Genomic DNA, 54400 nt, shown 5'->3' on the forward strand with positions numbered 1-54400 from the left:
CCCCTATGAGCGCCGCACCGCCGCCAGCAGGCGCTCTCCACCGGGATGCCTAGCATGAAGGTGATCCCATGACTCGCCGCATCGCACTGTCCCTCGGCGACCCCAACGGCATCGGGCCGGAAATCGTGCTGAAGGCGCTGGCCGCATTGCGCGACGAAGCGCGCATCCAGGTCACGGTGTTCGGTGCGCCCGCCGTGCTGGAACGCGCCGCGGCCAGCACCGGCCTGCAGGCGCTGCTGCCCTCGCTGGCGGTGCGCGCTTGCGCCGAGCTTCCTGCCCACGCCTTGCGCTGGGGCGAAGTGAACGCCGAGGCCGGCGCGAGCACAGTCGCCGCAGCCACTGCAGCCCTGCAGGCCGCCCGGGCCGGCGAGTTCGACGCCGTCGTCGCCGGGCCGCATCACGAGACCGCCATCGCGCAGGCCGGCATTCCCTTCAGCGGTTATCCGTCGCTGGTCGCCCGCGTGTGCGGCCAGCCCGAGGGCCGCGTCTTCCTGCTGCTGGTGGGCGGCGGCTTGCGCATCGTGCACGTCACGCTGCACGAGAGCGTCGCGACGGCGCTCGCGCGCCTGACACCGGAGCTGGTGGTCGAGGCCACGCAGGCCGGCGTGCGCGGATGCCGGTTGCTCGGTGTGGCGCAACCGACGGTGGCGCTGTTCGGCATCAATCCGCATGCGTCCGAAGGCCGGCTGTTCGGCCCCGAGGACGCCGAGCGCACGGTGCCCGCAGCCGAGCGCCTGCGCGCCATGGGCCTGGACGTCACCGGCCCGCAGGGCGCGGACGTGCTGCTGGCGGATCGCCGGCACGACCTGTACGTCGCCATGCTCCACGACCAGGGCCACATTCCGGTGAAGCTGCTGGCGCCGCAAGCGGCCAGTGCGCTGTCCATCGGCGCCGACGTGCTGCTGGCCAGCACCGGCCACGGCTGCGCGATGGACATCGCCGGCACGGGCACCGCCCGCCCGGATGCACTGCTGCGCAGCCTGCGTCTGGTCGCCGGCCTTTCCTCCTGAGATCGCACCCATCATGGCTTTCGACATCCGCATCGCCGGAACGGACGTGCATTTCCCGTGCGCCGCCGGCCAGAACATCCTCGACGCGGCGCTGGCCGCCGGCATCGAGATGCCGTATTCGTGCCGCAAGGGCGTCTGCGGCAACTGCGCAGGCGGCGTGGCCGCGGGCGAAGTGCAGAGCCCGCCCAGCGAGGCGAAGCCCGCAGGGCAGCACCTGTACTGCCAGTGCCTGCCGCAGACCGACCTCGAGATCGTGCCGGAAGCCTGGCATCGGTTCGATCCGCACTCGCGCAAGACTTTCAGCGCCAAGGTGTTCCGCAATACGCTCGCAGCCGCCGACGTCAGCGTGCTGCAACTGCGGCTGCCTGCGGGCCAGCGCGCGAAGTTCAAGGCCGGCCAGTACCTGCAGGTGATGCTGCCGGATGGCAGCCGCCGGTCCTATTCGATGGCCAACCCGCCGCACGAGAGCGACACGCTGCAGCTGCACATCCGGCACGTGGCGGGCGGCCAGTTCACGCAGATCGTGCCGCAGCTGAAAACGGGCGACACGCTGCAGGTGGAACTGCCCTATGGCAGCTTCGAGCTGAAGGAGGAATCGACGGCGCCGATGGTCTGCGTGGTAGGCGGCACCGGTTTCGCGCCAGTGAAGTCGCTGCTGGACGACATGGTGAAGAAGAAGGTGATGCGCCCGGTCACCTTGATCTGGGGCGGCCGCGACCGGCACGGCCTGTACCTTCTTTCCGCCGTGGAGAAGTGGCGCAAGCAGTTCCCCGGCTTTGCGTTCGTGCCGGCGCTGGAAGACGCGGCGGATGCGCAGGCCCTGGACGGCTTCCACGGGCGCGTGGACGACGCGGTGCGCACGCGCTTCGCCAGCCTGGCGGGGCACGAGGTCTACTGCTGTGGCTCGCCCGCGATGGTGGCTGCGGTACGCAAGGCGTGCGTCGCCGAGCGCGGCCTCGACGCCCACCACTTCTTCAGCGACGTGTTCGTGCCGGGGCCGGTCGCGGGCTGAGCCGGCGATGAGCCGGTGCGCGCCGTGCGGCCGCGGCGTCGCCGCCCCAGTGGGTAGGGCACCATGATCTCGCACGTCATGGGACGTAGGATGAAGAAGACTCAGCCTTGTCACTCCGGACTCGTAGGCTGGCGGTGAGCGGCAGCGAACCCCAGCTACGTGCGCACCGTTGCTGGGGTTCCTGCGTCACCCCAGCCTACGAAGGGCTGTCTCAGCGAGCGCGCTGCCTCAGGCCGGAGGATGCACCGCGTGAAGCGCATCGCCGCGCGTGAGGCGGACGAATGCCAGCACGGACAGGAACGGCATCGCTGCCATCGCCAGCAGCGGGACGCGGAAGTCGGCGATGGCTAGCGGGGCGGCTCCCTGCGCATGCAGTCCGTGCATCGCTTCCAGCAGCGAAGCGGCCAGAGCCACGCCCAGGGCGACCGAGAACTGCTGTCCCATCGTCGCGAGCGCCGTCGCGTGGCCCATGCGCTTGCGCGGAATCTCGCCGTAGCCGATGGTCGCGAGGATCACCAGCACGGCGGCGTGGCATGCGCCGGAGACGAGCAGCACGGCTGCGATCAGCAGATGCGGTGTGCCCGGCGTGAACAAGGCATAGAGCGCCTGCGCCGAACTCGTGATCAGCGCGGCCACGATCAGCAATTGGCGGTAGCCGAAGCGAGCCACGGCGGCCGTGACCAGCGTGCGCGAGCCGAGCGCACCGAGCGCCGACGCAAGCATCAGCAAGCCCGCGGCCAGCGGCGTCATCCCCAGACCGAGCTGGAACAGCAGCGGCAGCAGGAAGGGCGCGGCGCCGATCGCGACGCGCAAGGGCATGCCTCCGACGACGGAGATCCGGTAGGTCGCGAAGCGCAGGATGCCAAAGTCGATCAGGGGCTCGTCCTGGGCGGCGCTGCGCCGCAGGTACAGCCAGAGCGCACGCTGCCGACCGCCGCGAGTGCGACGACCGCGGGCCACGGCAGCATGCCCTTGCCGGCCATCTCCAGCGCGCCCAGCAAGCCGGCCAGCGCTGCCGCCAGCAAGACGAGCCCCACCGCGTCGGGCGCCGAGGTCACGCCTTCGGCGCGGGGCGGATCGGGATCGATCACGCGCAGCGCCATCAGCACGCTCGCCAGGCCGAAGGGAATGTTCACGAGGAAGATCCAGCGCCACGAGGCGACGGTCACGATCGATCCGCCCAGCAAGGGCCCCAGCAGCCGGCCGATGCCGCCCGGCACCGTGAACCAGACCATCGCCAGCACCATCTGTTCCGCCGGCACGGTCTGCAGCAGGATCAGCCGGCCCACCGGGACCATCATCGCGCCGCCGACGCCCTGCAGCAGCCGGAAGGCGACGAGTTGCCCGAGCGAGGTCGCCGCGCCGCACAGCACCGAGGCGGCCGTGAAGACCAGGACGGCTGCGCAGAAGATGCGGCGCGCGCCGAAGCGATCGGCGAGCCACGCACTCGCGGGCAGGAAGAGCACCAGGCTCAGGAGATACGAGGTGATCGCCAGGTTCAGGTGCAGGACATCGGCGTGCAGCGACTGCGCGATGGCGGGCAGGGCCGTCCCGAGGACGGAGCCGTCCACGTTCTGCAGGAACATGGGGCAGGCGACAACGAGCGGAACGAGGCGCAGGCGGGAAGCGGAGAGCGGGGCGGTCGTCCTGGACAAGGCGTGCGGAGTCTACACTGGGGGGTCATCCGGTTCGCTGCTGCGCACCGCGTCTTTTTTTTCGTCCGGCGCAGCCCGGGGTGCGTTTTCTCCACCGCATGAGCCATAGTGGAGCCCAGCCCAGGAGGATTTATGCCCAAACCGAATTACGGATTCGAGAAGCGCCAGCGCGAGCTGGAGAAGAAGCGCAAGAAGGCCGAGAAGGCCGAGAAGAAGGCTGCGCCGCCGCAGCCGTCCGTGCCCCACCAGCCGGAGGAAAACGCACCCAAGTCCTGAGCGCGCGGCGTAGCGCCCGCCCCGCCGCCAGCGATTTCCCACCAGCAGCAGGTGCGGCTTGCCCGCTTCCTGCCAGTGCTGCGTCCCGCTCGTGGCCGCTTGTCCGTCCCGGAGATGATATGTATACTTATCATTTCCAGGCCGGCAGGTGCCAGCGACAGGAGACGACATGCAATTCCACCTCGATGGGTTCAGGCCCGGCGATCCCGAGCTGCAGGAGGCTTCGCCACTGGCGCTGCCGCACGCGGATGCGGTGCCGGAGCAGGTCGATGTCCTGATCGTGGGCTGCGGGCCCGCGGGGCTCACGCTCGCTGCGCAGCTCGCCGCCTTTCCCGACATCCGCACGTGCATCGTGGAGCAGAAGGACGGCCCGCTGCAACTGGGGCAGGCCGACGGAATCGCCTGCCGGACCATGGAGATGTTCGAGGCCTTCGGCTTCGCCGACCGGGTGCTGAAGGAGGCCTGCTGGATCAACGAGGTGACCTTCTGGAAGCCCGACGAGAAGCACCCCGGCAGCATCGTGCGGCATGGCCGCGTGCAGGACACGGAAGACGGACTTTCGGAGTTCCCGCACGTGGTGTTGAACCAGGCGCGCGTGCATGACTTCTACCTCGAGGCGATGCGCAACTCGCCGAGCCGGCTGCAGCCGCACTATGCGCGCCGCGTGCTCGACGTGTCGGTGGAGCACGGTGCCGCGGACTACCCCGTGACCGTGCGCATCGAACGCACCGACGCCGCGCATGCCGGCCGCGTGGAAACCGTTCGCGCGCGCTACGTCGTCGGTTGCGACGGCGCGCGCAGTGCCGTGCGCAAGGCCATGGGCCGCCAGCTGGTCGGCGACTCGGCCAACCAGGCCTGGGGCGTGATGGACGTGCTCGCGGTGACGGACTTCCCGGACATCCGCTACAAGTCCGCCGTGCAATCGCAGCACGGCAACCTGCTGGTCATCCCGCGCGAGGGCGGCTATCTCTGCCGCATCTACGTCGAGATGGACAAGCTCGGCGAGGAAGAGCGGGTCGCCAATCGCGGCATCACCCTCGAACACCTCATCGCCACGGCGCAGCGCATCCTGCATCCCTACAGCCTGGAGGTGAAGGAGGTGCCCTGGTGGTCGGTGTACGAGATCGGCCAGCGGATCTGCGCGCACTACGACGACGCCGAAAAGGGCACGGCGCTGCAGCCGCGCGTGTTCATCGCCGGCGACGCCTGCCACACGCACAGCCCGAAGGCCGGACAGGGCATGAACTTCTCCATGCAGGACACGTTCAACCTGGGATGGAAGCTCGCCTCGGTGCTGCGCGGCCAGTGCCAGCCGGCCTTGCTGCACACCTACTCGGCCGAGCGCCAGGTGGTCGCGCAGCAGCTGATCGACTTCGACCGCGAGTGGGCGAAGATGTTCAGCGACCGCCCGAAGCAGGCGGACGGCGGCGCAGCGGAAGGCGTGGACCCGAAGGAGTTCCAGCGCTACTTCGAACAGCACGGCCGCTTCACCGCGGGCATGGGCACGCAGTACCGCCCCTCCATCATCCAGGGCGAAGCCACGCACCAGCGGCTGGCCACGGGCTTCGAGATCGGCCGGCGCTTCCATTCGGCGCCCGTGCTGCGCATCACGGATGCCCGGCCCGTGCAACTGGGACACGTCGCACGTGCCGACGGACGCTGGCGCCTGTACGCTTTCGCAGGCGCGCACGATGGCGCGGATGCCACGCGCGGGGTGCGCGCGCTATGCGCGTTCCTGCAGGATGCGCCGGATTCCCCGCTGCGCCAGTTCACCCGCGCGGGCCAGGACCCGGACGCCGTGTTCGACCTGCGCGCCATCTTCCAGCAGGACCATCGCGCGCTTGCGATCGAGTCCATGCCCGAGCTGCTGTTGCCCCGCAAGGGCCGCCACGGGCTGCGCGATTACGAGAAGGTGTTCTCCTCGGTCGTGAAGAACGGGCCGGACATCTTCGCGCTGCGCGGCGTCGACCGCACGCAGGGCGCGCTGGTCGTGGTGCGGCCGGACCAGTACATCGCGCACGTGCTGCCGCTGGAAGCGTACCGGGAGCTGGCCGCTTTCTTCGCCGGCTTCATGCGGCGGGCGTAGGCGGGCGCGCTGCGCTCAGCGGGCGAGCACGAAGCGCGGTTCGGGCAGCCCGGTCCAGCCGGGCTCGCAGGCGAAGATACCGCCAGCCTGCGGTTCGCGCACGAGCTGCGCCGCATCCAGTCCGATCCGCGCGCTCGTGAGGACCAGGTCGCGCAGCAGTGGGCCGCCGAAAGCAGGGCAGGTGGGCCGCGAGACGGGCAGGGCGATGCGCGCGCTCTCGTTCCCGTCGGCGTCGTAGCGCACGATGCAGCTGCCGTCCCATTGCGCGCTCCACAGGCCGCCCTCCGCGTCGACCGTCGCGCCATCGGGGTAGCCCTCGCTCGCCGGCACCCGCACGAAGACACTGGGCGTGCCGATGCTCCCATCGCGCCGGTAGTCGACGCGGTGGATCGTGCGCGTCGGCGAGTCCGCGAAGTACAGCGTGCGGCCGTCGGGACTGAAGGCGATGCTGTTGGCCACGGTCGCCAGGGGCAGCGGCAGCCGCTCGATGCGCAGCCCGGCGTCGACGCGGTAGAAGGGACCCACGCGGGCGCCGGCGGTGTTGAACAGGCCGAAGACGAAGCGGCCCTCACGGTCGCAGCGCCCGTCGTTGATCCGGATGCCGCGTTGCTGCGGCAGGTCCAGCGGGCGGAAGTCCGTCACTTGCCCGGTCGCGGGATCGAACAGCGCGATGCCATCGGCGAGCGCGACCAGCAGGCGGGCATCGTGCGCGCACAAGGCGAAGCTGCCGACGCGGCGCGGCAGCGTCCAGTGCTGCACGCCGCGGTCCGCCGCGTGCCAGCGGCCCAGCGTGCATGCTTCGATGTCGGTCCACCAGAGGCTGCCCGTGCGCTCGCACCAGAGCGCGCATTCGCCGAGGCGGGCTTGGGCGTCCACCACCAGTCGTGCGCTCATGGGGGCAGTCGCGGCGCGCAACCAGGCGTTGTCGGGAAGAAAAAGAAACCCGCCGGCCGGCGGGTTCTCGTGGACAGCAGGGTCCGTGCCACTGTTCAGGGCCCTTCCACTGCCACTTCCGCAGGCCGGGAACGGCGTGCGGACTTGCGGTCGCGCTGGGCGAGCCGTTCAGCAATGGCGCCCGGCGATAACAGCATGAACTGGCCGCAGCTCGCACAGTGGTACAGGCGGCGCGTCCACAGCAGCTTCATCCACCAGGCGCGCTGTGCGCGTCCGTAGTGCGGCACTCCGCAGTCGCAAGCCGTGAATCGCATGGCGGGCTCCCGTTTCGGGCAATTATTCCGCCCGCGTGCAAGAGCCCACAAGGGGGGTGCCGCCTACTGCACACTTGCGCCGCGAAAAAAATTGGCTGCGTTCGCGCTTGTCAAAGGACAAACATCAAGGCGGTCGCGCACAGGCAGCGCGGCGCGTGTGGGCGCACTGCAGGATGAGACCCCCGGAAGCAGTCGGCGCCGTTTCGGAAGCGCCAAAAAAAGAGCCCCGCGGCTTGCGCGGGGCTTTCCCCTCAATGGCCTCGCTTGCACTCGAGACCTTCCCCAACGACACCCTTGGCCGGCACCGAAGCGCCGAGTCCCAGATTCCCCAAACTTGCTGGCTCCTGCTGCCTGCACTCCCCAACTTGTTTCGAGAAGTGTCCGTCAGCCGGTGCAGATCGCCAAGGCCGCTGGCGCCACCCGCAGCCACCGCTCGTCCCACCCATGGGTGGGGAGCGTGAAGGAGTTGGCGTACGAGCGGGGAAAGCCCTGCCGCAGCGAGGCCTGGAGGGGCAGCGTGGTTTCAGCCGCGTCGCTGCAGCAGGGTCAGCCGCTCTTCCGCCGACTGGCTGCCGTTGGTGGCGAGCACGCGCAGTTCGAACCGCAACCCGGGCGCAGGCTGCACGCGCGGGTCCACGACGACGCTGAACCGACCGTTGCGGTCGGCCTGGACCGACTGGTCCGCGACCGTCTGCCGTGCGCCCATCGCGACGGCGTCCACCAGCACGCGCACGTTGGCGAAGGGCGCGGTGTGTCCTCGCACCGAGAGATCGCCGTCGGCGTCGATCACCGCGTTGTCCTGGTAGCTGGTGACCTGCAGTGGCAGCGGGCCTGCCGCCGCGGGGCGCGCGTCGGCCTCCTCGCGCCGTTCCTGCACCACCCGCCCGCGGGATTCGAAGGCGATGCGGGCGTTCGCGTGTTGTCCCTCGTGCTCCAGCGTGGCGACGGCCACGCGGAAGCCGTCCGGATCGTCGCGTCGCCTGACGGTGTAGCTGCCTTCGTAGAGCCCGGGCCGCGTCTCCACCAGGTCCACTCTCTGCACGACGCCCGGGATGTGGACCCAGGCGGAGGCGCCCGGGGCGCCGGTCAGGCGGAAGTGAAGTTCGCTGCCGGGCTCGAGTCCACGGACGGAGCGCATCACGAAGTGCTCGATCGCCAGGGACTGCTGGGGCGGTGCGTTGCCCATCGAGCGCGCCTGCTGGGGCGGTGCGCTGCCCATCGCGAGCGCCTGGAACCCGGGCGGAAAATTGAACTGCCGCGTGTACGTGTGTTCGCCGAACGCCAGGCGCGCGGTCATTCGCTGCATCGGATCGATGCGGTCGCCCTCGCGCACGACGTAGCTGCCGGTGTATTTCCCCGGTGCGTCCTGGTGCAGCGGCACGGTGACGCCGCCTTCGCCGAGCGAGAGGGTTGCGCTGCGGGCATCCGGCGTCGCCGAGACCTGCACGCGCAGCCTGGCGCCGGGTGCGAGGCCGGCATCCGAATTGATGGACATGGTGCCGATGGCGGGCTGCGCGGGCGCGGCGATTGCAGGCGTGGTGGTCGCGACGAAGCTCGCCGCGAGGGGGCCCAGCAGCAGCAGGGCCACGGCCGTGGAACGCAGTTTCGGGGCTGGCATGGTGACCTCGTCGGATGCAATACCAGCCAAGTTACGACCTGCACCTCGGCGGGCTTGTCGGGAGGCTGCCGCAGCGCGCGTGGGAAGGCGCTTGCGGCGAGGGTCACTCAGCGCCGGGGCGGGTCCGCGTTGTGGCCAGGATTGCGATCCAGCGGGGGCATCTCGCTGGGGGAGCCGGCCTGGAAACCCGTGAGGCGGGTGTCCTCGCCCGCATCGCCGAAGAAGCGCTCCGCCGCTTCGCCGCGCGCGACCTGCACCCGGTACCACGCGAAGCCGGCCGCAGCGACGGCGACCAGGGCGATGCCGCCCCAGGAATGCAGATACCAGGAGAGCGCCAGCACTCCCACTGCGGCGGCAACGGCGGCGAGGGCGAGGCGGTGGGCGGTCTTCATGGCGGCAGGGGCAGCCGCCCGATGCTAGCCGCTCACGCTGCGCAGGGGAACAGGTTCGTGCAGACGGGTCGCCTCGCCCAGCGTGGCGTGCGCCGTTACGGCGTCGACCAGCCGGCGCACGCCCGGGATGCGCTGCACCTGTTCGAGCACGCCCTCGTGCTCCGCGGCCAGCACGCGGCCGCTGAGGCGCACCACGCCGTTGTCCACGCTGACGTGCAGCGCGCGCGGATGGCTCACCATGTGGTCCAGGGCAGCGCGGACGCGTTCGCGCAGTTCCGCGTCGCTGCGGGGGTCGCCATGGAGGCGGACCGAGGGCGCGCGGCGCGCGAAGCGGCCACGGCCGGCGCGGCGCTCCTGCGGGAAGCCGTCGCGCACCAGCGATGCCAGCAGCGCCCGCCGGCGGGCGCCGAGCTCCGGGTCCAGGTAGTACATCGCCAGCGCACCGGCGGCGGCCGCGCCGAGCGCGGACAGGGGCTTGTTCACTCCGTCCTCCGGGTCCTGGGTCGTGTCATGCATAGGTGGTGTCGTGTTGCGGCGGCGTGGGGGCGGGCGCGATGCGCAGGCGCGCGACCTGCTCCAGCCGGGCCAGCAAGGCCTGCAGCGCGAACCGGTGCTGGCGCCACAAGGCCAGGAAGCGCTTGTCGTGGTCCGATTCGAGCCAGTGTTCGGGATCGCGCAGCCAGAGCTGCTGCTGCATGCTCAGGAAATTGATCAGCCGGTTGTGCACGCCCAGCAGTTCGGCCATGTCACCCGCCAGTTCCGGGAACCAGGCGAGCCGGATGGTGCAGGCGGCATCGAGTGCAGCAGCGGCCTCCGGACCTTCGCCCGAGAACACGGCGGCGAGACGCTGGGAGCAGACCCACTGCGAATAGCGTTCCAGCGCGTGCAGCAGGCGCTCGGCCTGCTCGGCGCGCAGGTCCGTGCGGCGCTGATGCCGCGCGAGCGCCCAGCTCAGGACTCCCACGGCGAGGAGGGCAGGGGGCAGCCAGGTGAGGTACGTCGTCGTGTCCATGCGTTTCGTTGAGGCAGCGCGCCGGCGGGGTGGCACTTGTGCGTCCTGGCCCGTCGTTGCCGGTGCTGTGCCCGACCGGGCCGCGGCACCTGCGCGCGGTCCAATGCGTGCAAATGTTTCCGATAGTTTGCGAATGTGCACGGCGGCGTCCTGTCGGACATGCGCCGCGGCCGCTGTAGGCGGCGGCCCATTCGCGCGCGACAACTCAGAACAGCAGGTCGCGCACTCGGCGCCGCGCCGGGCTGCGCTGCGGCGCGAATTCTCGCGCGCGCTCGCGCCAGCGCGTCGCGAGCCGCGCGAAGCGCTCGCGGCAGCCGGGCTCGAAACAGTCCTGGCTGGCGAGGGTGTCGAGGTTGCGAGAGATCCGCTGGGCCAGCAGGTAGCGGTGTGCGGGCGCGGGCACCTGCATGAATGCCGTCATGAGGGCCAGCGTTGCCGTCCACAGTGCGCGGACGGCCGCTGTGAGTCGCAAGCGTTCGCCGGCCTCTGATGCAGATCGAGGCGGCACCAAGTCAAACGCCGGCGGAGAGCAAGCTCCGGCCGGCGTTGGGTGGAATCGGGCCGGCTCGGCGGCTGCGGTCTGTGCGGGTGGCATGAAGCCATCCTGCGAGCCGCGCCGGAGCCGTCCTGTGGGCGTGCTGGCACAGCGGTGGACCGCTGCGTCCTACGCCGAGCGGCTCAGGCGCGCGGGGCTTCGCTGCTGCTGACGCGGGCGTGGCGCTTCTTGCCGGCGGCGCGCGCTTCTTCGCTGGTGAACTCGTGCGCGTGGCCGCTCTGGTGGGCGGCGCGGCCGCCCAGGCTGGCGATTTCACGCTGGCGCTGCGGGTCCATTGCAGCGAAACCGCGCAGGGACTTCTTGGTTGCGGTCTTGACGTTGTCGGTGTCGTGAGCGGTTTGGGAATCCATGGGGGTCCTCGTCTAGGTTGGTCTGCGAACTTGGGCAGGCGCCCGGTGTCCAGGGTGTGCGCTGCCGGCTCGTGGCGTCAGGTCAACGCAACGGCAGAGTCTGTTCGCATTGCGCAGAGGGTCTTGTAGGACGATGCCTCTAGCTATGTCGGCGTGCTCCTTCGCACCTGCGGGGTGCGCCGGAAGTCGTTCTGCCCTTCCCCCTTAGACTCGCGCCATGAAATCGGAGACCTTTCCCCCCGCCTCGCCGTCGGCGGAGGCGCACTGGGTGGAGGGCGAGTTGGTGCGCAGCCTGCTGCGGACGCAACGCAATGCGCAGACGCTGGGACTGCTGCTGATGGCGGTGATCGTCGGCGTGCTGTGGGGCGACGTCTCGCCGGTGCCGCTGGCTGCCTGGGCGCTGCTCGGAGTGGTGGTCGCAGGCTGGCGCCTCTGGATCCTGCGTCGCTACGAACACGAGGTGATGGACCAGGGGACAGAGGAAATCCTCGCCTTCTTCCGCCGCTACCGGCTGGTGTGGCCCGCCTCCGCGCTCGTGTGGGGCTTGACGACGATGCTCTATTTCGACCGCTCGTCGCTCGCCGACCAGTTCATCTGCTGGCTCGCGATGGCAGGCCTCGCCATGCTGTCCATCAACAGCCTCTCCAGCCAGCTCGCCACCATGCGCGCGTCGCTGGACACGATGGCGGCTGCGGCGCTCGCGGTCATGGGCTGGCGCATGGTGGTGCAACTGCGGCTGCAAGGTCCTTCCTACCATTGGTGGCTGGTCGCCCTGCTGCTGGTGTTCTGGCAGGTGCTGCGGCACTCGGGCCAGCAACTGCACGAGACGCACAGACGCAACTTCGAGCTGCAGTTCCGCAATGCGCAACTGATCGACTCGCTCACGCGCCAGACCCAGGCCGCGCTCGATGCCGTGGAGATCAAGAACCGCTTCCTCGCCAGCGCGGCGCATGACATCCGGCAACCGGTGCACGCGCTGGGGCTCTACGCGGGCTGGCTAGGGACCGAGCCGGAACTGGTGCACGAACTCGCGCCCAAGATCGTGGAGTCGACCAAGGCCGTGAACCAGCTGTTCGACTCGCTGTTCGACCTGGCGCGGCTCGACTCCGGCAAGATCCGCCTGAACGTGGAGAGCGTGGACGTGTCCAAGCTGCTGCGCGACCTCGAAGTGCAGTACCGGCCGCTGTGCGAGGCCAAGGGCCTGCAGTTCCGCCTGCACCTGTGTCCCGGCACCGCGGTGTCGGACCCGATCCTGCTGCAGCGGATCCTGGGCAACCTGATCTCGAACGCGGTGAAGTACACGCAGGAAGGCGGCATCCTGGTCGCGTCGCGCTGCGAGGGGAACATCCTGCGCGTCGAGATCTGGGACACCGGCCTGGGCATTGCCGCCGTGCACCAGCGCGAGATCTTCCGCGAGTTCTACAAGGTGCCCACGCATGCGGGCACATCCGAGGGCTTCGGCCTGGGGCTCTACATCGTGGCGCGCCTGACGCACATCCTGGGCCACCCGCTCACGCTGCAGTCCCGCGTGGGCCGCGGGACGGTGTTCCGGCTGCGCCTGCTGCCCACCGATGCGCGCGCGGCGCAGGAGCGCTCGGTCCGCTCACTGGAGCAGATGGTGCCCGGGCGCTGAGGCCCGCAGGCGATGCTCACACGCCCAGCAGGCCGTGCGTGCGCGCGTAGTGGATCGTCTGCGTGCGGCTCTTCACGCCGAGGCGGCGGAACAGGCGCCAGAGGTGCACCTTCACCGTGTGCTCGCTGATGCCCAGTTCGTCCGCGATCTCGCGGTTGGACAGGCCCCGATCGAGCATCACGATCAACTGCTTCTGGCGCTTCGACAGCTTGTTGTCGGTGGGCGCCAGTTCCTCGAACTGCCCGTCGGCGGACAGCAGCGCGCGCAGCGCGTTGCCGATCTCCTGGGCGCCGGAGGACTTCTCGATGTAGATGTCCGCGCCGGATTCGATGCACGCTTCCTCCGCGTCGGCCGCCGGCGATGCGGACAGCACCGCCAGAGGCGTCTCGGGAAAGCGCTTCTTCAGTTCGTGCACGCCGGACGTGCCGGTGGTGTCGGGGAGCTTGAGGTCGAGGGTGATGAGGTCGGGTGCGCCGCGCTGTCGCACGGCGGCCTCGATGCCGCCGAGCCGCTCGAGCTCGACGACCTCTGCGCCCGGACGGATGCGGCGCAGCAGCATCACGACGGCCTCACGCATGAGCGGATGGTCGTCGATGACGTAGAGAGTCATAAATTGCGAGGCTTTTCTTGGGAAACGACAGACAAGGATAGCGCGTTCGCCGGGACACGTCCGTGCTAAATGCTTTGGTTTTCAGAACGGGTGAGGTCTTTCAGCGCCGCGATCACCTGTTCGGGCGGCACGCCCTCGGGCGTTTGCGCGTCCTGCGGCAGCGCCAGCGCGGACTTCATCGCGGCGATGCTTTGTCCCGCCTCCTTGGGCGAGGCGAAGCCGCGGCTTTGCAGCAGCAGCCGGCCCTGCGCATCGACGAACTTGAAATAGAAGAGCCCGTCGGATTCGCGGTACTGCTTGAAACTCGGCAAGCTGGCCTTCGCCTTGTCCTTCTTCGCCGCCCCGGCGATGCTCGCGAGGTTGCGCAGTCCGACGGCTTCGCGCAGTTCGCGCATCAGCGGCGTCGCCCGCGCGCGCGCCTTCGCCGCGCCGGCCTGCAGGATGCGCTCGAGTTCCTCCGGATGCGCCACGAGGTGTTCGTACTTCGCGCGCATCGGAGCGATCTCGGCATCGATGCGCTCGAACAGCATCTGCTTCGCATCGGCCCAGGAGATGCCGGCCGCGTACAGCTGGCGCAGCTTCTGCGTCTCCTCGGGCGAGGCGAAAGCCTGGTAAATCTGGAACAGCGCCGAGCCTTCCGTGTCCTTGGGCTCGCCCGGTGCGCGCGAGTCGGTCACGATCGAGAAGATCTGCTTGCGCACGTGCTCGCGCGGCGCGAACAGGCCGATCACGTTGTCGTAGCTCTTGCTCATCTTGCGGCCGTCGAGGCCGGGCAGCAGCGCCACCGCGTCGTCCACCTGCGCTTCGGGCAGCACGAGGTGCTCGCCGTACAGGTGGTTGAAGCTTTGTGCCATGTCGCGCGCCATCTCCAGGTGCTGGATCTGATCGCGGCCCACCGGGACCTTGTGCGCCTTGAACATGAGGATGTCCGCGCCCATCAGCACCGGGTACATGAACAGGCCCATGGTCACGTCCGCGTCCGGGTCGACGCCCGCGGCCGCGTTCTTGTCCACCTGCGCCTTGTAGGCGTGGGCCCGATTGAGCACGCCCTTGCCGGTCACGCAGGTGAGCAGCCAGGTGAGCTCGGTGATCTCGGGGATGTCCGACTGGCGATAGAAGAACACCTGCTCCGGGTCCAGGCCCGCAGCCAGCCAGCAGGCAGCGATCTCCAGCGTGGAGCGCTGGATGCGCGCGGGCTCGTCGCACTTGATCAGCGCGTGGTAGTCCGCCAGGAAGTAGAAGTTCTCGGTGCCGCTGCGGCGGCTGGCCTGCACGGCCGGCCGGATGGCCCCGACGTAGTTGCCCAGGTGGGGCGTGCCGGTGGTGGTGATGCCGGTGAGGAAGCGGACGACAGGGGCGCTCATGCGTGTCAGGACAACAGGAAATTCAGGGGGGTGAGGAGCAGGTCGAGGATGCGGTAGCCGACCGAGATCAGCGGCCGCAGCCAGAACGTGCTCACGACGCCGGCGACCACGAGGGCCATCACGATGAAGAAGCCCCAGGGCTCGACGCGCGAGAAGGCGATCGCCTGCCGCGGCGGCAGCAGGCCGGTGAGCACGCGGCCGCCATCGAGCGGAGGCAGTGGGAACAGGTTGAACGCCCACATCACGAGGTTGACCAGCACGCCGGCCTTCGCCATCTCCAGGAAGAAGCGCTCGGTGAGGCCGAAGCCCACGAGCACGGTGAACACGACGGCCCACAGGATCGCCTGGATGAAGTTCGAGACCGGCCCCGCGAGCGCGACCCACACGCTGTCCCGCTTGGGGTGGCGCAGGCGCCCGAAGTTCACCGGCACCGGCTTGGCATACCCGAACAGGAAAGCCCCGTGCGTGGCGAAGTACAGCATCAGCGGCATGAGGATGGTGCCGACCGGGTCGATGTGCTTGATCGGGTTCAGCGTCACGCGTCCCAACGCCGCCGCCGTGTTGTCGCCGAAGTGGCGGGCGACGTAGCCGTGCGCCGCCTCATGGATGGTGATCGCGAACAGCACCGGCAGCGCGAAGATCAGGACCGTCTGGATCAGGTTGTTGGATTCCACCGGGCCATTGTCTCAGACGGCTTCACAAGCCCAGCAGCGCGGGGTCGCCGCGGCCGCGGCGCACCAGCACCGGGTCGCCGCCGGTGGCCATGCCGGTGAGGTCCACGACGGTGGTCGGCTGGTCCGGGCAGGGCCCGGCGCCGATCACCGCGTCCAGCACCTTCTGGAAGCGCTCGCGGATCTGGTCCGGGTCGTTCAGCGGCTCGGTCTCGTCCGGGCCGATGAGGGTGGTGGCGAGCAGCGGTGCGCCGTGCGCCTCCAGCAGCGCCTGCAAGGCGGCGTGGTCCGGCACGCGCAGGCCGATGGTCTTGCGCTGCGGATGGCTCACGCGCCGCGGCACCTCGCGCGTGGCGTCGAGGATGAAGGTGAACGGCCCCGGCGTCGCGGACTTCAGCAGCCGATACTGGCGGTTGTCCACGCGCGCGTAGTTCGCCAGTTCGCTCAGGTCGCGACAGAGCAGGGTGAGGTGGTACTTGTCGTCGATGCGCCGGATCTGCCGCAGGCGGTCGGCCGCGGCCTTGTCGTCGAGGTGGCAGGCGATCGCATAGCTGGAGTCCGTGGGCACGGCGACCACGCCGCCGCCCGCGATGACCGCCGCCGCCTGCTTCAGCAGCCGCGGCTGCGGATTCTCCGGATGAAGGTCGAAGTATTGCGCCATAGATCAAGCCGCCGCGCGCCGCTCCAGCACCGTGAGCCAGGCGCCGGCCGCGCCGCAAACCGCGATCATGACGATTCCGGCGAGGGAGAGGTGGTCCGGAACGTGCGAGAACACCAGCACCCCGCCGAGCATGGCGAAGCCGATCTGGCTGTACAGGTAGGGTGTCAGCGTCGCCGCCGGTGCGCGGTAGTAGGCGAGGATGAGGGCGAAGTGGCCGATGGTGCCCATCAGGCCCATGAAGGCCATGCCCGCCCACAGCCACGGGTTGGGCACGGCGGTCCACACCAGCGGCACCAGCACCGACGCGACCAGCGTGCCGGTCCAGCCCGTGTAGAGGTGCATGGTGACCGGGTCTTCCGTGCGCGCGAGCCGGCTCGTGAGCACCTGGAACCAGGCGTTGCAGGCCACCAGCGCCAGCGGCAGCAGGCTGGTCCAGCCGAAGCTGCCGGCGCCCGGCCGGATGATCACGAGCGTGCCCGCGAAGCCGCCGGCCACCAGCGCCCAGCGCAGCGGCGAGACGCGTTCTTTGAGCACGCTCGCGGCCAGCAGCGTGATCACGAGCGGCGTGATCATCACGATCGCGGTGAATTCACCCACGGGCAGGTAGCGCAGCGCGAGTAACGCGAGGAAGCTGCTCGTGAGCAGGAGCATCCCGCGCACCAGCTGCCACGCGAGATGGCGCGTGCGCCAGACCTGCCGGCCGCGCAGCGGCAGCACGAGCGCGGTCGTCGCGACGGCTTGGAACAGGTAGCGGAACCACAGCGCCATCAGCAGTGGCACCGAGGCGCTCACCAGCTTCGAGGTGGTGTCGAGCGCCCCGAAGCAGGCGCTGGCGCCGACGACGAGGCCGATGCCCGCGAGCGCGCGCGGCGCATCCAGCGGGGCCGCCGCGGTCGCCGTCGTCACTGGATGCGGTCGGCCAGCAGCTCCCACACCGGGGTGAGTCCGCCCGGCAGGTAGGGCAGCCGGCCCAGGTCGGTGTGGCTTTCGTCGGGGCTGTGGAAGTCGCTGCCGCGCGAGGCGGCCAGGCCGAACTCCTTCGCCGTCTCGGCGTATTTCACGTACTCCGCGGCCGTGTGGCTGCCGGTCACCACTTCCACGCCGCGGCCGCCGTGCGCCTTAAATTCGCTGAACAGGGCGTATTCCTCGTTCGCGGTGAGCTTGTAGCGCGCCGGATGCGCGATCACCGCAGCGCCGCCCGCGTCGGTGATCCACTGCACCGCGTCCTTCAGCGAGGCCCAGCGGTGCGGCACGAAGCCCGGCTTGCCCTCCGTGAGGTAGCGGCGGAACACCTCGTTGGTGTCCTTGCACACACCGGTCTCCACCAGGAAGCGGGCGAAGTGCGTGCGCGAGATCAGCTCGGGGTTGCCGACGTACCGCAGCGCGCCGTCGTAGGCGTCCTTGATGCCCACCTGCGCCAGCCCCGCGGCGATTTCGCGCGCACGCTCGCCACGTCCGCCCCGCGTTTCCCGCAGCCCGCGTTGCATGCCGGCGTCGTCGGCAGCGAAGCCGAGGCCCACGATGTGCACGGTCTCGCCTGCAAAGGTCACCGAGATCTCCGTGCCCGTGAGATAGCGCATGCCGTGCGAACGCGCGGCGGCGGCGGCGCGTTGCTGGCCGCCGATCTCGTCATGGTCGGTCAGAGCCCAGAGTTCGACGCCGTTGGCGGCAGCGCGCGCGGCCAGGGCTTCGGGTTCGAGGGTACCGTCGGACACCACGGAATGACAGTGGAGGTCGGCGTTGAGGATGGACACGCCCCGATTCTAGGCTGCGCCTCGCGGCCTTGCCGGCGCAGGGGTACGCGCCGCAGCTCGCGGCACCGCATGCCCACTCTCGGTGCAGACGGCGGCCATGCCGTCGCGTGTGCTCAGTTCAGCGCGCCGGCTTCCTTGCGGATGTCGCGCGGCGTCGCCAGCGCGCAGGCGATCGCGATCTCCAGGCCGCGCACGATCTCGTCCAGCCGCATCGACGGCTGGCCCTGCTCGGGCAACCAGGGCACGTGCACCAGGCCGCCGCGCACGCCTTGCCACTGCGGCCGCGCGAGCAGGTGCATGAGGCCGAAGAAGGTGTGGTTGCACACGAAGGTGCCGGCGGTCTGCGAGACCTCCGCGCGCACGCCGGCGGCCACCAGCGCCTGCAGCATCGCCTTGATCGGCAGCGTGCTGAAATACGCGGCTGGTGCGCCGGGGATGACCGGGACGTCGATCGGCTGGGCGCCCGCGTTGTCGGGGATCCGGGCGTCGTTCACGTTGATGGCCACCCGCTCCAGCGACAGGGCGGTGCGCCCGCCAGCCTGGCCGGTGCACAGCACCAGTTGCGGCCGGTGTTCGTCCAGCAGGGCTTCCAGCCTCTGCAGCGACGCGCCGAAAACCGTCGGGATCTCAGCGCCGACGATGCGGTGTCCGGCGATGTCGCGGCCATGCAGCGCGTGCACGGCGTGCCAGCTGGGATTGGTGGGGCTGCCCCCGAACGGGTCGAAACCCGTCACCAGAACGGACATCGGACTACGCCCGGACGGGCTGGGACTGGATAGCATCGGGTCACTCTACAGCAGGAGAAAAGCACATGCGCTGGGAAGGTAACCGGGAGTCCTCGAACGTGGAGGACAGGCGCGATGGCGGCGGCGGGGGCTTCGGCCTTGGCGGCGGCACCATCAGCATCGGCGCGATCGTCATCGCGCTCATCGGCGGCGCGGTGCTGGGCGTGAATCCCCTCACCCTGCTGGGCCTGATGACGGGCGGCGGCGGCGCGCCCGTCTCGCAGCAGGCGCCCGCGCATCCGCCGCCGGCCAACGACCAGGAGGCGCGCTTCGTCTCCACGGTGCTGGCCGACACGGAAGACGTGTGGACCGACCTGTTCCGGCAGGGCGGGGCCACCTACCATCCGCCCAAGCTGGTCCTGTACCGCGGCTCCATCCGCACCGGCTGCGGCGCCGGGCAGGCGGCGATGGGCCCGTTCTACTGCCCCGAAGACCAGAAGGTCTACATCGACCTGAGCTTCTACGACACGCTGAAGACCCAACTCGGCGCGCCCGGCGACTTCGCGCAGGCCTATGTGATCGCGCATGAAGTCGGCCATCACGTGCAGGACGAACTGGGCATCACGCAGCAGGTGGAGCGCGCACGTGCGAACGACTCGCCGGCGCAGGCCAATGCGCTGAGCGTGCGGGTGGAACTGCAAGCGGACTGCTTCGCGGGCGTGTGGGCCAACCACGCGCAGAAGGCGCGCAACATCCTGGAGCAGGGCGACATCGAGGAAGCGATGAACGCCGCACAGAAGATCGGCGACGACGCCCTCCAGAAAGCCGCCGGCCGCGCCGTGGTGCCCGAGAGCTTCACCCACGGCACCAGCGCCCAACGCCAGCACTGGTTCTCCACCGGCCTGCAAAACGGCACCGTCAAGTCCTGCGACACGTTCAACACGGCGCATCTTTGAAGGCGGGGGCCCCCGAAGCGGGAGCAACGACCAACAACCGGACGCAGAGGACGCAGAGGTTACGCAGAGGACGCAAAAGGATCCATCAGGAATTTGGATTTCTTCTGCGTCCTTTCGCTTTTTTGCGACCTCTGCGTCCGGCAGCCCGCTCCCCGCTTTTGGGCTCTTGGCACAGTTTTTGATGCGGTGCGACAATACGTAGTTGATGTCCGAATCCGCATTCTCCAAACTTTCGCTGGCTGAGCCGCTCGCCCGTGCCGTGGCCGAGATGGGCTACGAGTCCATGACTCCCATCCAGGAGCAGGCCATTCCCGTGGTGCTCACGGGCAAGGACGTGATGGGGGCGGCGCAGACCGGGACCGGCAAGACGGCCGCGTTCTCCCTGCCGCTGCTGCAGCGCCTCCTGAAGCACGAGAACTCGTCCACGTCGCCGGCGCGCCATCCCGTTCGTGCCCTGGTGCTGCTGCCCACGCGCGAGCTGGCCGACCAGGTCGCGCAACAGGTCAAGCTGTACGCGAAGCACACCAACTTGCGCAGCGCGGTGGTGTTCGGCGGGATGGACATGAAGCCGCAGACCGCCGAACTCAAGCGCGGCGTCGAGGTGCTCGTCGCCACGCCCGGACGCCTGCTGGATCACATCGAGGCCAAGAACTGCGTGCTGAACCAGGTCGAGTACGTCGTGCTCGACGAGGCCGACCGCATGCTGGACATCGGCTTCCTGCCGGACCTGCAGCGCATCCTGTCGTACCTGCCCAAGCAGCGCACGACCCTGCTGTTCTCCGCGACCTTCTCGCCCGAGATCAAGCGCCTGGCCAACAGCTACCTGAACGATCCCGTCACGATCGAGGTCTCGCGCCCCAACACCACCGCCTCCACCGTCGAACAGCACTTCTACAGCACGCCCGACGACGACAAGCGCCGCGCGCTGCGCCAGATCGTGCGCCAGCGCGGGCTGACGCAGGCCTTCGTGTTCGTGAACAGCAAGCTGGGTTGCGCGCGGCTGGCGCGTTCGCTGGAGCGCGAGGGCCTCAAGACCACGGCGCTGCACGGCGACAAGAGCCAGGACGAACGCCTGAAGGCGCTCGACGCCTTCAAGAAGGGGGAGGTCGACCTGCTGGTGGCGACCGACGTCGCCGCGCGCGGGCTCGACATCAAGGACGTGCCCGCGGTGTTCAACTTCGACGTGCCCTTCAACCCAGAGGACTACATCCACCGCATCGGCCGCACCGGCCGCGCCGGCGCCTCCGGCCTCGCAGTGACGCTGGTGTCGCCCGGCGACCAGCGCCTGATGGGCGACCTGGAAAAGCTGCTGAAGCGCAAGATCGAGATCGAGCCGCTCGAGTTCGACGACGAGCGACCGCGCGGCCGCATCAACGACGGCCGCCGCGCCTGGCGCAGCGAAGAGGACGAGCGTCCGGCGCGTTTCGACGAGCGCCGGCGCGAGCAGCGCAGCGGCCCCGCGTCGCCGCCCAAGGACCCGTTCTTCGACCAGCCCTACGAGACGCCGCAGGTCCAGGAGCCTCCCGCCTGGGAAGCCGGCGCCAAGCCGGCCAGCACCCGCATCTCGGCCAACATCAAGACCAAGCGCAAGGTCGCGGCGCTGTTCAAGTCGGAGTAGACGCGCGCGCTGCGCGCAGTCATTCCCCCGGCGCCTGCGCCTGTTCGCAGGTCTCCTGGATCAACTCGTGGTCGCCGTCTTCGGCGAGCCGCAGCGCGCTCAGGCAGCCGCCCCACACGCAGCCGGTGTCCAGCGAGATGAGGTCGGGCCGCCGCAGGTAGCCGAGGGTGGACCAGTGACCGAAGGCGATGGTCTGGCCCGCGCTGCGCCGTCCCGGCACGTCGAACCAGGCCAGCATGCCGGGCGGCGCCTGGTCCAGCCGGCCCGAGGCCTTCAGGTCCATGACGCCGTCGGGCGTGCAGAAGCGCAGCCGCGTGAGCGCGTTGACGATGACGCGCAGGCGGTCGGCGCCGGTGAGCGCATCGTCCCAGCGATCGGGCCGGTTGCCCCACATCTGCGCGAGGAAGCCGGCTAGCGCGGGCCCGCGCAGCACCGCCTCCACTTCGCCGGCCAGCGCCAGCGTCTTCGCGAGGTCCCACGCGGGCAGCACGCCGCCATGGACCATCAGGATGCCGTGCGCGTGGATCGCCATCGAGCGATGCCGCAGCCATTCCAGCATCGCGTCGCGGTCCGGCGCAGCGAGGATCTCGTCCATCGTGTCGTTGCGGTGCGGCGCGCGATGGCCCTGCGCCACTGCCAGCAGGCTCAGGTCGTGGTTGCCCAGCAGGCAATGGGCCGCATCGCCATACCCCATGAGCCGGCGCAGCACCGCGGCCGACGCGGGTCCGCGGTTCACCAGGTCGCCGAGCACGTACAGCGTGTCGCGGCTCGGGGAAAAGCCGATCTTGGCCAGCAGGCGCCCCAGGGGAGCGTCGCAGCCCTGGATGTCGCCGATCAGGTAATGGGGCATGGGTAGTGGCGCGGCGCCGGTTCTGCGGCCGGCAGGCCTTGCAGTACAGTGCAATGCTCCCGATTCTGTCCCCATTCATGGATTTCCTGCTGATCGCGCTGCTCACTGTGCTCAATGGCCTGTTCGCCATGTCCGAGATGGCTCTGGCCTCCTCGCGGCGGGCGCGGCTGGCGGTGCTGGCCGAGGACGGTGACGGCGGCGCGCAGGCGGCACTGAAGCTGCTGGACCAGCCGACCCAGTTCCTGTCCACGGTGCAGGTGGGCATCACCTCGATCGGCGTCATCAACGGCATCATCGGCGAGGCCGCCTTCAGCGAGGGCGTGGCTGCCTGGCTGCGCGGCTTCGGCATGCCGCAGCGCGCATCCGCCGTCACGGCCACGGCCATCGTCGTGGCCATCATCACCTACATCACCATCCTGCTCGGCGAGCTGGTGCCCAAGCGCATCGGCCAGATCTATCCCGAACAGATCGCGCGCTTCATGGCGCGGCCGATGCGCTGGCTGTCGCGGGCGGCCGGGCCGTTCGTGCGGGTGCTGTCCGCCTCCACGCAAGCGATCCTCAAGCTGCTGGCGATCGACACGCGCAAGCGCAACGTCACCGAGGAAGAGATCGCGCACAGCCTGGAAGAGGGGGTGCAGGCCGGCGTGATCGAGCAGCACGAGCACCAGATGGTGCGCAACGTGTTCCACCTGGACGACCGGCCGCTCACTTCGATGATGGTGCCGCGCACGGACGTGCAGTGGCTGGAGGCCACGATGAGCGTGCGCGACGCCCTCAAGCGCGCCGGCGAGATCGAGGCGCATTCCTGGTACCCCGTCTGCCGCGGTTCGCTCGACGACGTGGTCGGCCTGGTGAGCGTGTCACGCCTGATCTCGCTCGGGCCGCAGCACGAGGGGCCGATCGAGCCGCACGCGCTCCCGGCGCTGTTCGTGCCGGAGACGCTCACCGGCATGGAGCTGCTGGAGCAGTTCCGCATGCAGGCAGCGCGCCTGGTCTTCGTGGTGGACGAATACGGTGTGGTGCAGGGGCTGCTGACCCCGCACGACCTGCTGGAAGCGATCACCGGCGAGCTGCAGCCCGCCCTGGAGCACGAGGCGTGGGCCACGCAGCGCGAGGACGGCTCCTGGCTCCTCGACGGCCTCATGCCCGTGTCCGAACTGAAGGCGCGCCTGGAGATCCGCGAGCTGCCCGAGGAGGACAAGGGCCGCTACAACACGCTGGCCGGCCTCCTCATGGCGGTGTCGGGCCACCTGCCGGAGGTCGGCGAGCGCATCGACTGCGGCGAGTGGGTGTTCGAAGTGGTCGACCTCGACGGCCGCCGCATCGACAAGGTGCTGGCGCAGCCCGTGCCGGAGCCCGCGGACGCCGCAGCCGGCGACTAGGCAGGCCGCGGGACCCGCTCAGGCGTGCGCCTGGCGTCCCGCGAACTGCGCGGGATCGATCACTTCCAGCGCGCCGTCGGCGACCAGCTGCATCAGCAGGCTATCGAGCTCGTGCGGCGCCATGCGGCAGCGCGCGAGCAGCCAGCGGCGGTTCACGGGCTGGCTGCTCATGACCGAGAGGATGCGATAGACCTCCGCAGTGCGCCCGTGCTCGGGCAACTGCGGCCAGGATTTCATGCGGAAGATCAGGTCCGGCTGGGGCGTCGTGCCGCCCACGAAGGGCAGGGTGGCCCGGAACGGGCCAGGGGAAGGCTCCTTGCGCCAGGCGCCGAACAACCCGCGAAGCGTCAATGTAAGCATGCTTCCAGTCTCGCGTACGGCCGAGCATGCCCGCTAGGTGAATCGGACGGTCGAGCTACGGCGATTGCCTACGCGTCCTAGGACAACGCGCGTGCGGTCGCAAAGCCGAGAGTGGTGAGCACCAGCGAACCCGCCAGGTGCGTGACGGCGACCACCAGGGCGGGACCATATCGTCCTTCATACAAATGGCTTACCACCTCCGCGGAGTAGGTGGAGAAGGTGGTGAGGCCGCCGAGGAACCCGGTGACGACGAACAGGCGCAGTTGCGGCGGCAGTTCGGGGTGGTGGCCCAGCCAGCCAATTGCCAGCCCGACGAGATAGCCGCCGGCGAGGTTGGCGAGGAGGGTTCCCAGCGGCAGGGCGGTCCAGCCCGGGTTGAAGCGCACCGCGAGCAGCCAGCGCAGCAAGGCGCCGAGCGACGCGCCGGCGCTGATCGCGATCACCGACAGCAGCGTCCCCGCGCCGTTCACGCGCGCTGGTCCTGGGCGATGCGGTAGCCGACTCCGCGCACGGTCTGGATGACGGCCTCGCCGAGCTTGCGGCGCAGGTGGTGCACGTGCACTTCGACGGCGCCGCCGTCGCCCACGCGGTTGCCGCTGCGCGCCTGGATGTCGGCGCGGCTCAGGGCCTTGGGACGATCTTCCAGCAAGGCCAGCAGCACGGCGAATTCCTGTTCCGTGAGTTCGACCGGCTGGCCCGCCTTCTGCACGAAGCGGCTGTTCGGGTCGACCACCACGTCGCCGCAGGTGATGAGGCCCGCGGCGAGGGTGGTGCGCCGGCGCAGCAGCGCGCGCAGCACGGCGCCCACTTCCTCCAGGTGCACCGGCTTGATGATGTAGCCGTCGGCCCCGAGGTCCAGCGCGGTGAGGCGCGAGCGCAACTGTGAGCGCGCGGAGATCACCAGCACCGGCGTTTTCGGGTCCGGCAGTTCACCCGCGGGCGAGCGGCGCAGCTTCTGCAGCAGGTCAGTGCCTTCGCCGTCCGGCAAGCTCAGGTCCAGCAGCACGAAGTCGAAGGAGGACTGCGCGAGGCTCTTCCAGGCCGAGGCGAGGTCCTCGCGGACTTCGGCCTGCCATTGCTGCTTGCGCACCAGCCCGGCAAGGGCGGCAGCGGTGGTGGGGTCGTCTTCGACAATCAGCGCGCGGGTCATGCACTATCCTGGGGTCGAGCCCCGAGGATAGTGCATCGCGCTGACTGTCCCATGACAGGGGTCAGGCCGAGAGTTCGGGCTTCAGTTCGGAGGCGGGGATGATGCCCTGGTCGCCGTCTTCGTAGATCAGGTAGGCGGCGTTGCCGACCATGCGCCAGCAGGCCTGGAAGCGCTGGCCCTGGAACATGGCGGACGCGGCGTGGAATTCCTCCGCGGTCCCCGGCTCGATGCGGCTCAGGACGAGCTCGCTCTTGCAGGTGGCGTCGGAGAGGCGGACGGAGTCGTCGCCCTGGCGGGCGATCAGTTCCTGGGCAAAGGAGGGCGCGACGGCGAAGGCGGCAGCAACGGCGGCGCAGAACACGACGGCTTTCATCAAGGACTCCACTGGTTGTGCGCGCCCTGCGGCTACGGATGCATCCTGCAGGCCTGCGCTGGATGGAGCCCATGGTGGGTCCGCCGTGGAAACGGGCCTGTAGGAGCGTCGGAGCGTGGACCGTCCGACGGGGGAGTCGAACGGACTAGTCCGAACGGCAGCGGGGCCCGCGGCAGCGTCCTGCGCGTGCGCGAGGGCCTCCCTGGCTCAGGCGTCTGCCTTCTCGACTTGCAGCACGCCGCGGCGGATCTGGTCGCGTTCCAGCGATTCGAACAAGGCCTTGAAGTTGCCGTTGCCGAAGCCCTCGTCGCCGGCGCGCTGGATGAATTCGAAGAACACCGGGCCGAACAGCGTCTCGCTGAAGATCTGCAGCAGCAGCCGCGGCCCGCCGTTGGACCTGGATTTCGCGTCGCCTGCGGCACCGGCTTGCTGACCGGCTTGAGGCGGCTCGGCGCCGGTCGTGTCGCCATCGAGCAGGATGCCGCGCGCCTGCAGCGCGGCCACGGGCTGGCCGTGGCCGGGCAGGCGCTCTTCCAGCATCTCGTAGTAGATGTCGTTGGGCGCCGTCATCAGCGGCACGCCCGCCATCTGCAACTGGTCCACCGTCTCGAGCAGGTTGTCCGTGAGCAGCGCGACGTGCTGGATGCCCTCGCCGCTGAACTTCATCAGGAACTCCTCGATCTGGCCCGAGTTCTTGCCCGACTCCTCGTTCAGCGGGATGCGGATCATGCCGTCCGGCGCGGTCATCGCCTTCGAGGTGAGTCCCGTGTACTCGCCCTGGATGTCGAAGTAGCGCAGCTCGCGGAAGTTGAACAGCCGCTCGTAGAACGCAGCCCAGTGCGCCATGCGGCCGCGGTACACGTTGTGCGTGAGGTGGTCGATCACCTTCAGGCCCACGCCCTTCGGATGGCGCTCCACGCCCGGCAGCCACTCGAAGTCGATGTCGTAGATGGACTTGCCGTCCTCGTAGCGGTCGATCAGGTACAGCGGCGCGCCGCCGATGCCCTTGATCGCGGGCAGGCGCAGCTCCATCGGTCCGGTCGGGATCTCGATGGGTTGCGCGCCCAGCTCGATCGCGCGGTAGTACGCCTTGTGCGCGTCCTTCACGCGGAACGCGAGCGCGCACGCCGACGGCCCGTGCTCCGCCGCGAAGTAGCCGGCCAGGCTCTTGGGCTCGCGGTTGACGATGAAGTTGATGTCGCCCTGCCGGTACAGCAGGACGTCCTTGGAACGGTGCTTCGCGACGAGCTGGAAGCCCATCTTCTCGAACAGCGGTTCCAGCACGTTGGGGGTGGGGGACGCGAACTCGACGAACTCGAAGCCGCACAGTCCCATGGGGTTGTCGTACAGATCAGCCATGGCGAACTCCTGCAAAAAGAAAAGATGACGAAGGCAATGCCGGCGCGGCCGGCGGCGGGCTCGTCAGGCAGGAGGCGCGCCGGGGATGCCCCGCACGCTGCGTGCGAGGTGGTCTCCGTGGAAGAGGGCGAATCCGGGCATGGAACCGCAAGTCTAATCCCAACGCGGGTGCGACGGCTGCGCGCGCTGAGCGCCGCGGAGGAGCAGGTAGCATCGGCCCATGCGCATCCTGCTGGTGGAAGACGACAAGGTGCTGGCCGACGCGCTCACCCGCGCGCTGGTGCAGTCCGCCCACGCCGTCGACGCTGTCGCCACCGGCGAAGAGGCCGACCGCGCGCTGGCGCTGGCCGCGTACGACCTGGCCATCCTCGACATCGGCCTGCCGGGGCTGTCCGGCCTGGATGTCCTGCAGCGCCTGCGGGCCCGCAAGTCCACCACGCCGGTGCTGATGCTCACGGCCTTCGACACCATGGAAGACCAGGTGCGGGGGCTGGATCTCGGCGCAGACGACTACCTGTCCAAGCCCTTCGACCTGCCGGTGCTCGAAGCGCGCGTGCGGGCGCTGCTGCGCCGGGGCAGCAACGCGACGCCCTTCCTGGAGCACGGGCTGCTGCAGTTCGACACCGTGGGCCGGCGCGTCTTCCACGACCGCAAGCCCCTGGAGCTGTCGCCGCGTGAACTCGCGGTGCTGGAACTGCTGCTGATGCGCGCGGGCCGCGTCGTGAGCAAGGAGCAGATGGTCAACCACCTGTACGGCTGGGGCGACGAGGTGGGCGCCAATGCGATCGAGGTGTATGTCTATCGCCTGCGCCGCAAGCTCGAGCCCCTGGGTTGCGAGATCCGCACCGTGCGCGGCATGGGGTACCTGATGGAACGCGGCGATGCCGCGGGCTGAGCCGCGCCTGCAGCGCAAGCTGCTCGCGTGGCTGCTGGCGCCCCTGCTGCTGCTCCTGCTGCTCGATGCCGCCGCTGCGTACTGGAACGCCGTGCGTTACGCGCACCTCGTGCACGATCGCGGGCTGCAGGAAATTGCGCGCGAGATCGCCGCGCACGTGCAGCCGGACGCGGGCGCGCCGCGGCTGCAACTGAGCGAGGCAGCGGCGCAGTCCTTGCGCAGCGGCCGCCAGGACCGGCTGTGGCTGCGGGTGCAGTCCGACGCCGGCGCCGTGCTGGGAGGCGATGCGGCCATGCCCCCGCCACCGCCGCTCGGGCCGCAGGACGGGCCCCGCTTCTACGAGTCACGCATCGAAGGCGAGCCCGTGCGCGTGCTCGCAGCGCGCCTGCCGGGCGGCGCCGGGGCGGACGCGCCGCGCGTGCTCGTGCAAGTCGCCGAGACGATGCACCAGAGGGACGCCCTGGCGTGGGACATGATGGCGAGCGCCGTGCTGCCGCAACTGCTGCTGGTCGCGATCACCGTCGCCATCGTGTGGTTCGGCGTCTCGCGCGGGCTGGCGCCGCTGCAGCGGCTGCGCCGCGCCGTGTCCGACCGCTCGCACCTGGACCTGAGCCCGATCGCGCTGGACGACGTGCCCGGCGAGGTGCGGCCGCTGGTGGAGGAAGTGAACGCGCTGATGGCGCGGCTCGCCCGCACCTTCGACTTCCAGAGCCGCTTCGTCGCCGACGCGGCCCACCAGCTCAAGACGCCGGTGAGCGGGCTGAAGGCGCAGATCGAACTGGCGCTGCGCGAAACGCAGCCCGAGCGCCTGCAGCACTCGCTCTCGCAGCTGTACCTCAGCGCCGACCGGCTCTCGCGCCTGGTGCGCCAGCTGCTTTCGCTCGCGCGCAACGAGCCGGGCGCGCTGCAGTCGCTGCAGCTGCAGCCGCTGGACCTGCAGGCCTTCGCGCTCGACCTGAGCATGGAATGGGTGCCGCATGCGATCCAGCGCAACATCGACCTCGGCTTCGAAGGCGGCGAGCAGCCGCTGATGATCGACGCCGACCCGGACCGCCTGCGCGACCTGGTCAACAACCTGATCGACAACGCGATCCGCTACACCGACCCTGGCGGTCGGGTGACGGTGCGCGTCGCTCCGGTGCCGCCCGACGAGTGCCAGCTCGCGATCAGCGACGACGGCCCGCGCATCCCGGTGGCGGAGCGCGCGCGCGTGTTCGAGCGCTTCCATCGCCTGCTGGGCACGCCGGCGGACGGCAGCGGACTCGGCCTCGCCATCGTCAGCGAGATCGCGACGCTGCACGGCGCGCGCATCCAGCTGGAGGAAGACGCCGACGGCGTCGGCAACACCTTCACCGTATTCTTCCGCACGCGCCCCGTTGCCGCGCTGCGGCCGGCAGCGCCGCTGTCAGCGGGCTGAAAGCTGGCGGCCAAGTGCCTGTCAGCGCGGCGGCGTAGGCTCGCCGCATGCGGTCCCGCGTGGACCGGGAGCAGCTGTTCGCGCGAGGGAGAACTCAACAACATGTCGGCACTGATGACCCCGGAGTTCTGGGTCGCGCTTGCCCAGATCATCCTGATCAACATCGTGCTGTCCGGCGACAACGCGGTGGTGATCGCGCTCGCCTGCCGCGCGCTGCCGCCGCGCCAGCAGAAGTCCGCGATCCTGTTCGGCAGCGCCGGCGCCGTCGTCCTGCGCGTCGTCCTCACCTTCTTCGCGGTGCTGCTGCTGGCGCAGCCCTACCTGAAACTGATAGGCGCTGTCCTGCTGCTCTGGATCGGCATCGGCCTGCTCAAGGGCGACGACGAAGACGAGGACCACGAGGACCAGGCCAGCCTCTGGGCCGCGATCAAGACGATCATGATCGCGGACGTCGTGATGAGCCTGGACAACGTCATCGGCGTCGCGGCCGCGGCCAAGGGCAACATCCTGCTGCTGGTCGCCGGGCTGGTGATCAGCATCCCGCTGATCGTCTTCGGCAGCACGCTGATCCTCAAGCTGATGGGCCGCTTCCCCGTGATCATCACGGCCGGCGCTGCATTGCTCGGCTGGGTTGCGGGGGAAATGGCCGTGAGCGACCCTGTGGTCCACGGGCTTGTGGCCAGCCGGCAGTGGCTTCACATCGCAGCGCCGCTGACGGGGGCTTTGCTGGTGGTCGCGATCGGCAAATGGCTCGGCAGGCGCAGGAACGACGACGATGAGAAGGGCGGCGCGGCGGGGACGGCGAGCTGAGGCTGCGCGGCTTGGCCGCGCTCCGATTTCCGGGGAGCACGAAGAAGTGCGCTCTTCGGAGAGCGGTGGGCGTCGCGGCAGGCGGCGTACGGTGCAGGCCCGCTGGGCATCGGTCGGCGGCTGCGCGCGCCGGCTTCCAGGCGATGCCCTTCATGCGGGCCTGCACCGCACGCCACCTGCCGCGACGATGGGCAGTGTGGCCCCTGCGGGGAAGACTCACGGTGCCCCGCACTTGTAGGCTGGCGGTGAGCACCGCGAACCCCAGCGATCCAGCGTAGCGCAGCAAGCTGGGGTTCGCCTGCGGCTCACCACCAGCCTACGTTTCGATTCAACCGCCGCAACACTGTGCCCCGTGAGCCTGCAGCGGGCAGATGGGTGCATCCCGGCGCACGGCAGGACCAGGGCGGGGCAGCCCGTCTGGGCGAAATAAAGGAGGAGCCGGGGGCGACAGCCACCGCGCGGGGGACATTCGCCCAGGCGGGCTGCCCCGTCCTGGTCCGGGCCAGGGGCAGCTCCAAACAGATGCCGGCACCGGGGAGTTCCAACGAGACAAGCTCGCCCGCCTCGTCACGCCCGAGGAGCCGAACTCGCTCCGGTCCGAAGCTGTCCTGAGGGAAGCCCCGCCCCCGCGCGCACCCGCGACTCGGGCAACATCAGGGCTCCCCAACGAGGAGACGCACCGTGCACTCCGCCATCCGCCGCCAGACCCTGGCCGACCTCCTGCACCGCAGCGCCAAGCGCTTTCCGGACAAGACCGCGATCGAATGCGGCGCGACGCGCTGGACCTTCGCCGAGTTCGACGCCGTCACCGACCGGCTCGCTGCCGGCCTGGCCCGCCTGGGCGTCGCCAAGGGCACGCCGGTCGCGGTGCTGGCGCGCAACTCGCATGGCTTCGCTGCGTTGCGCTTCGCGCTCGCGCGGCTGGGCGCCGTGCTCGTGCCGATCAACTTCATGCTGAAGGCCGACGAGGTCGCCTACATCCTGCGGCACTCGGGCGCGGCGCTGATGGCGACCGACTCGGGGCTGGCGGAACTCGCGCGCAGCGCAGCGGGCCTCGACACGCAGGTGAAGCAATTCCTGTGGCTGCCGTCGGAGGAGGCGAGCACGGCGCCCGCGGGCATGACCACCTTCGACGCGCTGATCGACCGCGACGAGGCGCCGCCCGCGGTGGATCTGCACGGTGGCGAGCTGGCGCAGATCGTCTACACCAGCGGCACCGAGTCCAGCCCCAAGGGCGCGATGCTCACGCACGACGCCGTGATCTGGCAGTACGCGAGCTGCGCGGTGGACGCGAGCATAGGCGCCGGCGACGTGATGTTGCATGCGCTGCCGCTGTACCACTGCGCGCAGCTCGACGTCTTCCTCGGTCCCGCGATCTACGTCGGCGCCACCAGCGTGATCACCGCGAAACCCACGCCGGACAACCTGCTGCCGCTGATCGCGAAGCACCGCATCACCTCCTTCTTCGCGCCGCCCACGGTGTGGATCGCGCTGCTGCGCTCGCCGCTGTTCGACGAGACCGACCTGTCGTCGCTGCGCAAGGGCTACTACGGCGCTTCCATCATGCCGGTGGAAGTGTTGCGCGAACTCGCGCGCCGTCTGCCCGAGGTGGGCTTCTGGAACCTGTATGGCCAGACCGAGATCGCGCCGCTCGCGACCATGCTGGGCCCGCAGGACCAGCTGCGCAAGCCCGGCTCCTGCGGCCGCGCCGTGCTCAACGTGGAGACGCGCGTGGTCGACGACGCGATGCGCGACGTGCGTCCGGGCGAGGTCGGCGAGATCGTGCACCGCTCGCCGCACTTGATGCTGGGCTACTTCCATGACGAAGCGCGCACCCGCGCCGCGTTCGAAGGCGACTGGTTCCATTCCGGCGACCTCGCGACCATCGACGACGAGGGCTACATCACGGTCGTGGACCGCAAGAAGGACATGATCAAGACCGGCGGCGAGAACGTCGCCAGCCGCGAAGTCGAGGAGATGATCTACCGCCTGCCGCAGGTATCGGAAGTCGCCGTCGTTGGCGTGCCGCATCCGCGCTGGGTCGAGGCCGTGATTGCGATCGTCGTGCCCAAGGCGGGCCAGTCGCTCAGCGAAGCCGAGGTGCTGGCGCATTGCCAGCAGCACCTGGCGGGCTTCAAGGCGCCCAAGGCCGTGGTGTTCACGGAGGCGCTGCCCAAGAATCCCAGCGGCAAGCTGCTCAAGCGCGAGCTGCGGCTGCGGCATCAACAACATTTCAGCGAAGCGAAAGCATGACCCCTTCCGAACTCCTGCGCCTCGATGCCAGCACGCTGTCGCGCCACATCGCCGCGCGCGAGATCTCCTGCCGCGAGCTGATGCAGGCCAGCCTGGACCGCATCGCCGCGCTCAATCCGCAGTACAACGCCGTCGTCTCGCTGCGCGCGCCCGAAGCGCTGCTCGCCGAAGCCGAAGCGGCGGATGCGGCGCTGGCACGCGGCGAGCATCGTGGCTGGATGCACGGCTTCCCGCTTGCCGTGAAGGACATGGCCGATGCCGCCGGCCTGCCGACCACGCTGGGATCGACCACCACCGGCCAGCGCATCGCCACGCGCGATGCGCTGTTCGTCGAACGCATGAAGAAGGCGGGCGGCATCGTGATCGGCAAGACGAACACGCCGGAGTTCGCCCTCGGCTCGCACACTTTCAACCAGGTGTTCGGCGTGACGCGCAACGCCTGGGACCCCAGCCGGTCCGCGGGCGGCAGCAGCGGCGGCGCGGCCGTCGCGCTCGCGCTGGGCATGCTGCCCGTCGCCGACGGCAGCGACATGGGCGGGTCGCTGCGCAATCCTGCAGCCTTCAACAACGTGGTGGGCCTGCGCCCGTCGCGCGGACGCGTGCCGGCGGTGCCGGCCGATGACGTGTTCTTCCAGCAGCTCAGCACCGATGGCCCGATGGGCCGCACGACCGAGGACGTCGCACGGCTGCTGTGCACGATGGCGGGCTGGGATATGCGCGCGCCGCTGTCGCTGACCGAAGCGCTGCCATCCGCCTCCGCACCGGACCCGATCGCTTGCGAGCCCGGCCGCCGCATCGGCTGGCTGGGCAGCATCTGGCCGGACCTGCCGCTGCAGGACGGCATCCGCGCGCTCTGCGAATCGGCGCTGGGCCGCTTGCGGGACGCGGGGTTCTCCGTGGAGCCGTGCACGCTCGACGTGCCGCGTGACCTGAACTGGAGCGCGTGGCTGCGGCTGCGCCAGATGCTGGTAGGCGGCCGGCTGGGGCAGGTGTATGCGCAGCCGCAGTTGCGCGCGCAGATGAAGCCCGAAGCGCAATGGGAGGTGGAGCAGAGCTTCCAGCTCACGGCGGCGCAGCTGTACCAGGCCTCGGTGCAGCGCACGCAGGTGTACCAGGCCTTCCTGCGCCTGTTCGAACGCTACGACGTCGTCGTGGCGCCGTCGGCGCAGGTGTTCCCGTTCCCCGCGGAGCAGCACTGGCCGCGCGAGGTGGCCGGCGTGGCGATGGACACCTACCACCGCTGGATGGAGATCGTCACGCCCTTCACGCTCGCCGGACTGCCGGTGGCGAGCGTGCCGGTGGGCTTCAGCGCCGAGGGCTGGCCGATGGGCATGCAGCTCGCCGGTCCGCCGCATGCCGATCTTCGCGTGCTGGCGCTGGCGCGCGCCTGGGAGGGCCTCTCGCCGTGGTCGCAGCAGCGTCCGCCGGCGCTCGCACGCCTGGCTTGATCGACCCGCCGCGCTTTGCCGCCGACGCGATGCTGGGGCGGCTCGCGCGCTGGCTGCGCGTGCTGGGCTACGACACCGCCTACGACATTGCCATCGCCGACCCGGTGCTGGTGCAGCTCGCCGAGGCGGAGGAGCGCGTCCTGCTCACGCGCGACCGCCACCTGCTGCAGGAGCTGCGTCCCGCGCGCGCGCACGAGGTGCGCCAGGACGATCCCTTGCAGCAACTGCGCGAGCTGGTGTTCGCCCTGGCGCTCGCGCCCCCGCGTGAACTGTTCACCCGCTGCCTGCTGGATAACGCGGTGCTGCAGGCGGTGAGCGAGGCGCAAGCGCAGCCGCTGCTGCCCGAGGGCGTGCGCGCGCTGGCCGGCAGCGTGCGGCGCTGCCCCGCGTGCCAGCGGCTGTACTGGGACGGCTCGCATGTGCGCCGCATGCGCGGTGCGCTGGAACGCGCCTTGCCGGGATGGCTGCACGGCGAGCGACAGGATTGAGAAGAAAGTCCTCGAACGTGCGACTCCTTGCCCGCATTTACCTCGCTGAAACGCTGGTGGCGCGCAGCGCTTGCGAGAATTCGTGCAGTGATGTCCACCACCGTGAACCTGATCCCCTTTGCCGAATTCCCCGCGAGCGAGCGTGACGCGCTGCTCGCGGTGCTGCACCGCCTGGGACTCGCACCCGCGCAGGTGTGCATCACGCGCCTGCAACCGGCCTCCGACGCGAGCCTGCTGCCCACGGTGGCCCTGGTCTCGGCGCCGGGCTGGTGGCGCAGCTACGAAGGCGAGCAGTGGATCCCGCGCGTGGAGCAGGACCTGTCGGAGCTGGTGCGCTCCTGGGGCGGAGCATCGCAGCGCGCTCTCGCGTCCTAGCGAGCTTCGGGTTCGGGCGCCGGCACCATCACGCGCAAGGCGCGCGGGCGGATGCGGTAGTGCAGGGGCGAGTCCATCATGCAGACCTCGCCGTCGGTGGCCACCCGGATGCGCTCGCCCGCCGTATCCACGAGGAAGGCCGGCCCGGTCAGCATCTCGAAGTCGTCCGCCTGGTCCAGCGTCTTCGTCAGCGCCCGCAACGCGAGCTGCACCAGCGCCAGGCGGCCGCGCCGCTTGCCCATGTAGAGGGCGAGCTCGCCGCGGTCCAGCGCCTCGCGCGCGCCGATGGACAGCCCTTCCATGATGTAGCGGTTGTTGCCGATGAAGACGAAGGGCGTACGCCGCACCTGCTGGTCCTCGGCGGACTCGATGCGCACGGCCATCCCGACGCGGCGCTGCGTCGCATGCAGCGCGGCGCTGGCCAGCGCGCGCCACTTGCTCTTGCCCAAATGCATCTGCTGCAGCTCGCGTTCGCGCACGATCTCGGGATAGAGGCCCAGGCTGGAGTTGTTGATGAAGGTGCGCCCGTTCACCTCGCCGACGTCCACCTGCAGCTCACGGCCGGTCGCCAGCGTGCGGATGGCGTCCTCGATCTTCAGCGGGATCCCGAGGTCCTTGGCGAAGTGGTTCAAGGTGCCCAGGGGCAGCACGCCTTGCACGAGCGAGGTGCCGGCCAGCCGCGAAGCGACCGCGCTCTGGGTGCCGTCGCCGCCGCCCGCCACCACCAGGCCGTAGCCGTCGTGCCGGGCGCTGTCCACCGCTTCGAGCATCGCGTCGCCGCTGTCTGCGAGGACGATCTCGGCGCTCAGCTGCTCCTTCGCGAACAGCTCGCGCAGCTCGTCCGCGCGCTCCTGCGTGCAACCGGTGCCCGAACGGGCGTTCAACACGACAAGGGCGCGGGCAGGGGCGAGCATCGCGCCAGCATAGGGCGAACGGTTGGGCCAGCGTGTCAGGCGATGCCGCGCAAAAGCCTGTCAGGCTCATGACAAGCCCCTAGGGGAACGGCTGGGTTTGCCGTCAGAATCGCCATCGTTGGGAGCCCGGAGCGGCTCCACGAAAGGCAGGCGGCATGACCTGGTCGATCTTGGCGCGGGACGCAACGGGACGCTTCGGCATCGCGATCGCGAGCCGTTTCTTTGCCGTCGGCGCGCTCACCATGCACACGCGCCGCGGCGTCGGCGCGCTGGCCACCCAGGCGCTCATGAACCCGCTCTACGGCCCGCAAGGCATGGCCCTGCTGGCCGAAGGCCGGACCCCGGGGGAGATCATCGCCACGCTCACGGCCGCCGACAGCGGGCGCGAGCAGCGGCAGCTGCACATCCTGCCGGCGCACGGGCGCGGCGCGGCCTGGACCGGCTCGGCCTGCGTGGACTGGTGCGGCCACCGCGTGGAGGACGGCTTCAGCGTCGCCGGCAACATGCTGGCCGGACCGCAGGTGGTGCAGGCCACGGCCGAAGCCTTCCTCGCGACGCGTGGCCGGGACCTGGGCGAGCGGCTGGTCGCGGCGCTGGCAGCGGGCGAGGCGGCCGGCGGCGACAAGCGCGGCAAGCAGGCCGCCGCCCTGCGCATCCACGCCGACGAGGACTATCCGCAGCTGGAGATCCGCGTCGACGACCACGAGGAGCCGGTGCGCGAACTGCAGCGTCTCTACGACAAGAGCCTGGAGCGCTACCAGCCCTTCACCGCCTGCCTGGCCGGACGCAACGACCCTGTCGGCGTCACCGACCGCGCGATCATCGAGGAGCGCATCGCGCGCTTCCAGCGCGAACGCGGAGGACGCAGCTGATGCCCGTGCTGGAAGTGCGCGAGCTGCGCACCGAGTTCAGCACCGACGAGGGCCGGTTCCCCGCGGTGGACGGGGTGAGCTTCTCCGTGGCAGCCGGCCAGACGCTGGCCATCGTCGGCGAGTCGGGCTGCGGCAAGAGCGTCACCGCGCTGTCCATCATGGGGCTCGTGCCGAATCCGCCGGGACGCATTGCCGGCGGCTCGATCCGCTTCGAGGGGCGCGAGCTGGTGGGCGCAACCAAGCGCAATCTGCTCGCCCTGCGCGGCAACGGCATGGCCATGATCTTCCAGGAGCCCATGAGCTCGCTGAACCCGGCCTTCACCATCGGCGAGCAGATCGTCGAAGGGCTGCTGCGCCACCGGTCCATCACGCGCGCGGCAGCGCAGGAACGCGCGATCGAGGTGCTGCGCCAGGTGCGCATCCCGGCGCCGGAGCAGCGCTTCCACGAATATCCGCACAAGCTCTCGGGCGGCATGCGCCAGCGCGCCATGATTGCGATGGCGCTCGCGTGCAGCCCGCGCCTGCTGATCGCCGACGAGCCGACGACGGCCCTGGACGTCACCATCCAGGCGCAGATCCTGGAGCTGATGCGCACGCTGCAGGCCGAGACCGGCACCGCGGTCATCCTGATCACGCACGACCTCGGCGTGGTGGCCGAAGTGGCCGACGAGGTGGCGGTCATGTATGCGGGGCGCATCGTCGAGCGCGCGCCCGTGCGGCTGCTGTTCGACGAGCCGCAGCATCCCTACACGGTGGGTTTGCTGGGATCCATTCCGCGCCTGGACCTGGCGCAGGAGCGCCTCGCGTCCATCGAAGGGCAGGTGCCGCCGCCCTTGCAACGGCCGCCCGGCTGCAACTTCGCCGACCGCTGCCCTTTCGCCGTCGCCCAGTGCCGCGAGCAGGTGCCGCCACTGCGCGAGATCGCCGCCGGCCATGCCTCCGCGTGCTGGCGCGCGCCGCTGGACCCCGACGTGCTGGTGCCGCATCCGCCGGAGGCCGCGCTCGCGCCATGATGCAAGCCGCGCCGCTCGTGCAGGCCCAGGGCCTGGTCAAGCACTTCCCGCTGCGCAGTGGCGTGCTGGGGCGCGTCAAGGGGCTGGTGCGCGCGGTCGACGGCGTGGACGTGGCGATCGCGCCCGGCGAGACACTGGGCGTGGTCGGCGAGTCGGGCTGCGGCAAGTCCACGCTGGGCCGCCTGCTGCTGCGGCTGATCGAACCCACGGCCGGACGCATCGCGTTCGACGGACAGGACATCGCCGCCCTCGATGCCGCGCGCCTGCGCGCGCAGCGCCGGCAGATGCAGCTGATCTTCCAGGACCCGTACTCGTCGCTCAATCCGCGCATGACGGTGGGCCAGACGCTCATGGAGCCCTTGCGCCTGCACGGCCTGCATGCGGGCCGGGAACGCGAGCGGGTGGCCGAACTGCTGCGTACCGTGGGGCTCGCGCCCGGGCACGCGCAGCGCTATCCGCACGAATTCTCCGGCGGCCAGCGCCAGCGCGTGGGCATCGCGCGCGCGCTGGCGGTCGAACCCAGGCTGGTCGTGTGCGACGAGGCCGTGTCGGCGCTGGACGTCTCGGTGCAGGCGCAGGTGGTGAACCTGCTGCAGGACCTGCAGCGCCGCTTCGGCCTGGCCTACGTCTTCATCGCGCACGACCTCGCCGTGGTCAAGCACATCGCCCATCGCGTGGCGGTGATGTACCTGGGCCGCATCGTCGAGATCGCGGACAAGGACGCCTTGTTCGCCGCGCCGCGCCATCCGTACACGCAGGCCTTGCTGGCGGCGATCCCGCGGCCGGAGCCGTCGCTGCGGCACGAGGGCACCGTGCTGGGCGGCGACGTGCCGAGCCCGATCGCTCCGCCGAGCGGCTGCCACTTCCACACGCGCTGTCCGCACGCGCAGCCCGTGTGTTCGGAACGGTCGCCGCCGCTCGAACGCACGGAAGACGGGCACGCCGCCGCCTGCCATTTCTGGCGCGAGATCGCGGCCCGGGCCGGCGCGCCGCAACCCATCGCCTTTGCGCCGACCCGCCAGCGGCTCGCGCGCCTGCAGGCCGCCTTCGTCGCGGCGGACCCGGTTTCCCAGACCCCGTAGAACAGGAGAGCTCCCATGATCTCGACTCCCCGACAATTGCTCCTCGCGCTGGCCCTGCTCGCCAGCGCGGCGATCGCCCAGGCGCAGACGCTGCGCGTCGGCCTCGCCGAAGACCCCGACGCCCTCGATCCCACGCTCGCGCGCAGCTTCGTGGGGCGCGTGGTGTTCGCGGGCCTGTGCGACAAGCTGTTCGACATCGACGAGAAGCTGAACATCGTGCCGCAGCTCGCGACCTCCTACACGTGGTCGGCCGACGGCAAGGCGCTCACGATGAAGCTGCGCCAGGGCGTGACCTTCCACGACGGCGAGAAGTTCGACGCCGCCGCCGTCAAGTACAACATCGAGCGCCACAAGACCCTGGCCGGATCCAACCGCCGCGGCGAGCTGGCGCCGGTGACCAGCGTGGACGTGATCGACCCGGCCACCGTGCGCCTGAACCTCTCCGCGCCCTTCGCGCCGCTGGTGGCGCAGCTGACGGACCGCGCCGGCATGATGGTCTCGCCGAAAGCGGCGCAGGCCGAAGGAGAGAAGTTCGCCTCGCACCCGGTGTGCTCCGGTCCCTACAAGTTCGTGGAGCGCGTGCCGCAGGACCGCATCGTGCTGGAGCGCTACGCCAACTACTGGAACAAGGACGCGATCCATTTCGACAAGGTGATCTACACGCCGATCCCGGATGCGACCGTGCGCCTGGCGAACCTGCGCTCGGGCCAGCTCGATTTCATCGAGCGGGTGGCGCCGAGCGACATGGAGAAGATCCGCGCCGAGAAGAAGCTGAAGACGGCGGCCATCACCGAGATCGGCTACCAGGGCATCACCATCAACGTGGGCAAGAGCGACAAGGCCAAGGCCAGTCCGCTGGGCCGCGACCCGCGCGTGCGTGAAGCCTTCGAGCTCTCGCTGGACCGCAACGGCCTGGTGCAGGTGGTGATGGACAACGAAGCCATCGTGGGCAACCAGTGGGTGCCGCCCACCAACAACTGGTACGCGAAGAACGTGCCGATCCCCAAGCGCGACATCGCGCGGGCCAAGCAGCTGCTCAAGGAGGCGGGCGTCCCGAATCCCAGCTTCACCCTGCTGACCACGACCGCCTCGGACGCGCAGCGCATCGCGTTGGTCGTGCAGGCCATGGCGCGCGAAGCCGGCTTCGACATCAAGATCCAGACGAGCGAGTTCGCGACTTCGCTGAACATGGCCGACAAGGGCGACTTCGAAGCCTACGTGCTGGCCTGGAGCGGCCGGCCCGACCCGGACGGCAATCTCTACAGCTTCGACGTGTGCAAGCAGCCCCTGAACTATGCGGGCTACTGCGATGCCGAAACCGACAAGCTGATCAACGACTCGCGCCAGGCCCGCGACCCGGCGCAACGCAAGAAGATCTTCGAACAAGTCGCCGCCCGCGTCCTCAAGGACCGCCCCATCGTCTACCTGTACCACCGCAAGTGGCTGTGGGCCTTCAACCCGAAACTCACGGGCGTCCGCGAGGTGCCGGATGGCCTGCTGCGGTTGCAGGGCCTGAAGATGTAAGCGAGTGGAGCGCGGTCAGGAGAACGCAGAGGGCGCAGAGATGACGCAGAGGACGCAAAGAAAACCTTTTCTGATGGATGTCCCTCTGCGTCCTCTGCGAAACCTTTGCGTCCTCTGCGTTCCTCCTTTCATTGGAACACCTGATACGGCACCGGCATGATCGACTTCCTCGTTCGACGACTCGCGCAGCTGGTGCCGACGCTGGTGCTGGTGTCGATGCTGATCTTCGGGTTGCAGCAGTTGCTGCCGGGCGATCCGGCGAAGATCCTCGCGGGCGAGGAGCAGGATCCGCAGGTGGTCGCGTACCTGCGGCAGAAGCTGCACCTCGACGAGCCCCTGCCGGTGCGCTATGCGTACTGGGTGCGCGGCGTCGCGCATGGCGACCTCGGCGAGTCCATCCGCAACCAGGAGCCGGTGCTGCAACTCGTCGCGCAGAAACTGCCCGTGACCGCGGAGCTCGCGCTGATCGCCATGGTGATCGCGCTGGTGATCGGCATTCCCGCCGGCATCGTGTCCGCGGTCGGACGCGGCACCATGTGGGACTGGGGGGCCAACGTGTTCGCCCTCTGGGGCATCTCGACGCCCAACTTCTGGCTGGGCATCCTGCTGATCCTGCTGTTCGCCGTGAACCTGGGCTGGCTGCCCGCGTCGGGTTACGTGAGTCCCTTCGAGGACCTGCGCGCCAACCTCGCGGCGATGATCATGCCGGCCTTCGTGCTGGGCAACGCCATCGCTGCCGTGCTGATGCGGCACACGCGCAGCGCGATGCTGCAGGTGCTGTCGGCCGACTACGTGCGCACCGCGCGGGCCAAGGGCCTGTCGGAGCGCACCGTGGTGCTCAAGCACGCGCTGCGCAATGCGCTCACGCCCGTGATCACGCTGGGCGCGCTGGAGCTGGGCACGCTGCTGTCCGGCGCAGTGCTCACCGAGCAGGTCTTCACCATCCCCGGCTTCGGCAAGCTGATCGTCGATGCGGTGTTCAACCGCGACTACGCCGTGGTGCAAGGCGTGGTGCTGGTCACCGCGACGGCCTACATGCTGCTGAACCTGCTGGCGGACATCGCCTATATCGCGGTCAATCCGCGCCTGCGGAGCTGACATGGCGGCCGTCCTGCCCGTACCCGCAACCGCCTCCGCGGCCTCCGCACCCGCGGGGCCGTGGCTGCGCGCGTGGCGGCGGCTGCGCCGGCGCCGCTCGGCGATGCTGGGGCTCGTCGTGGTGCTCGCCTTCGTCGCGCTGGCGGTGTTCGCGCCCTGGATCGCGCCGATGGACCCGATCGCCACCAGCTGGAGCGCGATCCGCCAGGCGCCCTCGGCGCAGCACTGGTTCGGCACCGACGACGTCGGGCGCGACGTGCTCTCGCGCGTGATCTGGGGCACGCGCGCCTCGCTGCTCGCCGGCGTCGTGTCGGTCTCGATCTCGCTGCTGGCGGGCGTGCCGCTCGGCATGGCCGCGGGCTTCCTGGGCGGCTGGGTGGATGCCGTAATCTCGCGCATCACCGACGCGTTCCTCGCGTGTCCCTTCCTGATCCTCGCGATCGCATTGGCGGCGTTCCTCGGCCCCAGCCTCAGCAACGCGATGATCGCCATCGGCATCTCCGCGGCGCCGATCTTCGTGCGGCTCACGCGCGGCCAGGTGCTCACCGTGAAGGTGGAGGACTATGTGGAAGCCGCGCGGGCCGTCGGCAATCCGCCGCTGCGCATCGCGCTGCGCCATATCCTGCCGAACATCACGGCGCCGCTGATGGTGCAGTCCACGCTGGCGATCGCCGCCGCCGTGATCGCGGAGGCGAGCCTGTCCTTCCTGGGCCTGGGCCAGCAACCGCCGGCGCCCAGCTGGGGCAGCATGCTGAACACGGCCAAGAACTTCATCGACAACGCGCCCTGGATGGCGATCTGGCCGGGGCTCGCGATCTTCCTGCTGGTGCTGTCGTTCAACCTGCTGGGCGACGGCCTGCGCGACGCGCTGGATCCCAGGCAGCGGTAGCCAGGCGGCGCTGCACCACGACTTCGATCGCGACGCCGTCCACCACCTCCTGCAGCAGCTTCGGCTCGCCGGAGCGCAGCTCGCAATCGATCACCAGCCGGTGCGGGCCGGCCCAGCGCGTGGAGATCTCGTCGCACTCGCCCGCGAACACCAGCCGCGGGCTTACGCTGCGCAGCCACGCCCCTTCCTTGCGCAGGAACACGCCGGTGCCGTGCTGCGTGGCCTGCACGCCGTCGGGCAGCGTGCGCACCTCCGCCACCAGCGCGGCGTCGGGCGAGGGCGCCTGCGGCTTGACCATCCGGTAGTCGTTGCGCCAGAGGAACTCCCGGGCGAACAGCGACACCAGGGCCAGCACGAGCAGCAGCAGGACGATCGGGAGCAGGCGAATTTTCACGGTGCGGGGCTTGTTGGAGGCACCGGACTGTAACGCCGCTTGCAGCCGGGCGGGGCGATGCCATGTGGGACCGGTCGGCCCCGCCGGGGCCTGCATAGAGGACCGAGGATGTTCAAGCGCCTGACCCTGTTGTGGACCGTGATGCGCGGTGATGCGCGCCAGCTCTGGGCCGCCCTGCGGCACCCCGCCGCGCCCGGCTGGCTCAAGCTCGGCACGGGCCTGATCGTGCTCTACGTGCTTTCGCCTATCGACCTGATCCCGGACTTCATCCCCGGCATCGGCCTGCTGGACGACATGGTGCTGGTGCCGCTCGCGATCCGCTTCCTGCTCAATCGCCTGCCGCCGGAGCTGGCGCAAGCGACTTCGCCGCGGCGCGGCTGAGGTTCAGGCCGGCGGGACCACGCGCACCGCTGCGGGCGCGCCGACCTTGATGGTGCCGTCGGGGCGCTCGTACGTGCCCACGATCATCCCGCTCGCGATGGCGCGCTCCTGGATCGCCTCGAGCACGTCGTCGCGTCCCGGCTTGCCGCTGAAGGGCTTGCCGGCGCCGAGCGCGAACAGCTGGAACGCATAGCGATGCTGGCCGTGGCCCGGCGGTGGATCGGGCGGGAGCCAGCCCGCGCGCAGGTAGGAGTTGCGGCCTTCCTGCACGTCCGCGCCTTCGTGGCCGGGGCTGTCCAGCGCGCCTTCGTGCAGGTTGCCGTCGCCCGCGGGCAGGCCCACCACGATCGCGTGCACCAGCGGCTCGCCGGTGGGCGCATCCGCGTCCTCGACGACGAGCACCAGGCTGTCGGCCTCGGCCGGCACGCCGGTCCAGTCCAGCGGCGGCGAGACGCCTTCGCCGTCGGCGGTGTAGCGCGCGGGAATGGGGCCGTGGTCCACGAAGGCCAGGCTGGACAATTGCAGCAGGCCCATGCCCGTGCGCAGTCCGCTGCGGTTGAACACGATCTTGTCCAGGCCCGCGCGGCGGTCACGCAGCACGTGACCGACCGCCGGGGGCAGTTTCTCCAGCATGGCAACTCCTCGGGGGTTCGTCCTGTGTAACGCGACGGAGCCGGCAGCGGTGTCGGACAAGGGCGACTGCGTCGGGGTCTCTGCTGGGCCGCGGCGGTGGAAGCCTGCTGCTCGTGGTCCGGGCCAGGGTGGGCCTATCCGCCTGGGCGAATGTCCCCCGGAGCGGGCTTTGGCAAGCCCACTCCTCCTCCCTTATTTCGCCCAGACGGACAGGCCCACCCTGGCCCTGCGCTGTGCGGGTGCGGACACCTGCGCGCCACAGGCCGGCGGGAAGCCGCAGGTGAACCCCAGCTTGCGCCGCGACGCTGGATCGCTGGGGTTCGCTTCGCTCACCGCCAGCCTACTCACCGAAAGGAGCCAATTGCAACGAAGCCACTGCTGTCCGATCACATGCGGCGCAGGACTGGGCCGGGGCAGTCCGACTCGGCGAAATAAAGGAGGAGGCTCGGGCTTGTCAAAGCCCGAGCCGGGGGACATTCGCAGAGGCGGGCTGCCCCGGTCCGGTCCGGCAAGGGGGAACGGCGGCACCACGCTTCTGTTCGTCGGCTCAGCTCCGGCAGAGCCCGTAGACGAGCGCCTCCACCTGCCTGCTGCGCCAGAATGCCGCATGGACCCGCCTGTGCCGCGCCGCATCCTGCCGGTGATCGTGCTCTCGCAATTCGCCGGCACGTCGCTGTGGTTCGCGGTGAATGCCGTGCTGCCCGACCTGCAAGGAGCCTGGGGCTTGCCGCCCTCGGCGCTCGCGACCGTGTCGACGGCCGTGCAGCTGGGCTTCGTCGCCGGCACGCTGGTGTTCGCGCTGCTGATGCTGGCCGACCGCTTCCGTCCGACCCGCGTCTTCCTCACGTGCGCCCTGCTGGGCGCAGCGTGCAACGCCGCCATCGCATCGCTGAATGGCCAGTTCGCCACCCTGGTGGCGCTGCGCTTTGCCGTGGGCTTCCTGCTCGCGGGCATCTATCCGGTCGGCATGAAGATCGCGGCGAGCTGGTACCGCGGCGGCTTGGGGGCGGCGCTCGGCGTGTTGATCGGCGCGCTGGTCCTGGGGACCGCCTTGCCGCACGGCTTGCGCGCGTTGGCGGGCGATGCGAGCGCGCATGCGGCCGGCGGCGGGCTGCAAGCCTGGCAGTGGGTCGTGCTGTCGGTGTCGCTGCTCGCGGCGCTCGGCGGCATCGCCACCGCCACCCTGGTGCCGGACCGGCCCCGCGGCAGCGGGGTGCCGGTGCGCCTGCAGGCCTTGTCGGCGCTCTGGCGCGAAGCGCGACTGCGCGCATCGGTCTGCGGCTACTTCGGCCACATGTGGGAGCTGTATTCGCTGTATGTGCTGGTGCCCGTCATCGTCGCGACGCGCTACGAAGGCGCGCAGCGCAGCGCGCTTGCCTTCTGGACCATCGCCGCGGGCGCGCTCGGCTGCGCCGGCGGCGGGCTGCTGGTGCGGCGCTGGGGCAGTGCGCGCATCGCGCAGTGGCAGCTCGCGACGAGCGCGGGCTGCTGCCTCGCCTCGCCGTGGCTGCTGGATGCGCCGCTGCCGCTGTTCGTGGCCTGGCTGCTGATGTGGGGCACGACGGTCGTCGGCGACTCACCGCAGTTCTCCGCGCTGACGGCGCGCAATGCGCCGCCCGCGGTGGTGGGCAGCGTGCTGACCTTCAGCAACAGCCTGGGCTTCGCGATCTCGGTGGCGAGCATCGAGCTGTTCGTGCGTGCGGCCCAGGCCTGGCCGCTCGCGCACGTGCTTCCGTGGCTGGCGGCCGGTCCCTTGCTGGGCCTGGCGGCCATGCGGCCGCTGCTGCGCGAACAGCAGCCCACCGCGCTGACCTCGGCGTCCTGAGCGCTCAGCCCTCGCGCCGCAGCGCGGGGAACAGGATGACGTCGCGGATGCTTGCGCTGTCCGTCAGCAGCATCATCAGCCGGTCGATGCCGATGCCGCAGCCACCGGCCGGCGGCATCCCGTACTCCAGCGCGCGGACGAAGTCGTGGTCGAAGAACATCGCCTCGTCGTCGCCCGCGTCCTTGGCGCTCACCTGCGCCTGGAAGCGCGCGGCCTGGTCCTCGGCGTCGTTCAGCTCCGAGAAGCCGTTGGCCAGTTCGCGGCCGGTGATGTACAGCTCGAAGCGCTCGGTGACCTCGGGACGGTCGTCGTTGGCGCGCGCCAGCGGCGAGATCTCGGTCGGGTGCTCCATGATGAAGGTCGGCTGCCAGAGCTTCTCTTCCACCTTCTCCTCGAAGAACAGCACCTGCAGCGAGGCGAGCGAGCGGCCCGACAGGCGCTCCTTCTCCTCCGTCATGCCCAGCTTGCGCAGTTGCTGGATGAGCCAGTCGCGGTTGCCCACGTTGTCGCCGGCATCGGTGTGGCGCACGATCGCCTCGGGAATCGTCAGCCGTTCGAAGGGTTTGGACAGGTCCACGTCCTTGCCGCCGTAGGTCAGCTGCAAGGTGCCCACGGCCTTCTGTGCCGCGTCGCGCAGCAAGGCCTCGGTGAAGTCCATCAGGTCGCGGTAATTCCAGTAGGCCGCGTAGAACTCCATCATCGTGAACTCGGGGTTGTGCCGGACCGAGATGCCTTCGTTGCGGAAGTTGCGGTTGATCTCGAACACGCGCTCGAAGCCGCCCACCAGCAGGCGCTTGAGGTACAGCTCCGGCGCGATGCGCAGGTACATCTCCTGGTCCAGCGCGTTGTGGTGCGTGATGAAGGGCTTGGCGTTGGCGCCGCCGGGAATGGGGTGGAGCATGGGCGTCTCCACTTCCAGGAAGCCGTGGTGCACCATGTACTCGCGGATGCCCGACATGGCCTTGCTGCGCGCGACGAAGCGCTTGCGCGCGTCCTCGTCGGTCATCAGGTCCACGTAGCGCTGGCGGTACTTGGTCTCCTGGTCCTGCATGCCGTGGAACTTGTCCGGCATCGGGCGCAGGCTCTTGGTCAGCAGCCGGATGGAGGTGGCGTGCAGCGACAGCTCGCCGGTGCGCGTCTTGAACACCTTGCCCTCGGCGCCCACGATGTCGCCCAGGTCCCAGTGCTTGAAGGCGGCGTAGGCTGCCTCGCCCACGGCATCGCGCGTCACGTAGACCTGGATGCGGCCGCTCGCGTCCTGCAGCGTCGCGAAGCTGGCCTTGCCCATCACGCGCTTCAACATCATGCGGCCGGCCACGCGGGCGATCGTGCCTTCGGCTTCCAGCTGCTCCGCCGTCTTGGCGCCATGCGCGGCCTGCAGTTGCGCGGCCTGGTCGCCGGGCTTGAAGTCGTTGGGGAAGGCCGGGCCCTGGCCTTGCCGGTGCGCCTCGCGCAGGGCCTTGAGCTTCTCGCGGCGTTCCGCGATCAGCTGGTTCTCGTCGGTGGGCGGGGTGGTCTGTTCTTGCGACATGGGTGGGCGCGCGGGCGCTCCGGGGGGCGAAACCCTCGATTGTAGGTTTCGCCGGGGAGCTCGTCCGTCGACACGGATAATGCCCGCCATGTTCCTGAAGGCCGGCGCCCTGTCCCTCGCATTGCTTCTCGCCAGCCGCCTGCTCGGCCTGGTCCGTGAATCGGCCCAGGCAGCCGCTTTCGGCGCCAGCGGCATGGGCGACGTGGCTGTCCTGATGCTCACCCTGCCGGACTGGCTGGCCGGCCTGCTCGCCAGCGGCGCGCTGGCCTTCGTGCTGCTGCCGGCGTGGGCCCACGAGGAGGGCGCGCGCATCGCCGCCACCCAGCGCCAGGTCGCGCGCTGGCTGATCGGTGCCGGCTCCGCACTCGCGCTGCTGCTGGTCGTCGCTCGCGGCCCCGCCACCCGCCTGCTGGCCTCGGGCCTGCCGCCCGCGCTGGCCGCGGTCGCCGCCAACGGCCTGGCGTGGAGTGCGCTCGCGCTTCCGCTCGCCTTGCTCTCGGCCTTGTGGGTCACGCGGCTGCAGCACGAGCGCGACTTCGTGGGCATGTACGCGGCGAACCTGGTGGTGAACGCCGTGCTGATCGCGGCGCTGCTGCTCGCACTGGCGCTCGTGGCCGCTCCGCCCACGGGCGTGATCGTCCTTGGCACGGGGCTGCTGCTCGCGATGGCGGCGCGGCTCGCGTGGCTGCAGTGGCGCCAGCGCCCCTTCCGTTCGCCCGTGCGCGCGCAAGTGCAGCGCCTGCCGGCCGCGACGGTGTGGCTGTGGGCCGCGGCCGCCGCGGGCCTGCCGCTCGCCTTGCCCTTCGCCGCGCGCTCGCTCGCTTCGCAGCAGGCGGCCGGCGCGCTCGCCACCTTCAATTACAGCTGGAAGCTGGTGGAACTGCCGCTGGTGCTCGCCATCCAGCTGGTGGGCACGCTGTCGCTGGGCCCCATCGCCAGCGCGCTCAAGGGCGGCTCCAGCGCGGACGCGGCGCACAGCATGCGGCGCGGCTTCGCGCTGGCCTGGACGCTGGCCTGCGCCAGCGCGGCCGGCCTGCTGGTCGCCGCGCCCGCGATCGCGCACTTGCTCTTCGGGTGGGGGCGCATGCAGCCCCAGGCCCTGGCCGACGTGGCGCAGTGGGGGCGCATCGGCGCGTGGAGCCTGCTGCCGCAGGCGCTGGTGACGATCACGCTGGCAGCGCTCGCCGCGCAGGACAAGCTGCGCGTCGCGGTGCTGGCGTATGCGGTCGCGCTCGTCGTGCTGCTGCTTGCGCATCCGCGGCACGGCGCGGCCCTGATGGCGTGGCTGGACGCGCTTTGGGCGGCCATCGCGCTGTTCCTGCTGCATGCGGTGCGGCCGGCGGGGCAGGGCTGGCTGCCGTGGCGGGCGCTCGCGGTGCCAGGCATCGCGCTGCTGCTGCTGCAGGCGCTGCTGGGGTTCACGGGCCTGCCTGCAGGCGCCGGCATGCAGTGGGCCGGCGCGCTTGGCGCGGCCATCCTCATCATCGGTGCGAGCTGGTGGGCCAGTGCCGACCTGCGCACGGCGCTGGCGCGATAATCGCGGTGGGCATGCTCGAGCTGATACAGATCACCAACGATCCGGCGTTTGCCCGACGCTGCGATGCGTTGGGCGGCTTTCGCCTGTTCGTCGACCTGGAGCGCCTGGGCAAGGCGGAACGCCAGGCCGGCCGCAACACCTTCATCAGCGCGCACCAGCTCGATGACGTCGCGCGCGTCCGTGCAGTGCTGCGCCGCTCGCCACTGATGGTGCGGGTCAATCCGCTGCACGAGGGCACCGCCCAGGAAGTCGATGCCGTGCTGGCGCGCGGCGCCGATGCGCTGATGCTGCCGATGTTCGACGGACGCGAGCAGCTCGCCGCCTTCTCGCGCATCGTGGCCGGCCGCGCGCCCGTCGTGCCCCTGCTGGAAACCGCCGCGGCGCTCGCGACCGTGGACGACTGGGCGGGCACGCCCGGCCTGCAGGAGATCTACGTCGGGCTCAACGACCTGCACGTGTCGCTCGGCTGCCGCTTCATGTTCGAACCGCTGGCGGATGGCAGCGTTGCGCGCGTGGCCGGCGTGGCGCAGGCGCAGGGCCTGCGCTTCGGCTTCGGCGGCATCGCCCGGCTGGGCGAAGGCCTGCTGCCCGGACGCGACGTGCTGGCGGAACACCTGCGGCTGGGCTCGGGCGCGGTGATCCTCTCGCGCACCTTCCACCGCGACTCGGAGATGGATTTCGAGCGGGAGATCGCGGCGCTGCGCGAGACCGAGCGCGAGCTCGCGGCGCGCACGCCGCAGCAGGTCGCCGCCGATGGGGAGCGCATCGCCGAGCGCATCCGCTCCATCGCCGCGGGGCTGGCACGGCGGCCATGAAGCGCGCGATGGACGTCCTCGTTTCCGCCCTCGCGCTGCTGCTGCTGTCCCCGGTGCTGCTGGTGACCGCCGCGGCCGTCGCCATCGACAGCGGCTTCCCCGTGCTGTTCCGCCAGACCCGCATCGGCCTGGGCGGCCGCGCCTTCGGCATGCTCAAGTTCCGCAGCATGGTACGCAACGCCGCGGCGATCGGCCCCTTCAACACGTCCGCGAACGACCCGCGCATCACGCGCGTGGGCCTTTTCATCCGCCGCACCAGCCTCGACGAACTGCCGCAGTTGCTCAACGTGCTCAAGGGCGACATGAGCCTGGTGGGCCCGCGGCCGGACGTGCCGGTGCAACGGTCCCTCTACAACGATGCCGACTGGGCCTTGCGCTGCAGCGTGCGGCCCGGGATCACGGGGCTCGCGCAGGTGGAGCTGCGCTCGGAAGGCACCGAGGACCAGCGGCGCGAGCTGGACCTGCGCTACGTGCGCGAGCACGACCTGTGGCTGGACTGCAGGATCCTCGCGCGCACGGCCGGCCGCCTCACCGGCCGCGGAGCGAACTGAATGTGCGGCATCTTCGGCTACTGGGACCGCGAGCGTCGCGCGCTGCCTGACCAGGCACTGGCCGCGATGGCGGCCTCGCTGGTGCACCGCGGTCCCGACGACGAGGGCATCCACCACGACCGGCAGCGCGGCGTGGCCGTGGGCAACCGGCGCCTGTCCATCATCGACCTCGCGCACGGCCACCAGCCCTTCGTGTCGGACGACGGCCGCATCGCCGTCGTGCAGAACGGCGAGATCTTCAACTACGTGGAGCTCGCCGCCGAACTGCGCGCGCAGGGCGTGCGGCTGGACACGGCCTCCGACACCGAGGTGCTGCTGCGCCTGTACGAGCGCGACGGCCTGGCCTTCGTGCAGCGCCTGAACGGCATGTTCGCGATCGCGATCGACGACGCGCGCGACGATTCGCTGCTGCTGGTGCGCGACCGCATCGGGGTGAAGCCGCTCTACGTGGCCGAGCAGGGCGAGCGGCGGCTGTTCGGCTCGGAGATCAAGGCGCTGCTGCAGGCCCTGCCCGCGCAGCCGGCGCTGGACCTCGAGGCCATCCACCACTACCTGAGCTTCAACTACATTCCCGCGCCCTGGACCGTCTGGCAAGGCATCCGCCACGTGATGCCCGGATGCTGGATGAAGTTCACGCGCGGCGGCGTGGAGCAGGGCCGCTGGTGGGACCTGTCCGCGCAGCGGGAGCGCGAGCAGGACTTCGGCGACTGGTCCGCGGAATTCCTCGCCCTGCTCGACGACGCGACGCGGATCCGCCTGCGGGCCGACGTGCCCTGGGGCGCCTTCCTCTCCGGCGGCGTGGACTCCAGCAGCATCGTGGCGCTGATGGCGCGCCACGTGCAGCAGCCGGTGCGCACCTTCTGCATCGGCTTTGCCGACCCGCGCTTCGACGAATCCGCCTACGCGGCGCAGGCAGCGCAGCGCTTCGGCTGCGCGCACACGAGCGAGATCGCCGAGCTGAACATGCTGGATCAATGGCCGCGGGTGCTGCACCACCTGGACCAGCCACATGGCGACGCCTCCTTCATGCCGACGCTGCGCGTGAGCGAGCTGGCCGCGCGCCACGTGAAGGTGGTGCTCACCGGCGACGGTGGCGACGAGCTCTTCGCCGGCTACGACAAGTACGCCGGGTACTTCGCGCGGCCGGACGCGTTCACACAGCCCGAGGTGCAGTTCCAGCGCAGCTACTTCGATGCGATCTCGCTGTTCACGCCGCAAGCGAAACAGGCGCTGTACCGCCCCGAGACCGCCCGCCGGCTGCGCGACGTCGACAGCTTCGAGGCGGCGGCGCGGCCCTGGTTCGCGCAGGCCGCGCACTTCGACCGCATCAACCAGGCGCTGTACCTCGACATGCAGCTCCTGCTTTGCGGCAACAACCTGGTGAAGCCGGATCGCATGGGCATGGCCGTGTCCATCGAGGCGCGCACGCCCTTCCTGGACTGGCGGATGATGGAATTCGCGTTCCGTGCCCCGGGTCGGACCAAGCTGTCCGCCTCCGGCGACAAGAAGCACTGGTACAAGCGCGCGGTCGCGCCCCTGATCGGCGAGGACCTGGCGTATCGGCGCAAGCAGATGTTCACGGTGCCGGTCGGTGAATGGTTCCGCAACGAGAGCCATGGGTGGTTGCGGCAGGCGCTGGCGGCCAGCCCGCTGCTGGACGAACTGTTCGCGCCGGCGGAGATCGAGCGCATGCTGGTCGCGCATCGCGAGGGCAGCGCCAACTACACGCGCGAGCTGCGGGCGCTCGCGGCCATCGCCCTGTGGGACGCGCAGCGATGAAGGTCCTCTTCGTCACGTACGGCGGCGGCCACGTGGAGATGTGCCTGCCCGTGATGCGGGCCTTGCGCGAGGCGCAGCCCGGTTGCGAGGTGCAGCTCCTGGCGCTGACCACCGCGGCCGCCGTGGCGCGCCGCGCGGGCGAGCAACCGCTGGGCTTGCGCGATTTCTGCAAGGGACCCGAAGGCGAGCGGGCGCTGCGCTACGGCGAACAGTTGATCGGCAACCAGCAGCACCCGGACGTGAGCCGCGAGGAGTCGCTGGCCTACCTGGGGCTGAACTTCATCGAGTGGGTGGATGCCGTCGGAGAGCGCGAGGCCTGGTCGCAATGGCGCGAAGGGGGACGGCACGCCTTCCGGCCGGTGAAGCTGATGCGGCGCATCCTCTCCGAGCTGAAGCCGGACGTGGTCGTCGCGACCAACTCGCCGCGCAGCGAACAGGCGGCGCTGCTCGCTGCGAGCACGCTCGGCATCCCCACGCTCTCGATGGTGGACCTGTTCGCCCTGCCGGGCGATCCCTACCGCGAGCGGCGCGTCCATGCAGATCGCATTGCCGTGCTGTCCGAAGGAACGCGGCGCAACCTGCTGGAAGCGGGCGTGCCGGCGGAACGCATCGTGGTGACCGGCAATCCGGCCTTCGACGAACTGGCGGGCGCGCAGGCAAGCGAAGCCGCGTCGCAGTTTCGGGCGGAGCGCGGCTGGGGCGATCGCCCCGTCGTGCTGTGGGCCGGCCACATGGAACCCGCGGACGCGGATGCGCGCTGGGCCGGCGCGGCGCTCGGACAGGCCGTGCAGGACGCGTTGCTGCAGTGGACGCTCGCGCAGCCGGAAGCCTGTCTCGCCATTCGCTACCACCCCAACGAATGGCATCGCTTCACGCTGCCGGCTTCGCATGAACGCGTGCACTGGAGCCAGCCGGATCGCGAGCCGCTGCTGCCCGTCCTGGCGGCATCGGACCTGGTCGTCGTGCAGGCGACCACCGTGGGCGCGCAGGCGCACGCGGCGGGCAAGCAGGTGCTGGGACTCGCGTTCTCGCCGCTGGTGCAGCGCTCGGGCATGGACTACGGCCGCCTGGGCCTGGGCACCCGTGTCGCCGACCTCGATGCCTTGCCGGCGCTGGTCGAGCAACAGCTCGCCGCCGCCCGTCGCGATGCGACCTCCGCCGGGCCGCGCGGGACGGCGGCGCAGCAGGTGGCGCGCGAAATTGCAGCACTGGCCGCGCGGCGGCCGCAAGGACATCGCGCATGAAGGCGCCCCGCATTCTCGGACTCATCCTCGCCCGCGGCGGCAGCAAGCGGCTGCCGGGCAAGAACATCCGGCCGCTGGCCGGCAAGCCGCTGCTGGCGTGGAGCATCGAGGCCGCGCGCGCCTGCGCCGAGATCGCCGACGTGGTCGTCTCCACGGACGATGAGGCGATCGCAGCAGTCGCCCGCGCGCACGGAGCCCGCGTGCCTTTCCTGCGTCCGCCCGCGCTCGCGGCGGACACCAGTACCTCTGCCGACGCGGCGCTGCATGCGCTCGCCTTCCTGCGCGAGCAGGAGGGTGCGCAGTTCGACGCGGTGCTGCTGCTGGAGCCGACCTCGCCGCTGCGCGCCAGCAGCGACCTGCCTGGCGTCGCGCGCCTGCTCGCGCAGCACTGGGACGACACCGACGCCGTCGTCACCGTGGGCCGCGTGCACCTGGAGCAGCCCGGCGTCATGAAGCGCATGGACGCGCACGGGTGCCTCACGCCCTGGGTGGCCGGCAACGCCAGCGGCGAAGAGCCCGCGTGGTTCCCCTACGGAGTGGCCTACGCGGTCAAGACGGAGGCACTGGAGCGCCATCGCACCTTCTATCCGCCCCGCGTGCTCGGGTACACAATCGAACGCTGGCAGAACTACGAGGTCGACGACCTGTTCGACTTCCTCTGCGTGGAAGCGGTGATGCAACATTTCAAGGGGAAGCTGCCGTGAAGGCGCTGGTGATCGGACTCGGCTCCATGGGACGCCGCCGCGTGCGCTGCCTGCGCCAGCTGGGCGCGGACAGCATCGAAGGCTTCGATGCGCGCGCGGACCGGCGCGCGCAGGCGGCGCAGGAGTACGGCATCGCCGTGCGCGAGCAACTCGCCGGCGAGGACCTGCGCGCCTTCGACGTGGTGGTCATCTCCACGCCACCCGATGCCCATCACACGGCGATCGCGTGGGCCATCGCCGCCGGCAAGCCGTGCTTCGTCGAGGCCAGCGTGATCCGCGATCCGCTGCCCGCGCTGGCCGAACAGGCGAAAGCCAGGGGCGTGCTGGTCGCGCCTTCGTGCACGCTGCGCTTCCACTCCGCGATCCGCGAGATCACGCAGATCGTGCATTCGCGCCGCTACGGCAAGGTGTGCAACTTCTCCTATCACTGCGGCCAGTACCTGCCGGACTGGCATCCGTGGGAGAAGGTCAGCGACTATTACGTGTCCAACCCGCTCACCGGTGGCGCGCGCGAGATCGTGCCCTTCGAGCTGACCTGGATGGTGGACGCCTTCGGCTGGCCGCAGCAGGTGCAGGGCACGAAGATGCGCACGGCCGATGTGGGCGCGCCCATCGACGACACCTACGCTGCGCTGCTGCGCTTCGACGGCTTTGTCGGTACGCTGGTCGTGGACGTGGTTGCCCGGCAGGCCGTGCGCAAGCTCACGCTCAACTTCGAACGCGCGTCCCTCTCCTGGGACTGGGACAGCGGCGTCGTTCGTGTCTGGGAAGCCGAGCCGGGCCGGCTGGTCGAACTGCACCAGCCGAAGACCGTGGCCCACGCCGGCTACCACCAGAACATCGGCGAGGCGATGTACGTCGCCGAGATCGCAGCCTTCCTCGCCGCCGCCCAGGGCCGCGGCGCCTTCCCCCATTCCCTGCAGGACGACATCCGCGTGCTGTCGCTGCTGGAGCAGATCGAGACGCCATGAGCCTGTCGTACAGCGAGCGCCTGCACCGCGTGATTCCCGGCGGCGCCCACACCTATTCCCGCGGCGACGACCAGTATCCGGCCAACGCGCCCGAGATCCTGGTGAGCGGCAAGGGCGCGACCGTCACCGCCGCCGACGGCCTCACGCTGCTCGATTACGGCATGGGCCTGCGCGCAGTCACGCTGGGCTATGCCGACGAGCGCATCAACCGCGCTGCGATCCGCGGCATGGAGCTGGGCGTGAACCTCACGCGCGCCTCCGTGCTGGAACTCGAGGCCGCCGAGAAGCTCGTGAGCCTCATCGCCGGGGCCGACAT

The 54400-nt window shown here is 70.1% G+C and carries 59 protein-coding genes (2 of these 59 cut by a window edge); 32 read left to right on the forward strand and 27 right to left on the reverse strand.

Translation table 11 applies throughout. From position 1 onward, the window contains the following. The 3 genes in view from JJB11_RS17895 to JJB11_RS17905 are tightly spaced (at most 59 nt apart) and all read left to right on the forward strand, a layout consistent with a single transcriptional unit that may run on beyond the window. Nucleotides 1-9 carry the final stretch of an aromatic-ring-hydroxylating dioxygenase subunit beta gene (locus JJB11_RS17895; RefSeq protein ID WP_201174473.1) on the forward strand. 456 nt of this gene lie to the left of the window's left edge, so only the last 9 of its 465 coding nucleotides appear in the window; its start codon lies off the left edge, out of view; the stop codon is at nt 7-9. Between the two features lie 59 nt (nt 10-68). Next, complete coding sequence (locus JJB11_RS17900) at nt 69-1010, forward strand: PdxA family dehydrogenase (protein ID WP_201174476.1); 942 nt, start codon at nt 69-71, stop codon at nt 1008-1010. 13 nt (nt 1011-1023) lie between these two features. Then, on the forward strand, nt 1024-2022 hold the full coding sequence (locus JJB11_RS17905) for a 2Fe-2S iron-sulfur cluster-binding protein (RefSeq protein ID WP_201174478.1): 999 nt from the start codon (nt 1024-1026) through the stop codon (nt 2020-2022). Nucleotides 2023-2250: 228 nt separating this feature from the next. Here the strand turns inward: JJB11_RS17905 and JJB11_RS17910 are convergent, their stop codons facing one another. Both JJB11_RS17910 and JJB11_RS17915 read right to left on the reverse strand, forming a co-directional pair. After that, nucleotides 2251-2982 carry an MFS transporter gene (locus JJB11_RS17910; protein WP_201174485.1) on the reverse strand — a complete coding sequence of 244 codons (732 nt, stop codon included), beginning with the start codon at nt 2980-2982 and terminating at the stop codon, nt 2251-2253. Beyond that, the gene (locus tag JJB11_RS17915) at nt 2895-3608 is read right to left on the reverse strand and encodes an MFS transporter (protein ID WP_201174487.1); all 714 of its coding nucleotides are present in this window, start codon (nt 3606-3608) and stop codon (nt 2895-2897) included. Before JJB11_RS17915 ends, JJB11_RS17910 begins: the two co-directional genes overlap by 88 nt. A gap of 201 nt (nt 3609-3809) precedes the next feature. Here JJB11_RS17915 and JJB11_RS17920 point away from each other — a divergent pair, with 201 nt between their 5' ends. Both JJB11_RS17920 and JJB11_RS17925 read left to right on the forward strand, forming a co-directional pair. After that, nucleotides 3810-3953, forward strand: a complete 144-nt coding sequence (locus JJB11_RS17920; protein ID WP_201174489.1) for a hypothetical protein — start codon at nt 3810-3812, stop codon at nt 3951-3953. A gap of 169 nt (nt 3954-4122) precedes the next feature. Then, the gene (locus JJB11_RS17925; RefSeq protein WP_201174491.1) at nt 4123-6039 is read left to right on the forward strand and encodes an FAD-binding monooxygenase; all 1917 of its coding nucleotides are present in this window, start codon (nt 4123-4125) and stop codon (nt 6037-6039) included. 15 nt (nt 6040-6054) lie between these two features. Here the strand turns inward: JJB11_RS17925 and JJB11_RS17930 are convergent, their stop codons facing one another. The 8 genes from JJB11_RS17930 to JJB11_RS26675 all read right to left on the reverse strand — a co-directional run bounded on the left by JJB11_RS17930 (nt 6055) and on the right by JJB11_RS26675 (nt 11175). Beyond that, a complete protein-coding gene (locus JJB11_RS17930; protein WP_201174493.1) occupies nt 6055-6933 on the reverse strand; it encodes an SMP-30/gluconolactonase/LRE family protein in 879 nt (292 codons plus the stop codon). 95 nt (nt 6934-7028) lie between these two features. After that, the gene (locus tag JJB11_RS17935) at nt 7029-7247 is read right to left on the reverse strand and encodes a hypothetical protein (RefSeq protein ID WP_201174495.1); all 219 of its coding nucleotides are present in this window, start codon (nt 7245-7247) and stop codon (nt 7029-7031) included. Between the two features lie 523 nt (nt 7248-7770). Next, entirely contained in the window at nt 7771-8865 is a 1095-nt protein-coding gene (locus tag JJB11_RS17940) for a hypothetical protein (protein WP_201174496.1), read from the reverse strand. A 107-nt stretch (nt 8866-8972) separates the two neighbouring features. Next, complete coding sequence (locus JJB11_RS17945; RefSeq protein WP_201174498.1) at nt 8973-9257, reverse strand: hypothetical protein; 285 nt, start codon at nt 9255-9257, stop codon at nt 8973-8975. A gap of 24 nt (nt 9258-9281) precedes the next feature. Next, nucleotides 9282-9773 (reverse strand): BON domain-containing protein, encoded by a 492-nt coding sequence (locus JJB11_RS17950; protein WP_201174500.1) that lies wholly within the window; start codon nt 9771-9773, stop codon nt 9282-9284. Continuing rightward, nucleotides 9766-10269, reverse strand: coding sequence for a hypothetical protein (locus JJB11_RS17955; RefSeq protein ID WP_201174502.1), 504 nt, complete (start codon nt 10267-10269; stop codon nt 9766-9768). The genes JJB11_RS17950 and JJB11_RS17955 overlap by 8 nt, the downstream gene beginning before the upstream one ends. A 205-nt stretch (nt 10270-10474) precedes the next feature. Then, the gene (locus tag JJB11_RS17960; protein ID WP_201174504.1) at nt 10475-10690 is read right to left on the reverse strand and encodes a hypothetical protein; all 216 of its coding nucleotides are present in this window, start codon (nt 10688-10690) and stop codon (nt 10475-10477) included. A 257-nt stretch (nt 10691-10947) separates the two neighbouring features. Further along, nucleotides 10948-11175, reverse strand: a complete 228-nt coding sequence (locus JJB11_RS26675; protein WP_201174512.1) for a KGG domain-containing protein — start codon at nt 11173-11175, stop codon at nt 10948-10950. A gap of 217 nt (nt 11176-11392) precedes the next feature. Between JJB11_RS26675 and JJB11_RS17970 the strand changes: the two genes are divergently transcribed. Further along, a complete protein-coding gene (locus tag JJB11_RS17970) occupies nt 11393-12808 on the forward strand; it encodes a sensor histidine kinase (RefSeq protein WP_201174514.1) in 1416 nt (471 codons plus the stop codon). A gap of 16 nt (nt 12809-12824) precedes the next feature. Here the strand turns inward: JJB11_RS17970 and JJB11_RS17975 are convergent, their stop codons facing one another. The 7 genes from JJB11_RS17975 to pcp all read right to left on the reverse strand — a co-directional run bounded on the left by JJB11_RS17975 (nt 12825) and on the right by pcp (nt 18614). Next, a complete protein-coding gene (locus JJB11_RS17975) occupies nt 12825-13418 on the reverse strand; it encodes a response regulator transcription factor (RefSeq protein ID WP_201174516.1) in 594 nt (197 codons plus the stop codon). A 65-nt stretch (nt 13419-13483) separates the two neighbouring features. Next, nucleotides 13484-14782: a tryptophan--tRNA ligase gene (locus JJB11_RS17980; protein ID WP_201174517.1), complete on the reverse strand. Its 1299-nt coding sequence runs from the start codon at nt 14780-14782 to the stop codon at nt 13484-13486. Nucleotides 14783-14787: 5 nt separating this feature from the next. Then, a complete protein-coding gene (locus JJB11_RS17985; protein WP_201174519.1) occupies nt 14788-15456 on the reverse strand; it encodes a site-2 protease family protein in 669 nt (222 codons plus the stop codon). Nucleotides 15457-15478: 22 nt separating this feature from the next. Next, nucleotides 15479-16114: an L-threonylcarbamoyladenylate synthase gene (locus JJB11_RS17990; protein ID WP_201174529.1), complete on the reverse strand. Its 636-nt coding sequence runs from the start codon at nt 16112-16114 to the stop codon at nt 15479-15481. 3 nt (nt 16115-16117) lie between these two features. Beyond that, complete coding sequence (locus JJB11_RS17995) at nt 16118-17020, reverse strand: EamA family transporter (RefSeq protein ID WP_201964928.1); 903 nt, start codon at nt 17018-17020, stop codon at nt 16118-16120. Further along, nucleotides 17017-17868: a 3',5'-nucleoside bisphosphate phosphatase gene (locus tag JJB11_RS18000; RefSeq protein ID WP_201174533.1), complete on the reverse strand. Its 852-nt coding sequence runs from the start codon at nt 17866-17868 to the stop codon at nt 17017-17019. The genes JJB11_RS17995 and JJB11_RS18000 overlap by 4 nt, the downstream gene beginning before the upstream one ends. A gap of 113 nt (nt 17869-17981) precedes the next feature. Next, nucleotides 17982-18614, reverse strand: a complete 633-nt coding sequence (pcp, locus tag JJB11_RS18005; protein ID WP_201964929.1) for a pyroglutamyl-peptidase I — start codon at nt 18612-18614, stop codon at nt 17982-17984. A gap of 65 nt (nt 18615-18679) precedes the next feature. Here pcp and ypfJ point away from each other — a divergent pair, with 65 nt between their 5' ends. After that, nucleotides 18680-19549 carry a KPN_02809 family neutral zinc metallopeptidase gene (ypfJ, locus tag JJB11_RS18010; protein WP_201174537.1) on the forward strand — a complete coding sequence of 290 codons (870 nt, stop codon included), beginning with the start codon at nt 18680-18682 and terminating at the stop codon, nt 19547-19549. 205 nt (nt 19550-19754) lie between these two features. Further along, nucleotides 19755-21167, forward strand: coding sequence for a DEAD/DEAH box helicase (locus tag JJB11_RS18015; protein ID WP_201174539.1), 1413 nt, complete (start codon nt 19755-19757; stop codon nt 21165-21167). 19 nt (nt 21168-21186) lie between these two features. On the opposite strand, the gene JJB11_RS18020 is transcribed toward JJB11_RS18015, so the two are convergent. Further along, nucleotides 21187-22017 carry a symmetrical bis(5'-nucleosyl)-tetraphosphatase gene (locus JJB11_RS18020; RefSeq protein ID WP_201174541.1) on the reverse strand — a complete coding sequence of 277 codons (831 nt, stop codon included), beginning with the start codon at nt 22015-22017 and terminating at the stop codon, nt 21187-21189. A 77-nt stretch (nt 22018-22094) separates the two neighbouring features. Between JJB11_RS18020 and JJB11_RS18025 the strand changes: the two genes are divergently transcribed. Further along, nucleotides 22095-23399 carry a hemolysin family protein gene (locus JJB11_RS18025; RefSeq protein WP_201175011.1) on the forward strand — a complete coding sequence of 435 codons (1305 nt, stop codon included), beginning with the start codon at nt 22095-22097 and terminating at the stop codon, nt 23397-23399. A gap of 18 nt (nt 23400-23417) precedes the next feature. Here JJB11_RS18025 and JJB11_RS18030 read toward each other — a convergent pair whose 3' ends face one another. The 5 genes from JJB11_RS18030 to hppD all read right to left on the reverse strand — a co-directional run bounded on the left by JJB11_RS18030 (nt 23418) and on the right by hppD (nt 26641). Beyond that, complete coding sequence (locus JJB11_RS18030) at nt 23418-23759, reverse strand: hypothetical protein (RefSeq protein WP_201174542.1); 342 nt, start codon at nt 23757-23759, stop codon at nt 23418-23420. Between the two features lie 77 nt (nt 23760-23836). Beyond that, nucleotides 23837-24229, reverse strand: a complete 393-nt coding sequence (gene crcB, locus JJB11_RS18035) for a fluoride efflux transporter CrcB (protein WP_201964931.1) — start codon at nt 24227-24229, stop codon at nt 23837-23839. Further along, entirely contained in the window at nt 24226-24909 is a 684-nt protein-coding gene (locus JJB11_RS18040) for a response regulator transcription factor (protein WP_201174545.1), read from the reverse strand. The genes crcB and JJB11_RS18040 overlap by 4 nt, the downstream gene beginning before the upstream one ends. Before the next feature lie 61 nt (nt 24910-24970). Then, entirely contained in the window at nt 24971-25282 is a 312-nt protein-coding gene (locus JJB11_RS18045; protein WP_201174546.1) for a hypothetical protein, read from the reverse strand. A 207-nt stretch (nt 25283-25489) separates the two neighbouring features. Next, the gene (hppD, locus tag JJB11_RS18050) at nt 25490-26641 is read right to left on the reverse strand and encodes a 4-hydroxyphenylpyruvate dioxygenase (RefSeq protein ID WP_201174548.1); all 1152 of its coding nucleotides are present in this window, start codon (nt 26639-26641) and stop codon (nt 25490-25492) included. 220 nt (nt 26642-26861) lie between these two features. On the opposite strand from hppD, the gene JJB11_RS18055 reads away from it, so the two are divergent. From JJB11_RS18055 to JJB11_RS18085, 7 genes are all read left to right on the forward strand, one after another. Next, complete coding sequence (locus JJB11_RS18055) at nt 26862-27536, forward strand: response regulator (RefSeq protein ID WP_201174550.1); 675 nt, start codon at nt 26862-26864, stop codon at nt 27534-27536. Continuing rightward, complete coding sequence (locus JJB11_RS18060) at nt 27523-28953, forward strand: sensor histidine kinase (RefSeq protein ID WP_201174552.1); 1431 nt, start codon at nt 27523-27525, stop codon at nt 28951-28953. Before JJB11_RS18055 ends, JJB11_RS18060 begins: the two co-directional genes overlap by 14 nt. Before the next feature lie 102 nt (nt 28954-29055). Then, nucleotides 29056-29763: a TerC family protein gene (locus JJB11_RS18065; RefSeq protein ID WP_201174554.1), complete on the forward strand. Its 708-nt coding sequence runs from the start codon at nt 29056-29058 to the stop codon at nt 29761-29763. A gap of 681 nt (nt 29764-30444) precedes the next feature. After that, a complete protein-coding gene (locus JJB11_RS18070) occupies nt 30445-32016 on the forward strand; it encodes a fatty acyl-CoA synthetase (protein ID WP_201174557.1) in 1572 nt (523 codons plus the stop codon). Then, on the forward strand, nt 32013-33464 hold the full coding sequence (locus tag JJB11_RS18075; RefSeq protein ID WP_201174559.1) for an amidase: 1452 nt from the start codon (nt 32013-32015) through the stop codon (nt 33462-33464). The genes JJB11_RS18070 and JJB11_RS18075 overlap by 4 nt, the downstream gene beginning before the upstream one ends. Continuing rightward, nucleotides 33461-33952 (forward strand): Mut7-C RNAse domain-containing protein, encoded by a 492-nt coding sequence (locus JJB11_RS18080; protein ID WP_201174561.1) that lies wholly within the window; start codon nt 33461-33463, stop codon nt 33950-33952. The genes JJB11_RS18075 and JJB11_RS18080 overlap by 4 nt, the downstream gene beginning before the upstream one ends. 90 nt (nt 33953-34042) lie before the next feature. Further along, nucleotides 34043-34327: a hypothetical protein gene (locus tag JJB11_RS18085; RefSeq protein ID WP_201174563.1), complete on the forward strand. Its 285-nt coding sequence runs from the start codon at nt 34043-34045 to the stop codon at nt 34325-34327. Here the strand turns inward: JJB11_RS18085 and JJB11_RS18090 are convergent. Beyond that, nucleotides 34324-35241 (reverse strand): diacylglycerol/lipid kinase family protein, encoded by a 918-nt coding sequence (locus JJB11_RS18090; RefSeq protein ID WP_201174565.1) that lies wholly within the window; start codon nt 35239-35241, stop codon nt 34324-34326. The two genes, JJB11_RS18085 and JJB11_RS18090, sit on opposite strands and share 4 nt — an antisense overlap. Before the next feature lie 155 nt (nt 35242-35396). Here JJB11_RS18090 and JJB11_RS18095 point away from each other — a divergent pair, with 155 nt between their 5' ends. The 6 genes from JJB11_RS18095 to JJB11_RS18120 all read left to right on the forward strand — a co-directional run bounded on the left by JJB11_RS18095 (nt 35397) and on the right by JJB11_RS18120 (nt 41719). Then, complete coding sequence (locus tag JJB11_RS18095; protein WP_201174567.1) at nt 35397-36113, forward strand: DUF1028 domain-containing protein; 717 nt, start codon at nt 35397-35399, stop codon at nt 36111-36113. Further along, entirely contained in the window at nt 36113-37126 is a 1014-nt protein-coding gene (locus tag JJB11_RS18100) for an ABC transporter ATP-binding protein (protein WP_201174569.1), read from the forward strand. Before JJB11_RS18095 ends, JJB11_RS18100 begins: the two co-directional genes overlap by 1 nt. Next, complete coding sequence (locus JJB11_RS18105; RefSeq protein WP_277988850.1) at nt 37123-38208, forward strand: ABC transporter ATP-binding protein; 1086 nt, start codon at nt 37123-37125, stop codon at nt 38206-38208. The genes JJB11_RS18100 and JJB11_RS18105 overlap by 4 nt, the downstream gene beginning before the upstream one ends. 15 nt (nt 38209-38223) lie before the next feature. Then, nucleotides 38224-39732, forward strand: a complete 1509-nt coding sequence (locus tag JJB11_RS18110; RefSeq protein ID WP_201174571.1) for an ABC transporter substrate-binding protein — start codon at nt 38224-38226, stop codon at nt 39730-39732. Between the two features lie 156 nt (nt 39733-39888). Next, on the forward strand, nt 39889-40830 hold the full coding sequence (locus tag JJB11_RS18115; RefSeq protein WP_201174573.1) for an ABC transporter permease: 942 nt from the start codon (nt 39889-39891) through the stop codon (nt 40828-40830). Between the two features lies 1 nt (nt 40831). Next, nucleotides 40832-41719 (forward strand): ABC transporter permease, encoded by an 888-nt coding sequence (locus JJB11_RS18120; protein ID WP_201174575.1) that lies wholly within the window; start codon nt 40832-40834, stop codon nt 41717-41719. Here the strand turns inward: JJB11_RS18120 and JJB11_RS18125 are convergent. Continuing rightward, nucleotides 41667-42113 (reverse strand): hypothetical protein, encoded by a 447-nt coding sequence (locus tag JJB11_RS18125; protein ID WP_201174577.1) that lies wholly within the window; start codon nt 42111-42113, stop codon nt 41667-41669. The genes JJB11_RS18120 and JJB11_RS18125 overlap by 53 nt on opposite strands. Nucleotides 42114-42221: 108 nt before the next feature. On the opposite strand from JJB11_RS18125, the gene JJB11_RS18130 reads away from it, so the two are divergent. After that, nucleotides 42222-42494: a YkvA family protein gene (locus tag JJB11_RS18130; protein WP_201174579.1), complete on the forward strand. Its 273-nt coding sequence runs from the start codon at nt 42222-42224 to the stop codon at nt 42492-42494. A 3-nt stretch (nt 42495-42497) separates the two neighbouring features. On the opposite strand, the gene JJB11_RS18135 is transcribed toward JJB11_RS18130, so the two are convergent. Then, the gene (locus JJB11_RS18135; RefSeq protein ID WP_201174581.1) at nt 42498-43127 is read right to left on the reverse strand and encodes a YbhB/YbcL family Raf kinase inhibitor-like protein; all 630 of its coding nucleotides are present in this window, start codon (nt 43125-43127) and stop codon (nt 42498-42500) included. A 607-nt stretch (nt 43128-43734) separates the two neighbouring features. Here JJB11_RS18135 and JJB11_RS18140 point away from each other — a divergent pair. Beyond that, the gene (locus JJB11_RS18140; protein WP_201174583.1) at nt 43735-44952 is read left to right on the forward strand and encodes an MFS transporter; all 1218 of its coding nucleotides are present in this window, start codon (nt 43735-43737) and stop codon (nt 44950-44952) included. A 4-nt stretch (nt 44953-44956) separates the two neighbouring features. Here JJB11_RS18140 and lysS read toward each other — a convergent pair whose 3' ends face one another. Continuing rightward, on the reverse strand, nt 44957-46483 hold the full coding sequence (lysS, locus tag JJB11_RS18145) for a lysine--tRNA ligase (protein WP_201174585.1): 1527 nt from the start codon (nt 46481-46483) through the stop codon (nt 44957-44959). A gap of 88 nt (nt 46484-46571) precedes the next feature. Here lysS and JJB11_RS18150 point away from each other — a divergent pair, with 88 nt between their 5' ends. The 8 genes in view from JJB11_RS18150 to JJB11_RS18185 are tightly spaced (at most 11 nt apart) and all read left to right on the forward strand, a layout consistent with a single transcriptional unit that may run on beyond the window. Next, entirely contained in the window at nt 46572-48020 is a 1449-nt protein-coding gene (locus tag JJB11_RS18150; protein WP_201174587.1) for a lipid II flippase MurJ, read from the forward strand. 11 nt (nt 48021-48031) lie between these two features. Further along, nucleotides 48032-48835: an aldolase/citrate lyase family protein gene (locus JJB11_RS18155; protein WP_201174595.1), complete on the forward strand. Its 804-nt coding sequence runs from the start codon at nt 48032-48034 to the stop codon at nt 48833-48835. A gap of 8 nt (nt 48836-48843) precedes the next feature. After that, nucleotides 48844-49386, forward strand: a complete 543-nt coding sequence (locus tag JJB11_RS18160) for a sugar transferase (protein ID WP_201964932.1) — start codon at nt 48844-48846, stop codon at nt 49384-49386. Beyond that, nucleotides 49387-51165, forward strand: a complete 1779-nt coding sequence (gene asnB / locus JJB11_RS18165; RefSeq protein ID WP_201174599.1) for an asparagine synthase (glutamine-hydrolyzing) — start codon at nt 49387-49389, stop codon at nt 51163-51165. It begins immediately after the preceding gene. After that, complete coding sequence (locus JJB11_RS18170; protein WP_201174605.1) at nt 51162-52409, forward strand: glycosyltransferase; 1248 nt, start codon at nt 51162-51164, stop codon at nt 52407-52409. Before asnB ends, JJB11_RS18170 begins: the two co-directional genes overlap by 4 nt. Next, on the forward strand, nt 52406-53113 hold the full coding sequence (locus JJB11_RS18175) for an acylneuraminate cytidylyltransferase family protein (protein ID WP_201174607.1): 708 nt from the start codon (nt 52406-52408) through the stop codon (nt 53111-53113). The genes JJB11_RS18170 and JJB11_RS18175 overlap by 4 nt, the downstream gene beginning before the upstream one ends. Next, nucleotides 53110-54084: a Gfo/Idh/MocA family protein gene (locus tag JJB11_RS18180; protein WP_201174609.1), complete on the forward strand. Its 975-nt coding sequence runs from the start codon at nt 53110-53112 to the stop codon at nt 54082-54084. Before JJB11_RS18175 ends, JJB11_RS18180 begins: the two co-directional genes overlap by 4 nt. Further along, nucleotides 54081-54400, forward strand: the beginning of a protein-coding gene (locus tag JJB11_RS18185) for a glutamate-1-semialdehyde 2,1-aminomutase (RefSeq protein ID WP_201174611.1). 1039 nt of this gene lie beyond the right edge of the window; the window shows 320 of its 1359 coding nt (coding positions 1-320); its start codon is at nt 54081-54083; its stop codon lies beyond the right edge, outside the window. The genes JJB11_RS18180 and JJB11_RS18185 overlap by 4 nt, the downstream gene beginning before the upstream one ends.

Origin of the sequence: Ramlibacter ginsenosidimutans (assembly GCF_016654015.1) — a bacterium.
Classification (GTDB): Bacteria; Pseudomonadota; Gammaproteobacteria; order Burkholderiales; family Burkholderiaceae_C; genus Ramlibacter; species Ramlibacter ginsenosidimutans.

Bases quoted from the DNA above. Each gene is read 5' to 3' on its own strand.
- JJB11_RS18040 (WP_201174545.1), bottom strand. From the start codon at position 24,909: ATGACCCGCGCGCTGATTGTCGAAGACGACCCCACCACCGCTGCCGCC.
- JJB11_RS26675 (WP_201174512.1), bottom strand. From the start codon at position 11,175: ATGGATTCCCAAACCGCTCACGACACCGACAACGTCAAGACCGCAACC.
- JJB11_RS18085 (WP_201174563.1), top strand. From the start codon at position 34,043: ATGTCCACCACCGTGAACCTGATCCCCTTTGCCGAATTCCCCGCGAGC.
- JJB11_RS17925 (WP_201174491.1), top strand. From the start codon at position 4,123: ATGCAATTCCACCTCGATGGGTTCAGGCCCGGCGATCCCGAGCTGCAG.
- JJB11_RS18065 (WP_201174554.1), top strand. From the start codon at position 29,056: ATGTCGGCACTGATGACCCCGGAGTTCTGGGTCGCGCTTGCCCAGATC.
- JJB11_RS17900 (WP_201174476.1), top strand. From the start codon at position 69: ATGACTCGCCGCATCGCACTGTCCCTCGGCGACCCCAACGGCATCGGG.
- hppD (WP_201174548.1), bottom strand. From the start codon at position 26,641: ATGGCTGATCTGTACGACAACCCCATGGGACTGTGCGGCTTCGAGTTC.
- JJB11_RS18105 (WP_277988850.1), top strand. From the start codon at position 37,123: ATGATGCAAGCCGCGCCGCTCGTGCAGGCCCAGGGCCTGGTCAAGCAC.
- ypfJ (WP_201174537.1), top strand. From the start codon at position 18,680: ATGCGCTGGGAAGGTAACCGGGAGTCCTCGAACGTGGAGGACAGGCGC.
- JJB11_RS18025 (WP_201175011.1), top strand. From the start codon at position 22,095: ATGGATTTCCTGCTGATCGCGCTGCTCACTGTGCTCAATGGCCTGTTC.
- JJB11_RS17915 (WP_201174487.1), bottom strand. From the start codon at position 3,608: ATGTTCCTGCAGAACGTGGACGGCTCCGTCCTCGGGACGGCCCTGCCC.
- pcp (WP_201964929.1), bottom strand. From the start codon at position 18,614: ATGTCCGTTCTGGTGACGGGTTTCGACCCGTTCGGGGGCAGCCCCACC.
- JJB11_RS18130 (WP_201174579.1), top strand. From the start codon at position 42,222: ATGTTCAAGCGCCTGACCCTGTTGTGGACCGTGATGCGCGGTGATGCG.
- JJB11_RS18120 (WP_201174575.1), top strand. From the start codon at position 40,832: ATGGCGGCCGTCCTGCCCGTACCCGCAACCGCCTCCGCGGCCTCCGCA.
- JJB11_RS18055 (WP_201174550.1), top strand. From the start codon at position 26,862: ATGCGCATCCTGCTGGTGGAAGACGACAAGGTGCTGGCCGACGCGCTC.
- JJB11_RS17975 (WP_201174516.1), bottom strand. From the start codon at position 13,418: ATGACTCTCTACGTCATCGACGACCATCCGCTCATGCGTGAGGCCGTC.
- JJB11_RS18150 (WP_201174587.1), top strand. From the start codon at position 46,572: ATGTTCCTGAAGGCCGGCGCCCTGTCCCTCGCATTGCTTCTCGCCAGC.
- JJB11_RS18075 (WP_201174559.1), top strand. From the start codon at position 32,013: ATGACCCCTTCCGAACTCCTGCGCCTCGATGCCAGCACGCTGTCGCGC.
- JJB11_RS18135 (WP_201174581.1), bottom strand. From the start codon at position 43,127: ATGCTGGAGAAACTGCCCCCGGCGGTCGGTCACGTGCTGCGTGACCGC.
- JJB11_RS18160 (WP_201964932.1), top strand. From the start codon at position 48,844: ATGGACGTCCTCGTTTCCGCCCTCGCGCTGCTGCTGCTGTCCCCGGTG.
- JJB11_RS17990 (WP_201174529.1), bottom strand. From the start codon at position 16,114: ATGGCGCAATACTTCGACCTTCATCCGGAGAATCCGCAGCCGCGGCTG.
- JJB11_RS17920 (WP_201174489.1), top strand. From the start codon at position 3,810: ATGCCCAAACCGAATTACGGATTCGAGAAGCGCCAGCGCGAGCTGGAG.
- JJB11_RS17955 (WP_201174502.1), bottom strand. From the start codon at position 10,269: ATGGACACGACGACGTACCTCACCTGGCTGCCCCCTGCCCTCCTCGCC.
- JJB11_RS18115 (WP_201174573.1), top strand. From the start codon at position 39,889: ATGATCGACTTCCTCGTTCGACGACTCGCGCAGCTGGTGCCGACGCTG.
- JJB11_RS18020 (WP_201174541.1), bottom strand. From the start codon at position 22,017: ATGCCCCATTACCTGATCGGCGACATCCAGGGCTGCGACGCTCCCCTG.
- JJB11_RS18140 (WP_201174583.1), top strand. From the start codon at position 43,735: ATGGACCCGCCTGTGCCGCGCCGCATCCTGCCGGTGATCGTGCTCTCG.
- JJB11_RS17905 (WP_201174478.1), top strand. From the start codon at position 1,024: ATGGCTTTCGACATCCGCATCGCCGGAACGGACGTGCATTTCCCGTGC.
- JJB11_RS17980 (WP_201174517.1), bottom strand. From the start codon at position 14,782: ATGAGCGCCCCTGTCGTCCGCTTCCTCACCGGCATCACCACCACCGGC.
- JJB11_RS17930 (WP_201174493.1), bottom strand. From the start codon at position 6,933: ATGAGCGCACGACTGGTGGTGGACGCCCAAGCCCGCCTCGGCGAATGC.
- JJB11_RS18045 (WP_201174546.1), bottom strand. From the start codon at position 25,282: ATGAAAGCCGTCGTGTTCTGCGCCGCCGTTGCTGCCGCCTTCGCCGTC.
- JJB11_RS17960 (WP_201174504.1), bottom strand. From the start codon at position 10,690: ATGACGGCATTCATGCAGGTGCCCGCGCCCGCACACCGCTACCTGCTG.
- JJB11_RS18060 (WP_201174552.1), top strand. From the start codon at position 27,523: ATGCCGCGGGCTGAGCCGCGCCTGCAGCGCAAGCTGCTCGCGTGGCTG.
- JJB11_RS18155 (WP_201174595.1), top strand. From the start codon at position 48,032: ATGCTCGAGCTGATACAGATCACCAACGATCCGGCGTTTGCCCGACGC.
- JJB11_RS18175 (WP_201174607.1), top strand. From the start codon at position 52,406: ATGAAGGCGCCCCGCATTCTCGGACTCATCCTCGCCCGCGGCGGCAGC.
- JJB11_RS18030 (WP_201174542.1), bottom strand. From the start codon at position 23,759: ATGCTTACATTGACGCTTCGCGGGTTGTTCGGCGCCTGGCGCAAGGAG.
- JJB11_RS17950 (WP_201174500.1), bottom strand. From the start codon at position 9,773: ATGCATGACACGACCCAGGACCCGGAGGACGGAGTGAACAAGCCCCTG.
- JJB11_RS18090 (WP_201174565.1), bottom strand. From the start codon at position 35,241: ATGCTCGCCCCTGCCCGCGCCCTTGTCGTGTTGAACGCCCGTTCGGGC.
- lysS (WP_201174585.1), bottom strand. From the start codon at position 46,483: ATGTCGCAAGAACAGACCACCCCGCCCACCGACGAGAACCAGCTGATC.
- JJB11_RS18110 (WP_201174571.1), top strand. From the start codon at position 38,224: ATGATCTCGACTCCCCGACAATTGCTCCTCGCGCTGGCCCTGCTCGCC.
- JJB11_RS17945 (WP_201174498.1), bottom strand. From the start codon at position 9,257: ATGAAGACCGCCCACCGCCTCGCCCTCGCCGCCGTTGCCGCCGCAGTG.
- JJB11_RS18100 (WP_201174569.1), top strand. From the start codon at position 36,113: ATGCCCGTGCTGGAAGTGCGCGAGCTGCGCACCGAGTTCAGCACCGAC.
- JJB11_RS18170 (WP_201174605.1), top strand. From the start codon at position 51,162: ATGAAGGTCCTCTTCGTCACGTACGGCGGCGGCCACGTGGAGATGTGC.
- JJB11_RS18095 (WP_201174567.1), top strand. From the start codon at position 35,397: ATGACCTGGTCGATCTTGGCGCGGGACGCAACGGGACGCTTCGGCATC.
- JJB11_RS17940 (WP_201174496.1), bottom strand. From the start codon at position 8,865: ATGCCAGCCCCGAAACTGCGTTCCACGGCCGTGGCCCTGCTGCTGCTG.
- JJB11_RS17935 (WP_201174495.1), bottom strand. From the start codon at position 7,247: ATGCGATTCACGGCTTGCGACTGCGGAGTGCCGCACTACGGACGCGCA.
- JJB11_RS17970 (WP_201174514.1), top strand. From the start codon at position 11,393: ATGAAATCGGAGACCTTTCCCCCCGCCTCGCCGTCGGCGGAGGCGCAC.
- asnB (WP_201174599.1), top strand. From the start codon at position 49,387: ATGTGCGGCATCTTCGGCTACTGGGACCGCGAGCGTCGCGCGCTGCCT.
- JJB11_RS18015 (WP_201174539.1), top strand. From the start codon at position 19,755: ATGTCCGAATCCGCATTCTCCAAACTTTCGCTGGCTGAGCCGCTCGCC.